At 67.5% G+C, this 54795-nt stretch carries 56 protein-coding genes and 1 tRNA gene (2 of these 57 running past the window's edge); 32 read left to right on the forward strand and 25 right to left on the reverse strand.

Going from position 1 to position 54795, the window contains the following annotated elements; all coding sequences use genetic code 11:
- The 3 genes from edd to AB4Y68_RS05435 all read left to right on the forward strand — a co-directional run.
- Window positions 1–912, forward strand: the 3' end of a protein-coding gene (gene edd / locus AB4Y68_RS05425; RefSeq protein ID WP_441454488.1) for a phosphogluconate dehydratase. The gene continues 984 nt to the left of window position 1, outside the view; the window shows 912 of its 1896 coding nt (coding positions 985–1896); the start codon falls outside the window, past its left edge; it ends in the stop codon at window positions 910–912.
- Between the two features lie 30 nt (window positions 913–942).
- Window positions 943–1926 carry a glucokinase gene (glk, locus tag AB4Y68_RS05430; RefSeq protein ID WP_441454489.1) on the forward strand — a complete coding sequence of 328 codons (984 nt, stop codon included), beginning with the start codon at window positions 943–945 and terminating at the stop codon, window positions 1924–1926.
- A gap of 77 nt (window positions 1927–2003) precedes the next feature.
- Entirely contained in the window at window positions 2004–2306 is a 303-nt protein-coding gene (locus tag AB4Y68_RS05435; RefSeq protein WP_441454490.1) for a hypothetical protein, read from the forward strand.
- Between the two features lie 48 nt (window positions 2307–2354).
- Here the strand turns inward: AB4Y68_RS05435 and AB4Y68_RS05440 are convergent, their stop codons facing one another.
- From AB4Y68_RS05440 to AB4Y68_RS05460, 5 genes are all read right to left on the reverse strand, one after another.
- Window positions 2355–2738 carry a hypothetical protein gene (locus AB4Y68_RS05440; RefSeq protein ID WP_441454491.1) on the reverse strand — a complete coding sequence of 128 codons (384 nt, stop codon included), beginning with the start codon at window positions 2736–2738 and terminating at the stop codon, window positions 2355–2357.
- Window positions 2735–4030, reverse strand: coding sequence for a homogentisate 1,2-dioxygenase (hmgA, locus tag AB4Y68_RS05445; protein ID WP_441454492.1), 1296 nt, complete (start codon window positions 4028–4030; stop codon window positions 2735–2737). Before hmgA ends, AB4Y68_RS05440 begins: the two co-directional genes overlap by 4 nt.
- Window positions 4031–4237: 207 nt before the next feature.
- Window positions 4238–5371, reverse strand: coding sequence for an acyl-CoA dehydrogenase family protein (locus tag AB4Y68_RS05450; protein ID WP_441454493.1), 1134 nt, complete (start codon window positions 5369–5371; stop codon window positions 4238–4240).
- 184 nt (window positions 5372–5555) lie between these two features.
- Window positions 5556–6740, reverse strand: a complete 1185-nt coding sequence (locus AB4Y68_RS05455; RefSeq protein WP_441454494.1) for an acyl-CoA dehydrogenase family protein — start codon at window positions 6738–6740, stop codon at window positions 5556–5558.
- A 112-nt stretch (window positions 6741–6852) separates the two neighbouring features.
- Window positions 6853–7110 carry an Lrp/AsnC ligand binding domain-containing protein gene (locus AB4Y68_RS05460; protein WP_441454495.1) on the reverse strand — a complete coding sequence of 86 codons (258 nt, stop codon included), beginning with the start codon at window positions 7108–7110 and terminating at the stop codon, window positions 6853–6855.
- A 48-nt stretch (window positions 7111–7158) separates the two neighbouring features.
- Here AB4Y68_RS05460 and AB4Y68_RS05465 point away from each other — a divergent pair, with 48 nt between their 5' ends.
- Window positions 7159–7989 (forward strand): alpha/beta hydrolase, encoded by an 831-nt coding sequence (locus tag AB4Y68_RS05465; RefSeq protein ID WP_441454496.1) that lies wholly within the window; start codon window positions 7159–7161, stop codon window positions 7987–7989.
- Window positions 7990–8079: 90 nt separating this feature from the next.
- Complete coding sequence (locus tag AB4Y68_RS05470; RefSeq protein WP_441454497.1) at window positions 8080–8751, forward strand: bifunctional 4-hydroxy-2-oxoglutarate aldolase/2-dehydro-3-deoxy-phosphogluconate aldolase; 672 nt, start codon at window positions 8080–8082, stop codon at window positions 8749–8751.
- Between the two features lie 187 nt (window positions 8752–8938).
- On the opposite strand, the gene ppa is transcribed toward AB4Y68_RS05470, so the two are convergent.
- Entirely contained in the window at window positions 8939–9496 is a 558-nt protein-coding gene (ppa, locus tag AB4Y68_RS05475; protein WP_441454498.1) for an inorganic diphosphatase, read from the reverse strand.
- Between the two features lie 136 nt (window positions 9497–9632).
- On the opposite strand from ppa, the gene AB4Y68_RS05480 reads away from it, so the two are divergent.
- Both AB4Y68_RS05480 and AB4Y68_RS05485 read left to right on the forward strand, forming a co-directional pair.
- Window positions 9633–10319 carry a DUF599 domain-containing protein gene (locus AB4Y68_RS05480; protein ID WP_441454499.1) on the forward strand — a complete coding sequence of 229 codons (687 nt, stop codon included), beginning with the start codon at window positions 9633–9635 and terminating at the stop codon, window positions 10317–10319.
- Window positions 10320–10625: 306 nt separating this feature from the next.
- The gene (locus AB4Y68_RS05485; RefSeq protein ID WP_441454500.1) at window positions 10626–11102 is read left to right on the forward strand and encodes a hypothetical protein; all 477 of its coding nucleotides are present in this window, start codon (window positions 10626–10628) and stop codon (window positions 11100–11102) included.
- Here the strand turns inward: AB4Y68_RS05485 and AB4Y68_RS05490 are convergent.
- Window positions 11093–11953 (reverse strand): N-formylglutamate amidohydrolase, encoded by an 861-nt coding sequence (locus AB4Y68_RS05490; RefSeq protein ID WP_441454501.1) that lies wholly within the window; start codon window positions 11951–11953, stop codon window positions 11093–11095. The genes AB4Y68_RS05485 and AB4Y68_RS05490 overlap by 10 nt on opposite strands.
- A 123-nt stretch (window positions 11954–12076) precedes the next feature.
- On the opposite strand from AB4Y68_RS05490, the gene cpdR reads away from it, so the two are divergent.
- The 3 genes from cpdR (at window position 12077) to AB4Y68_RS05505 (ending at window position 14593) form a co-directional block, all read left to right on the forward strand.
- The gene (gene cpdR, locus AB4Y68_RS05495) at window positions 12077–12433 is read left to right on the forward strand and encodes a cell cycle two-component system response regulator CpdR (protein ID WP_441454502.1); all 357 of its coding nucleotides are present in this window, start codon (window positions 12077–12079) and stop codon (window positions 12431–12433) included.
- A gap of 117 nt (window positions 12434–12550) precedes the next feature.
- Window positions 12551–12625 (forward strand) — tRNA-Val (locus AB4Y68_RS05500).
- Between the two features lie 228 nt (window positions 12626–12853).
- A complete protein-coding gene (locus AB4Y68_RS05505) occupies window positions 12854–14593 on the forward strand; it encodes a hypothetical protein (protein WP_441454503.1) in 1740 nt (579 codons plus the stop codon).
- A 35-nt stretch (window positions 14594–14628) separates the two neighbouring features.
- Here the strand turns inward: AB4Y68_RS05505 and AB4Y68_RS05510 are convergent, their stop codons facing one another.
- The 8 genes from AB4Y68_RS05510 to AB4Y68_RS05545 are packed head-to-tail and all read right to left on the reverse strand — an operon-like array spanning window position 14629 to window position 22095.
- Window positions 14629–15705: a protein-glutamate methylesterase/protein-glutamine glutaminase gene (locus tag AB4Y68_RS05510; protein WP_441454504.1), complete on the reverse strand. Its 1077-nt coding sequence runs from the start codon at window positions 15703–15705 to the stop codon at window positions 14629–14631.
- Between the two features lie 4 nt (window positions 15706–15709).
- Entirely contained in the window at window positions 15710–16564 is an 855-nt protein-coding gene (locus AB4Y68_RS05515) for a CheR family methyltransferase (RefSeq protein ID WP_441454505.1), read from the reverse strand.
- Between the two features lie 34 nt (window positions 16565–16598).
- Entirely contained in the window at window positions 16599–17090 is a 492-nt protein-coding gene (locus tag AB4Y68_RS05520; protein ID WP_441454506.1) for a chemotaxis protein CheW, read from the reverse strand.
- Window positions 17090–18895, reverse strand: a complete 1806-nt coding sequence (locus AB4Y68_RS05525) for a methyl-accepting chemotaxis protein (RefSeq protein WP_441454507.1) — start codon at window positions 18893–18895, stop codon at window positions 17090–17092. The genes AB4Y68_RS05520 and AB4Y68_RS05525 overlap by 1 nt, the downstream gene beginning before the upstream one ends.
- A gap of 17 nt (window positions 18896–18912) precedes the next feature.
- The gene (locus tag AB4Y68_RS05530) at window positions 18913–19434 is read right to left on the reverse strand and encodes a chemotaxis protein CheW (RefSeq protein WP_441454508.1); all 522 of its coding nucleotides are present in this window, start codon (window positions 19432–19434) and stop codon (window positions 18913–18915) included.
- Window positions 19431–21425: a chemotaxis protein CheA gene (locus tag AB4Y68_RS05535; RefSeq protein ID WP_441454509.1), complete on the reverse strand. Its 1995-nt coding sequence runs from the start codon at window positions 21423–21425 to the stop codon at window positions 19431–19433. Before AB4Y68_RS05535 ends, AB4Y68_RS05530 begins: the two co-directional genes overlap by 4 nt.
- Entirely contained in the window at window positions 21422–21790 is a 369-nt protein-coding gene (locus AB4Y68_RS05540) for a response regulator (RefSeq protein WP_441454510.1), read from the reverse strand. The genes AB4Y68_RS05535 and AB4Y68_RS05540 overlap by 4 nt, the downstream gene beginning before the upstream one ends.
- Window positions 21787–22095, reverse strand: a complete 309-nt coding sequence (locus tag AB4Y68_RS05545; RefSeq protein ID WP_441454511.1) for an STAS domain-containing protein — start codon at window positions 22093–22095, stop codon at window positions 21787–21789. Before AB4Y68_RS05545 ends, AB4Y68_RS05540 begins: the two co-directional genes overlap by 4 nt.
- Before the next feature lie 203 nt (window positions 22096–22298).
- On the opposite strand from AB4Y68_RS05545, the gene AB4Y68_RS05550 reads away from it, so the two are divergent.
- The 9 genes from AB4Y68_RS05550 to AB4Y68_RS05590 all read left to right on the forward strand — a co-directional run bounded on the left by AB4Y68_RS05550 (window position 22299) and on the right by AB4Y68_RS05590 (window position 35598).
- A complete protein-coding gene (locus AB4Y68_RS05550; protein ID WP_441454512.1) occupies window positions 22299–24164 on the forward strand; it encodes a hybrid sensor histidine kinase/response regulator in 1866 nt (621 codons plus the stop codon).
- Between the two features lie 133 nt (window positions 24165–24297).
- Entirely contained in the window at window positions 24298–25011 is a 714-nt protein-coding gene (locus AB4Y68_RS05555; RefSeq protein ID WP_441454513.1) for a hypothetical protein, read from the forward strand.
- Between the two features lie 70 nt (window positions 25012–25081).
- Window positions 25082–26407 carry a TolC family protein gene (locus tag AB4Y68_RS05560; protein ID WP_441454514.1) on the forward strand — a complete coding sequence of 442 codons (1326 nt, stop codon included), beginning with the start codon at window positions 25082–25084 and terminating at the stop codon, window positions 26405–26407.
- Window positions 26404–27471 carry an efflux RND transporter periplasmic adaptor subunit gene (locus AB4Y68_RS05565; protein WP_441454515.1) on the forward strand — a complete coding sequence of 356 codons (1068 nt, stop codon included), beginning with the start codon at window positions 26404–26406 and terminating at the stop codon, window positions 27469–27471. Before AB4Y68_RS05560 ends, AB4Y68_RS05565 begins: the two co-directional genes overlap by 4 nt.
- Complete coding sequence (locus tag AB4Y68_RS05570; RefSeq protein WP_441454516.1) at window positions 27468–30512, forward strand: efflux RND transporter permease subunit; 3045 nt, start codon at window positions 27468–27470, stop codon at window positions 30510–30512. The genes AB4Y68_RS05565 and AB4Y68_RS05570 overlap by 4 nt, the downstream gene beginning before the upstream one ends.
- A 307-nt stretch (window positions 30513–30819) precedes the next feature.
- Window positions 30820–32070: a DUF1611 domain-containing protein gene (locus tag AB4Y68_RS05575; RefSeq protein WP_441454517.1), complete on the forward strand. Its 1251-nt coding sequence runs from the start codon at window positions 30820–30822 to the stop codon at window positions 32068–32070.
- Entirely contained in the window at window positions 32067–33779 is a 1713-nt protein-coding gene (locus tag AB4Y68_RS05580; protein ID WP_441454518.1) for an ABC transporter ATP-binding protein, read from the forward strand. The genes AB4Y68_RS05575 and AB4Y68_RS05580 overlap by 4 nt, the downstream gene beginning before the upstream one ends.
- 10 nt (window positions 33780–33789) lie before the next feature.
- Window positions 33790–34632: a hypothetical protein gene (locus tag AB4Y68_RS05585; RefSeq protein WP_441454519.1), complete on the forward strand. Its 843-nt coding sequence runs from the start codon at window positions 33790–33792 to the stop codon at window positions 34630–34632.
- Window positions 34633–34692: 60 nt separating this feature from the next.
- Entirely contained in the window at window positions 34693–35598 is a 906-nt protein-coding gene (locus tag AB4Y68_RS05590; protein ID WP_441454520.1) for a hypothetical protein, read from the forward strand.
- Here AB4Y68_RS05590 and AB4Y68_RS05595 read toward each other — a convergent pair.
- On the reverse strand, window positions 35595–36752 hold the full coding sequence (locus AB4Y68_RS05595) for a CapA family protein (protein WP_441454521.1): 1158 nt from the start codon (window positions 36750–36752) through the stop codon (window positions 35595–35597). The two genes, AB4Y68_RS05590 and AB4Y68_RS05595, sit on opposite strands and share 4 nt — an antisense overlap.
- A 124-nt stretch (window positions 36753–36876) precedes the next feature.
- Here AB4Y68_RS05595 and AB4Y68_RS05600 point away from each other — a divergent pair, with 124 nt between their 5' ends.
- Window positions 36877–37947 (forward strand): serine hydrolase domain-containing protein, encoded by a 1071-nt coding sequence (locus tag AB4Y68_RS05600; RefSeq protein WP_441454522.1) that lies wholly within the window; start codon window positions 36877–36879, stop codon window positions 37945–37947.
- 32 nt (window positions 37948–37979) lie between these two features.
- Here the strand turns inward: AB4Y68_RS05600 and AB4Y68_RS05605 are convergent, their stop codons facing one another.
- Window positions 37980–38858, reverse strand: coding sequence for an MBL fold metallo-hydrolase (locus tag AB4Y68_RS05605; RefSeq protein WP_441454523.1), 879 nt, complete (start codon window positions 38856–38858; stop codon window positions 37980–37982).
- Between the two features lie 71 nt (window positions 38859–38929).
- On the opposite strand from AB4Y68_RS05605, the gene AB4Y68_RS05610 reads away from it, so the two are divergent.
- The 4 genes from AB4Y68_RS05610 to AB4Y68_RS05625 all read left to right on the forward strand — a co-directional run bounded on the left by AB4Y68_RS05610 (window position 38930) and on the right by AB4Y68_RS05625 (window position 42233).
- Window positions 38930–39250 (forward strand): ArsR/SmtB family transcription factor, encoded by a 321-nt coding sequence (locus AB4Y68_RS05610; RefSeq protein WP_441454524.1) that lies wholly within the window; start codon window positions 38930–38932, stop codon window positions 39248–39250.
- Between the two features lie 11 nt (window positions 39251–39261).
- Complete coding sequence (locus AB4Y68_RS05615; protein WP_441454525.1) at window positions 39262–39795, forward strand: rhodanese family protein; 534 nt, start codon at window positions 39262–39264, stop codon at window positions 39793–39795.
- Between the two features lie 307 nt (window positions 39796–40102).
- Window positions 40103–40858, forward strand: coding sequence for a Crp/Fnr family transcriptional regulator (locus AB4Y68_RS05620; RefSeq protein ID WP_441454526.1), 756 nt, complete (start codon window positions 40103–40105; stop codon window positions 40856–40858).
- A 28-nt stretch (window positions 40859–40886) separates the two neighbouring features.
- Window positions 40887–42233: a transporter gene (locus tag AB4Y68_RS05625; RefSeq protein ID WP_441454527.1), complete on the forward strand. Its 1347-nt coding sequence runs from the start codon at window positions 40887–40889 to the stop codon at window positions 42231–42233.
- A 37-nt stretch (window positions 42234–42270) separates the two neighbouring features.
- Here the strand turns inward: AB4Y68_RS05625 and AB4Y68_RS05630 are convergent, their stop codons facing one another.
- Genes AB4Y68_RS05630 through AB4Y68_RS05645 form a run of 4 tightly spaced genes read right to left on the reverse strand, consistent with a single transcriptional unit; the run spans window position 42271 to window position 44825 of the window.
- A complete protein-coding gene (locus AB4Y68_RS05630; RefSeq protein ID WP_441454528.1) occupies window positions 42271–42864 on the reverse strand; it encodes a hypothetical protein in 594 nt (197 codons plus the stop codon).
- Between the two features lie 5 nt (window positions 42865–42869).
- Entirely contained in the window at window positions 42870–43544 is a 675-nt protein-coding gene (locus AB4Y68_RS05635; RefSeq protein WP_441454529.1) for a C39 family peptidase, read from the reverse strand.
- A 56-nt stretch (window positions 43545–43600) separates the two neighbouring features.
- Complete coding sequence (locus tag AB4Y68_RS05640; protein WP_441454530.1) at window positions 43601–43981, reverse strand: hypothetical protein; 381 nt, start codon at window positions 43979–43981, stop codon at window positions 43601–43603.
- A gap of 58 nt (window positions 43982–44039) precedes the next feature.
- Window positions 44040–44825 carry a hypothetical protein gene (locus tag AB4Y68_RS05645; RefSeq protein ID WP_441454531.1) on the reverse strand — a complete coding sequence of 262 codons (786 nt, stop codon included), beginning with the start codon at window positions 44823–44825 and terminating at the stop codon, window positions 44040–44042.
- Between the two features lie 307 nt (window positions 44826–45132).
- Here AB4Y68_RS05645 and lepA point away from each other — a divergent pair, with 307 nt between their 5' ends.
- Together lepA and AB4Y68_RS05655 are read left to right on the forward strand one after the other, a co-directional pair.
- Window positions 45133–46941 (forward strand): translation elongation factor 4, encoded by a 1809-nt coding sequence (gene lepA / locus AB4Y68_RS05650; protein ID WP_441454532.1) that lies wholly within the window; start codon window positions 45133–45135, stop codon window positions 46939–46941.
- A gap of 91 nt (window positions 46942–47032) precedes the next feature.
- Entirely contained in the window at window positions 47033–47341 is a 309-nt protein-coding gene (locus tag AB4Y68_RS05655) for a hypothetical protein (protein WP_441454533.1), read from the forward strand.
- A 15-nt stretch (window positions 47342–47356) separates the two neighbouring features.
- On the opposite strand, the gene AB4Y68_RS05660 is transcribed toward AB4Y68_RS05655, so the two are convergent.
- Window positions 47357–47884, reverse strand: coding sequence for a hypothetical protein (locus AB4Y68_RS05660; RefSeq protein ID WP_441454534.1), 528 nt, complete (start codon window positions 47882–47884; stop codon window positions 47357–47359).
- Here AB4Y68_RS05660 and AB4Y68_RS05665 point away from each other — a divergent pair.
- From AB4Y68_RS05665 to AB4Y68_RS05685, 5 genes are all read left to right on the forward strand, one after another.
- On the forward strand, window positions 47883–48674 hold the full coding sequence (locus AB4Y68_RS05665) for an NYN domain-containing protein (RefSeq protein WP_441454535.1): 792 nt from the start codon (window positions 47883–47885) through the stop codon (window positions 48672–48674). The genes AB4Y68_RS05660 and AB4Y68_RS05665 overlap by 2 nt on opposite strands.
- A gap of 49 nt (window positions 48675–48723) precedes the next feature.
- On the forward strand, window positions 48724–49059 hold the full coding sequence (locus AB4Y68_RS05670; RefSeq protein WP_441454536.1) for a hypothetical protein: 336 nt from the start codon (window positions 48724–48726) through the stop codon (window positions 49057–49059).
- A 71-nt stretch (window positions 49060–49130) separates the two neighbouring features.
- Window positions 49131–49412, forward strand: a complete 282-nt coding sequence (locus AB4Y68_RS05675) for a hypothetical protein (protein WP_441454537.1) — start codon at window positions 49131–49133, stop codon at window positions 49410–49412.
- Between the two features lie 72 nt (window positions 49413–49484).
- The gene (gene cobT, locus AB4Y68_RS05680) at window positions 49485–51368 is read left to right on the forward strand and encodes a cobaltochelatase subunit CobT (protein ID WP_441454538.1); all 1884 of its coding nucleotides are present in this window, start codon (window positions 49485–49487) and stop codon (window positions 51366–51368) included.
- On the forward strand, window positions 51365–52339 hold the full coding sequence (locus AB4Y68_RS05685) for an esterase-like activity of phytase family protein (protein WP_441454539.1): 975 nt from the start codon (window positions 51365–51367) through the stop codon (window positions 52337–52339). The genes cobT and AB4Y68_RS05685 overlap by 4 nt, the downstream gene beginning before the upstream one ends.
- 172 nt (window positions 52340–52511) lie before the next feature.
- Here AB4Y68_RS05685 and AB4Y68_RS05690 read toward each other — a convergent pair whose 3' ends face one another.
- The 3 genes from AB4Y68_RS05690 to AB4Y68_RS05700 are packed head-to-tail and all read right to left on the reverse strand — an operon-like array spanning window position 52512 to window position 54270.
- Window positions 52512–53102: a demethoxyubiquinone hydroxylase family protein gene (locus tag AB4Y68_RS05690; protein ID WP_441454540.1), complete on the reverse strand. Its 591-nt coding sequence runs from the start codon at window positions 53100–53102 to the stop codon at window positions 52512–52514.
- 10 nt (window positions 53103–53112) lie between these two features.
- Complete coding sequence (locus tag AB4Y68_RS05695) at window positions 53113–53652, reverse strand: disulfide bond formation protein B (RefSeq protein WP_441454541.1); 540 nt, start codon at window positions 53650–53652, stop codon at window positions 53113–53115.
- Between the two features lie 36 nt (window positions 53653–53688).
- Window positions 53689–54270, reverse strand: coding sequence for a YqaA family protein (locus tag AB4Y68_RS05700; protein WP_441454542.1), 582 nt, complete (start codon window positions 54268–54270; stop codon window positions 53689–53691).
- Window positions 54271–54463: 193 nt separating this feature from the next.
- Here AB4Y68_RS05700 and hppD point away from each other — a divergent pair, with 193 nt between their 5' ends.
- On the forward strand, window positions 54464–54795 hold the beginning of the coding sequence (gene hppD, locus AB4Y68_RS05705; protein WP_441454543.1) for a 4-hydroxyphenylpyruvate dioxygenase. Its footprint extends 766 nt past the window's final position; only the first 332 of its 1098 coding nucleotides appear in the window; its start codon is at window positions 54464–54466; its stop codon lies beyond the right edge, outside the window.

Genomic DNA, 54795 nt, shown 5'->3' on the forward strand with positions numbered 1-54795 from the left:
TCGTCGGTGACGCCGCTGCTGGCGCGAGTCTACCCCAACGGCTCGGCCGACGTGAACGCCTTCCAGGCGGCGGGCGGCGTGGCCTTCGTGACGCGCGAACTGGCCCAGGCCGGGAACATCCATTCCGACGTCGTCACCGTCATGGGTCAGGGCATAGAGGCCTATTTCCAGGAACCGTCGCTGGTGGACGGCGAACTGGTCTGGCGCGACGGCGTGTCCGAAAGCCTCGACCGCGACATCCTGCGCCCCGCCGCCGATCCCTTCGACAAGGAGGGCGGCCTGCGGCTGGTTCAGGGCGACCTGGGTCGGGCGGTCATCAAGGTCTCTGCGGTCAAGCCGGAGCATCGCATCGTCGAAGCGCCCGCCGCCGTGTTCGAGACGCAGGAAGACGCGCTCCAGGCGTTCAAGGACGGCAGGCTGTTCCGCGACATCGTCGTGGTGCTGCGCTTCCAGGGCCCGAAGGCCAACGGCATGCCGGAACTGCACAGCCTGTCACCGGCCCTGTCGGTGATCCAGGACCGGGGTTTCAAGGTCGCCTTCGTCACCGACGGCCGCATGTCGGGCGCCAGCGGCAAGACCCCCGCCGCCATCCACGTCAGCCCGGAAGCGCTGGCGGGGGGCCCCCTGGCCTATGTTCAAGACGGCGACGTCATCCGTCTGGACCCCGAGGCCGGGGTGCTGAGCACGGTCGGGGTGAGCGGCCTGACCGCGCGGCCGCTGGCCGTCCGCTCGACCGCCAACGCCGAGGGGTCGTCCTGGGGCTATGGTCGCGAACTGTTCGGCGCCTTCCGTCATGTCGTGACCACGGCCGAGCGGGGGGCCACCGTCTGCTTCGCCGTGCCCGTCGGGGTCGGCGGTCATACCGATACGCCCCCCAATCCCAACTTCGTCGACCGGACGGTGGACGCCTGATCCGCCCCGCCGAGCGCAGGAAACGACCCGATGAACGACAAGACGCTTCTCGTTGGTCCCCAGCTTGTCGGCGACGTCGGCGGCACCAATGCGCGCTTCGCCCTGGCCCGGATGGTGGATGGCCAGGTCGTTCTGGACCACCACGAGAGCTTCCCTGCCCACGAACACCCGACCTTCCTCGGCGGCGTAAAGGCCTTCCTCGACGGCTGCGCGGTCAAGCCGACTGGCGGCGTCCTGGCCGTGGCCGGGCCGGTCACGGACGGAGCCATCGACCTGACCAACTCGCCCTGGCAGGTGTCGGAGGCCGAGTTGCAGAGCCTGGGCCTCAATCCGGTCAGGCTGATCAATGATTTCGAGGCCCTGGCCTGGGGCGCGCCGATCGTGCCCGAGGACCAGCTGGCCTCGCTGGGCGGGCCGGCGGAGGGTCAGCACGACGCCGCCCTGGCCGTGCTCGGCCCCGGCACCGGCTTCGGCGTCTCAGCCCTGGCGCGCGACAGCCACGGCCGCGAGATCGCCCTGCCGAGCGAGGGCGGCCACGCCTGTTTCGCCCCCGGCGACGCGGTCGAGGACGAGATCCTGCGCATCCTGCGCCGGCGCTATGACCGGGTGTCGATCGAGCGGCTGATCTGCGGCCCCGGCCTGCTGAACATGCACCGGGCGCTGGCCGAGATCGACGGGCGCGAGAGCCATATTGAGGACCCGGCGCAGATCACCCGCGAGGCGCTCGAGGACATGCACAGCCCCTGCGGCGCGACCCTGGCGCGGTTCTGCGCCATCCTGGGCGCCGTGGCCGGGGACGTGGCCCTGACCATGGGGGCGCGCGGCGGAATCTACATCGCCGGCGGCATCGCCCCGCGCATCCTGCCCTTCCTCAAGGCCAGCCCCTTCCGCGAACGGTTCGAGCGCAAGGGGCGGTTCCAGCCCTATATGGAGGCCATCCCGACCAGGGTGATCCTGCACGAGCAGGCCGCGTTGCTCGGCGCCGCGCGCGTGGCCTTCGCCGAAGCGCGTTGAAGGAAAAATCACGGCGGCGTGAACCGTTCGTGAGCGACGGCGTTATTCAAGCTTAACCTGCTCTGGAAGGACGCCCCATGAAAAAGATCGCCGTCACCGCCGCCGCCCTGTTCATCGTCGCCGGCCTTGCCGCTTGCCAGAACCCGACCGAAAAGGCCGCTGAAAGCAAGGCCGCCGCGGTCAAGGCGGAAGGCAACGCCGCCGCCGATCAGATGAACGCCCAGGCCGACACCACCATGGCCCAAGGCGCCGCCACCGCCGATGCGGTCAAGGCCGAAGCGGATCGCAAGGCCGAGGCCCTGAAAGCTGAGGCCGACAACGCCAAGAAGGCCGCCGGCGAGCACGCCGCCGCCGTCAAGGACGCCGCCAAGCCCACCTAGGCCCTGATCGGAAAGCCCCCGCCGCGAAGCCGACGGGGGCTGATGATCTCAGTCGATGCAGAGCGTCGCCTCGGCCTTGCCGTCCTTGATGGTAGTGCGACAGCCGAAACGGTTGCTGTCGGCCTGACAGACGCCGGTCGCACGCGCGCCCGGAGCGATACCGTTGTTGCCCGCGATCTCGCAGTCGCCTTCGCATTGCGAGGCGTCGGTGCAGCGCTTCCCCGCGTCGGGGTATCTGACCACGCACTGCCAGGATTGCATCCGCCCCACCTGGCGCATCTCGCCGCCGCGCGCGGTGCAGGACGACGAACTGATGGTCATCGTCGGCGGCGGCTCGGGCGCTTCGACAGGGACCACGGGTTCCGGCGCTGGAGTCGGGGAACAGGCCGCCAGGACGAGACCGGCGGCGAACAGCAGGGCTTTCAGCTTCATCCGACGTTTCCTTTTTCGAACCCGCTCCAGCAGTCGTCGTAGTCGAGCTGCATCTGCGGCGTCGCCTCGGCCCAGGCCGTGGTGCGGATCGGCATCCGCGTCTCGAACATGAAGGCCAGGGTGTTCTCGATCTTGTGCGGCTTCAGGTCGGCCTTGGTCGCGCCGTCCCAGCTGGCCTGATCCGGGCCGTGGCCGCTCATGCGGTTGTGCAGGCTGGCGCCGCCGGGAGCGAAGCCGCCCGCCTTGGCGTCATAGGCGCCGAAGACCAGCCCCATGAACTCGCTCATGACGTTCCTGTGGAACCACGGCGGGCGGAAGGTGTCCTCGGCCACCATCCAGCGCGGCGGGAAGATGACGAAGTCGCAGTTGGCCGTGCCGGGCGTGTCGCTGGGCGAGGTCAGGACGGTGAAGATCGACGGGTCGGGGTGGTCGTAAGAGACCGTGCCGATGGTGTTGAACCGCGCCGTGTCATAGCGATAGGGGGCGTAGTTGCCGTGCCAGCCGACCACATCTACCGGGCTGTGGCCAAAGGTCGTGGCCCACAGCCGACCGCCGTATTTCTGGACGCACTGGGTCGGACGGTCCACGTCCTCGAACCAGGCGACGGGGGTCTCGAAATCGCGCGGATTTGCCAGGCCGTTGGAGCCGATGGGGCCGAGGTCGGGCAGGCGGAAGGGCGCGCCGTAGTTCTCGCAGACATAACCCCGCACCGGGCCGTCCACCTCGACGCGGAAGCGCACCCCGCGCGGGATGACGACGACATGGCCGGGCGCCGCCTCGATCACGCCCATCTCGGTGACGAAGCGCTGCGCGCCCTCCTGCGGCACGATCAGCAGCTCGCCGTCGGCGTCGTAGAAGACCCGGTCGACCATCGAGCGGTTGGCGACATAGAGGTGGATGCCCACGCCGACGCCCGAATCCGCGTCGCCATTGCCGCCATAAGTGACCAGGCCCTCGACCCAGTCGGTGGGGGCGTCCGGCAGGGGCAGAGGGTCCCAGCGCATCCGGTTGGGGTTGGGCGGAGTCTCGGCGAAGGGACCGGACCGCACCCGGCCCTGCGCGAAGGGCTGATACGGCCCGTGTTGGGCCGAGGGCCGCAAACGGTACAGCCAGCTTCTCAGATTGTGGTCACGCGGGGCGGTGAAGGCCGCGCCCGACAGCTGCTCGGCATAGAGGCCCAGCGCCGGGCGCTGCGGCGAATTCCGCCCGACCGGCAGCGCGCCCTCGACGGCCTCGGTGGCGAAATGATTGGCGAAGCCGGTCTGATAGGCGGGCGCGTTGGATCGCGTCATGTGTTTCTCCCTTGCGGGAGGTTTAGCCGGGGAAGATGGCGCCGTCATCCTTCTCCCCTTGAGGGAGAAGGTGGCTCGCGGAGCGAGACGGATGAGGGGTCGCACCTCCCTGTCCGATGCGGATAGCACTCTTAAATCAGCCGACGGAGAAACTCCTCATCCGAGCGCCTCCGGCGCCCACCTTCTCCCGCAAGGGGAGAAGGAAAGTCAGAACCCCTGACTGCGCGCCAGACGCTCCGCGTGGAAACCCGCGTCACCGAGCAGTTCGTTCAGCACCCGCACCCGCTTCATGAACAGGCCGACGTCGAAGGCGTCGGTCATGCCGACGCCGCCGTGCATCTGCACCGCCTCCTGCACCGCCAGTTCGGCGACGCGGCCGGCCTTGGCCTTGGCGACGCCCGCCGCCATTTCGGCGTCGGGGCGGCCCGCGTCGATGGCCTGAAGCGCGGCCAGGGTCGCGGCCTTGGCCAGCTCCAGCTCGGTGAACAGGTGAGCGGCGCGGTGCTGCAGCGCCTGGAACTCGCCGATCAGCTTGCCGAACTGCTGGCGGGTCTTGAGGTAGTCGAGCGTGATCCTGAAGGCCTGATCCCCCGCCCCGACCAGAGAGGCGGCGGCGCAGGCCCGGCCCAGCGTCAGCGCGGCGTCCAGCGGCCCCTGCCCCTCGCCCACCGCGCCGATCACGGCGTCGGCGTTCACGATCACGTCGCTCAGGGTCACGCGCGCGGCGTTGTGGGCGTCGACCATGACGGTGCGTTCGACCGCGACGCCGCTGGTCTTCGGGTCGATCAGGAAGAGGGTGAGGCCGTCGTCGGCCCCATCTTCCTGAATTCGCGCCGCGACGATGAGGGCGTCGGCGACGTGGCCGTCCAGCACGAAGCCCTTGGCGCCGTTCAGCTTGAAGCCGTTTCCGGCGCGTTCGGCCCGCGTCGTGATCTTGGCCGGAGCGTGCTTCGGCCCTTCATCGACGGCAAGGCTGAGGATGGCCTCCCCCGCCGCGATCTTGCCCAGCCAGGCCTTCTGCGCGTCCGAACCCGCCGCCTTCAGCACGGTCGCGGCCAGCACTGACGAGCCCATGAAGGGCGAGGGCGTCAGGGTGCGCCCCAGGCTTTCGGCGATGACGCCCGCCTCGACGGCGCCGAGGCCGGAGCCGCCGTCAGCTTCATCAATGACGACGCCGGCGAAACCCATCTCGCCAAAGGCCCGCCACAGGTCGCGCGATACGCCGTCGGGGTCGCGACTGTCGCGCAGTTGGCGCAGGTGAGCGATGGGGGCGTGGTCGTTCAGGAAGCCGTCGGCGGCGTCCTGAAGCATGGTCTGCTCTTCGGTCAGGATCAGGGGCATCAGATCATTCCTCCAAAGCCCTCCCCCTCGATGGGGGAGGGTTGGGTGGGGGTGTCGGCAGGCGTTTTCCGAGCGAGCGTCGGAGGCGCCGCCTCTCCCGCCACAACGAACAGGGCGACGGGCGCACCCCCATCCCCGGCCCTTCCCCCATCGAGGGGGAAGGGAGTGTGCAAAGCCGCCATCCTCACGCCCCCGGCAGTTGCAGCAGGTGTTTGGCGATGATGTTCAGCTGGATTTCGCTGGTCCCGCCCTCAATGGAGTTGGCCTTGGTGCGCAGCCAGTCGCGGGCGGCGGCGCCGTCCTTGGAGCGTTCGCCCTCCCATTCCAACGCGTCTGACCCTCCCGCCGCCATGGCCAGTTCGTGGCGGCGCTTGTTCAGTTCGGAGCCGTAGTATTTCAGCATGGAGGCAATGGCCGGGTGAGCCTGCTTGGCCTTCACCTGATCGCCGACGCGCTCCATCGCCAGACGGAAGGCGGCGACGTCGATGTCGTAGTCGGCGATGCGGGCGCGCAAGGAAGGCTCGTCCAGCCGCCCGGCCTCGTCCACGCCGAGCGTATCGACCGCGACCTGACCCAGGGGGCGGCCGACGCCGCTATCGCCCATGGCGCCGATCATGGTCCGCTCGTGCGCCAGCAGGGCCTTGGCCACGTCCCAGCCGCGGTTCAGCACGCCAACCAGATTCTCTTTTTCCACGCGCACGTCGTCGAAAAAGGTCTCGCAGAAGGGCGACTTGCCCGAAATCAGGGTGATGGGGCGAGTGCTGACGCCCGGGGTCGCCATGTCGAACAGGACGAAGCTGATGCCCAGATGCTTGGGCGCCTCGGGATCGGTGCGGACCAGACAGAAGATCCAGTCGGCCTGGTCGGCGTAGGAGGTCCAGACCTTCTGACCGTTGACGATCCAGTGGTCGCCTTTGTCCTCGGCCCGCGTCTGGATCGAGGCCAGATCGGAGCCGGCGCCGGGTTCGGAATAGCCCTGACACCAGCGGATTTCACCGCGCACGATGGGCGGCAGGAAGCGCTGCTTCTGCTCCTCCGTGCCGAAGGCCAGCAGCGCCGGGCCCAGCATCCAGATGCCGAAGCTGGCCAAGGGCATCTGCGCCTGGATGCGGCGCATTTCGGAGGCCAGCACCTTGGCTTCCTCGCGGGACAGGCCCCCGCCGCCGTAGGCGCTGGGCCATTCCGGCGCGGTCCAGCCGCGCGCGGCCATGCGCTCCAGCCAGAGCTTGTGCGCCGGGGTCTTGAACACGGGGTTGCGGCCGCCCCAGACATAGTCCTCGTCGCCGTCGCGCGGCCCGCGCACCTCGGCTGGGCAGTTGGCCTCCAGCCAGGCGCGCGTCTCGGCGCGGAACGTCTCCAGATCGGCCATGGCCGCCCTCCCTGCGTTCGTCGTTGCAGGGAGGCTAGCCGGTCTTTTTTGGAAACGGAATGGGAAGAATCTCCCTCCCCCGCAGGGGGAGGGAGAGGCGTCGCGTGTCGCGCTATTTCTTCGTCGGCAGGAAGGGCGAGAAGGTGATGACGGTGAAGGTGTCGCGGATGTGGGGGCGCGTCTGCACCTGCTTGGTCACGAAGGTGCCGATGTCGGCGTCTTTCGGCAGCTGGAACTTGGCCAGCAGGTCATGCTGACCCGAGGTCGAGTAAACTTCCGACACGTTTTCAACATTGTCGACCAGATCGGCGGCGACGTCGTTGGCGTAGCCCAACTCGCATTTGATGAAGACGAAAATGGCGGTCATCATGGTCGGAACCTCCCGTTCAAGCGGAGGTGCATAGCGGATGGAAACGGCATGGGTAAGGCTCCGGCGACACTGACGGCCCCTCCAGTCGATTACGAGGCGGCGTACAACAATCGGGAACGGGTGCCGGGACACCCGGAAATCCTGAAACGATGGCGAGAGGATTCGGCCCGCGTCATCGACGCCCGCCGCCCCGAAACCGTCGAATACGGTCCCAGCGAACGCCAGAAGATGGAGTGGTTCGACGCCGGCTCCGGCACGCCGACCGCCATCTTCATCCACGGCGGCTACTGGCAGGCGCTGGACCGGGCCTGGTTCGCCTGGGTGGCGCCCGCCCTGCTGGATCACGGGATCAGCGTCGTCATCCCCGGCTATGACCTGGCCCCGGCGGTCAAGGTCGGCGCCATCATCGGCCAGATGCGCCGCGCCACGGAGCTGGTGCGCGACCGCACCGGCAAGCGGCCGCTGGTCTTTGGTCATTCCGTCGGCGGGCATATGGCGGCCTGCATGTTGTCCGAGGGCCGGGCGCGGGCGGCGCTGGCCATCTCGGGCGTGTTCGACATCGAGCCGCTGATCCACACCACGCTGAACCAGGCCCTGGGGCTGGACGCGGCCACGGCGCGGGCGCTGTCGCCGATCCACTGGCCCGTCCCCAACGGCGGGGCGCCGGGCGGGCGGGCGCTGGACTGCTGGGTCGGCGGGGCCGAGAGCAACGAGTTCATCCGTCAGAGCCGCAGCATGGCCGCCGAATGGGGCGGCAAGGGCGCCGACACCCATGTCGAGGTGCTGGACGGGCTGGATCACTTCACCATGCTCGACCCGCTGGCCGACAAGGACAGCAGCATGGTCAAACGGCTGACTGCGCTGGCGACCGCCGAATAAGGCGCCGCTTACCAGGATTGATCCCGGCAGCCCTTGACGCAGGGGCCGCCTACCGCCGATCTGCGGGCTGCAAGGCCTGAAGGAGACCCCATGCGCCACGATCGTCTCAGCGTGCTGACCGCCCTCGAAACGCAAGGGGTGGTGCCGGTCTTCTATCACGCCGACCCGGAGGTCTGCGCCGAGGTGATCCGCGCCTGTGCGCGCGGCGGGGCCAAGGCGGTTGAGTTCACCAACCGCGGCGACTTCGCCTGGGAGACCTTCACCGCCCTGTCGAAGCAGTTCGCCCGGACCGATCCCGACATCATCATGGGCGTCGGCTCGATCCTGGACGCGCCGACGGCGGCTCTCTACCTCGCTTCGGGCGCGCGCTTCGTCATCAGCCCCTGCCTGGTTCCCGAGGTGGCGCAGGTCTGCAACCGCCGTCAGGTCGCCTATTCGCCGGGCTGCGGCTCGGTGCGCGACATCTCGGAGGCGCAGGCTCTGGGCTGCGAGATCGTCAAGCTGTTCCCCGGCGCCTCGGTCGGCGGGCCGGACTTCGTCAAGGCAGTGCTGGGGCCGATGCCCTGGACCAAGATCATGCCGACCGGCGGCGTCGACCCCGACGAGGCCTCCATCGCGAAGTGGTTCGGCTCGGGCATCGTGGCGGCGGGCATGGGGTCCAAGCTGATCACCGACGCCGCGATCCAGGCCAAGGACTGGGCCGGGATCGAAGCCAAGGTGCGCCAGACGGTCGAAGCGATCGCGGCGTTCCGGGCGAAGTAGCCGCTTCTTTCCTCCCCACTCCGTGGGGAGGGGGACCGCGTAGCGGTGGAGGGGCTATGCCACGTCAAAGCGGCCCCTCCGTCACGCCGCCTTCGGCGCCGCGCCACCTCCCCATGAATGGGGAGGAGAAAAAAGGCCCCGCCGGTCGAACCAGCGGGGCCTTCTCATATTCAGACGCTGAAACGCCTCAGGCGGCGGCGGCGGCGGCCTTGGCCAGCTTGTCCTGGTGGGCCTTCATGCCGATGGCGATCAGCTCGGCGGCTTCGCCGGCGTCGCCCCAGCCGTTGACCGTGACCGACTTGCCCTTCTCCAGATCCTTGTAGCGGGTGAAGAAGTGCTCGATCTGCTCGATCAGGATGGCGGGCAGCTGACGGTAGCTGGAGACCTCGGTGTAGTAGGGGTTCAGCTTGTCGACCGGCACGGCCAGGATCTTTTCGTCGCCGCCGGCCTCGTCGACCATCTTCAGCACGCCGATCGGGCGCGAGCGGATGACGCAGCCCGGCACAACGGGGGTCGGGTTCAGCACGATGACATCGCAGGGATCGCCGTCGTCCGACAGGGTGTGCGGGATGAAGCCGTAGTTGCCCGGATAATACATGGCGGTGTGCAGGAAGCGGTCGACAAACAGGGCGCCCGAGGCCTTGTCCATCTCGTATTTGACCGGCAGGCCGCCTTGCGGAATTTCGATGACCACGTTGACGTCCCAGGGGGCGTTGGGGCCAACCGGAATGGCTTCGATGTTCATGATACGCTCTTATTGCAGGTGCGAACGGGGAGTTGGGGCGCGTGATAAGCTTTGCGTCGCCGAACAGCAAGCGTCAGAGGACGCAGCGAGGCGAACGCCCTTGCCCCATAGGCCCGACTGAAGGCATCAACACGGCATGACCCTGCTCGACTGGATCGCCCTCGCCCTCTTCTTCATCGCCTGGCTCGGCTATGGCCCGATCCTGGGGCTAATCGCCCGGCGCAGCGGCTCGCTGAACGACGACATGCTGATCGTCCGCGACAGCTGGATGACGGCCATGACCCACCGCGAGACGCGGCTGATCGACAGCCAGTTGATGGGCCATTCGATCAATTCGGCGTCCTTCTTCGCCTCGACCAACCTGCTGCTGATCGCGGCGGTGGCCGGCATCCTGTTCGGCGGTGAAAACGCGCTGCAGGGATTCGCCGCCGTCGGCGCCGAGGCGGTGCCGACCAAGCTCCTCGAGGCCAAGCTGGCCCTGGTCCTGGTCTGCCTGGCGCGCGGCTTCCTCGACTTCATATGGGCCCTGCGCCAGATGAACTATGCGCTGGCCCTGATCGGCGCCGCGCCCGAGATTCACTCCGAAACCGACAGGGTCGCCTACGGCCACGCGGTGGGTCGGGTGCTGAACCCGGCGCTGAGCGGCTTCAGCCAGGGGGTGCGCGGCTATTATTTCGCTCTGGCGGCGGCGGCCTGGCTGTTCGGTCCGCTGTGGCTGGCGCTGGGCGTGATCTCGGCCTTCGGCCTGCTGGTCTGGCGCCAAGCCGGGTCGCCCGCGGCGCGGGCCGTTCGGGCGGCGCGGCGGCTGCTGGAACGCAACTAGGCCCCTGTTTCGTCTTATTGCGGCCGCGAACGATCCGTGCCGACACCCCCTATCCTGTCGCGTTCCGGCGAAAGAGATATTCGTAACAGCCTGTGATCGCGAGAAGATGATCGGCGCTTGAAATCTTGTGCGCTGCAACCTAACTTGGCTTTCGACGCCTCCGGGCGTCGTGCCCTTCCTGGGCGTTTCCTCCCTATAGACTTTATATGCCGCGCCTCCGGGCGCGGCTTTTTTTTGGCCAGGCCGTGAATGGCCAAGTTTTGGTCAAGCTGTCGTCTAACGTCGCTCGTCTCGATGGAGGGGTGAATGCTGACGACAATTCTGCTTCTGGCCGCCGTTCAGGCGTCCGCGCCGGAGCCCACGGCCGATTCCCTGGCCTATTTCGCCGGAACCTGGCGGTGCGACGGCCATTTCACGCCGTCCAACAGGCCCCTGTCGTCGATCCTGGAGTTCAGCGTCGATCCCGTCACCCAGGCGACGATGAAGGCGCATCGTGACCTGCCGCCCGCAACCTATTCGGCGAACGAGACATGGACCTCCGCGCGTTCGGGCGGGTACCGGATGACGATCGCGGACAGCTTCTCGGGGCAGCGATGGTACGCCGCCGATGGCTGGGCCGGCGACCGGTGGACCTGGGAGCGTCAGCGGCTCGGCGCCGAGCCGCGGGAGCAGTTCGTCTATATCCGCGACGGCGACAACGCCATGACGGTCGAATGGTGGATCGCTCGCGGCGATGCGCCCCTGACCATGGGCGACACCCTGGCCTGCGTCCGTCAGGTCTGATCGAGCGTCCCGACGCCCACCAGCAGGTCGGCTACGACCTGGGCCAGGGCCTTCCGGGTCCGCTCCCAGCCAGGCCCCCGTTGGTGCGCCGCCTCATCGAAATAGAGCGCGCGATTCAGTTCGATCTGAATCGCATGGAAGCCGTCTTCCGGCCGTCCCCAGATCTGGGTGGCGTGGCCGCCGGCATAGGGCCGGTTCAGGGCGACGCGCCACCCCAGCCGTTCGAAGGCGCGCCTCAGGCGACGGGTCAGTTCGGGCGTGCAGGACGCGCCGTACCGATCGCCCAGCACGACGTCGGGGCCGTTCCTGCCGCCCGCTGCGCGCGCCGGCATGGAGTGCCAGTCGATCAGAACGGCGCGGCCATGCCGCGCGTGGGCCGCCTGCATGAGGGCGGCGAGCGCCTGATGATAAGGACGATGAATGTTGGCGATCCGCGTCTCGGCCTCAGCCTTCGACAGCCGCCGATCATAGAGCGGCGCGCCGTCCCCTGTCAGGCGCGCCAGGACGCCGTAACCGGCCCGCGCCTTCGGGCTCGGGACCGGCGCGCTCAGGTCCTCGATCAACAAGGGATCCAACTCGCCCTCCGCCCGGTTCAGATCGACATAGGCCCGTCCGATACGTCCTCGGATCAGCGCAATCCCAAGCGTCGGACCCGTCTCGACCAGCCGATCGACCAAGGCGTCCTCGGCGCTGCGCAGGCTGAGCGTCGACAAGCCTGGACGCGCGCCCATATCGTCCGGATAGACATCGCCCGAATGCGGCGAGGCGAAGACCAGCGGGCTCGGCGCGCCGACCGGCGCCTCGACGAGAAACGCCGATTGCTCGTCAGTTGTGGCGATGCGCGAATCCATGGCTGCGGCTTAGCCTGTTTTGTCCACAAGACCAGACCCCGGCGCCGATGATCGAACCCGGTCTTTCACCGGCGATTTACGCTTCGCTGCAAAGGTGGCGGTTTGATCAAGGAACGACAACGCATGGCGCGTATTCTGCTGGCCGAAGACGACGGCTCGCTTCGAGGCTTCCTGACCCGCGCGCTGGAACGCGCCGGCCACGCCGTGGTGGATTGCGAGAATGGCGACGACGCCATCGACGCCTTGGAACAAGGCCCCTACGACCTGCTGTTGACCGACATCGTCATGCCGGGCGCCGACGGGATCGAGGTCGCCCGCGTCGCCGCCGTGCGTCAGCCGGGCATCCGCATCATGTTCATCACCGGCTTCGCCGCCGTCGCCTTGACCGCCGCCCAGGCCACGCCGCAGGCCAAGGTCCTGTCCAAACCCGTCCACCTGCGCGACCTGGTGAACGAGGTCGAACGCATGATCGCAGCTTAAGCGGAAGAAAAGACGAAGAAAGACGTCGCCCCCCCTTGCGGCCCCCGCAAACTGCGGGTTATAGACGCCGCCTTCCCGACCCCCAGGGGAACTTGTTCTTCCAGGGGCCGCTCAGGCGGACGCGTAGCTCAGCGGGAGAGCACCTCGTTGACATCGAGGGGGTCACAGGTTCAATCCCTGTCGCGTCCACCATCTCTTCCCCAGGCTTTTCGCTTTGAAGCTCGCTCGGAGCGGCGACAGCGCGGGGACGACCACGAAAACTCTCCAATCTACGTTCAGGCCATCGGCCTCTCGACCCTGACGAGGGGATCAGGCGCGCCCTGAATCCGGCCGTCCAGCGAGAAAACGCCCGCCCAATCTTTACCGTCAGTTGTGATGTCTTGGCTAACCTGCCGGGCAGAGTTCGAAGCGAGGCCTTTCGTGCGCATGACAGACCAGCCCGCCCGCCATGGCCCCGCGACCGCCAATCGGTCGCTGTCGACCATATCCGACCAGTTGGAATCCGCTCGCGCGCAGATCGAGGCGCGTTTCTCCGACGCCGGCGGACGGCTGGCGAGTTCGCTGGACATGGTCGGGCGCCTGATCGACTCCCTGGATCATCTCGGCTCCGCGCTGAACGCGGACACCGTTTCAGGCACGACGGAAGATCTGTTGTCGACCGCGGCGGGACTGACGGCCCTGCCCCAGGCCCAGCGCGGCCGCATCGAGCGCATGCAACACCTTCGCCAGGCCGGCGCGGCGCTGGCCTCCCACATCGACGAAATGCGCCAGACCCTGCGCTATCTCCGCGCCTTCGCCATGAATGTGAAGATCACGGCCGGCGCGATCATCTCCGCGTCGGACGAATTCGGCGGTTTCGCCGAGCAGATGTGCAGCCAGCTGGATGTCGGGGGACGCGAACTGGACGAACTGGCGGGTCAGTTGTCCCTCCTGGATCGTCAACTGGTCGAAGCCCTCGCCTTCGAACAGACGCTCGGCGGCAAATACCAGACCGTCATTCCCGCCGTGCCGGAAAAGCTGGCGATCGACGCCCAGGCCATCGGCGTCCATCACGCCCGCATCGCCCATGTCACGGCCTCGGTGGCGGCCATCGCCCGCGACATTCAGATGAAGGTCGCCAGGGCCCTGACGGCCCTGCAGATCGGCGACATCACCCGCCAGCGGATCGAGCATGTCCAGCTCGGCCTGGCCGTGACCTCCCGACGGCTGACGGACGCGACCCTGTCGGCGGAAACCGGGGCGCGCGTCAGGCGTCAACTGACCCGGCTTCTGGCCGAACAGATGGCCGACACCGCCACAGCCTTCGAGGCCGAGGCCGCCAAGGTGACGCAGAGCCTCGCCGGCATGGCCCAGGACACAGCGCAAATCCTGGCCTTCGAGGGCCTGTCGGATGCACGCGGGTCCGGCGGCCTGCGGGCGCTGGAGAGCAGCCTGGGTCAGGCGCGCATTCTGGTGGGCGACGTCGGCGCGGCGATGGACAACGCCCATCGCATCAGCGACGAAACCGCCACGGCGGTTGAAACCCTGACCCGCCGCGTCGACGCCATTCACAGCGTCAAACGCGACATTCAGCAGATGGCGATCAACAGCAGCCTGCGCTGCAACCGGTTGGGCGAGATCGGCAGGCCGCTGAACGTCATCGCGCTGGAACTCAGCAGCCACGCCGTACAGTTGGAGGAATCGGCCAACCAGACCCTGGGGTCGCTGGCCCAGTTGGCCGAAATCGCCGGGGACATGACGGGCCAGACGGAGGCCGTGATCGATGCGACGCGGCTGGAAAGCGTGAGCGACCGCCTGCGCCAGGCCGCCGACGTGATCGAACACGACCTGGCGGCCCTGGGTGTCAAGGGCGCCGAGACCGCCCGGTCGCTCGCGCTCTCCACCGACCAGTTGGGACTGAAGGACGACCTGGGCGAAACCCTGCACGCCGCCGCCATAGCCCTGATCGAAGAGGCGGGACCGGCGGTGGAGGACCTGACCGATATCGCCGGGATCGTCGGCGACGCGATGGACGAAATTTCGCGCTGCTACACCATGGCGCGGGAACGCACGATCCACGCGGCGCACGCCGTCGCATGCGACCGACCGGACGCGGAGAACGTCGTCCCCATCAAGCCCATGTCCGCCAAGGACGAGGAATTCGACGACATCCTGTTCTAGGGCGCGTCGCCCGCTTCCGCGGCGTCGAAAGCCGCTTAACGGCGGCGATCGACCTGCATGATCTCGCGCGCGATGTGCTCCAGCGGCGCCACCTTCTGGGCCGCGCCCCGGGCGATCGCTTCCCTGGGCATGCCGAAGACGATCGAGGTGGCCTCGTCCTGAGCCAGGGTGGAGGCCCCCGCCTCCTTCATCTCCAGCAGGCCGCGCGCGCCGTCGTCGCCCATGCCGGTCATGATCACCCCCAGGGCGTTACGGCCGGCCGCCCGCGCGGCGGAGCGAAACAGGACGTCGACCGAGGGGCGATGACGCGACACCGGCGGCCCGTCCTTGATCGCGACCTGATAGCGGGCGCCCTGGCGTTCCAGCAGCATATGCTTGTCGCCCGGCGCGATCAGGACGTGGCCGCGCAGCACCGGGTCGCCGTGCCCGGCCTCCTTGACCTCGACATCGCAGAGACTGTTCAGCCGCTTGGCGAAGGCGGCGGTGAATCCCGCCGGCATATGCTGGACCACCACGATGCCGGGCGCATTGGCCGGCAGGGCCTGCAGCACTTCGCGCAGGGCCTCGGTGCCGCCGGTCGAGGCGCCGATGCAGACGACCATCTCGGTGGTGCGGGCCATGGCGGCGCCGCTCGGCGGCGGCAGCACGGCGTCGGCGGTGAGCCTGGCGCCCGGCTCCAGCGGCCGGGGCGCCGGGCGGCGGACGCCGACGCGCGCGCGCGCGGCCGCCTTGACCACGTCGCGGATGCGATCTGCGCTTTCCGCCAGATGGTCGGCGGCGGCGATCCGCGGCTTCAGGATGATGTCGACCGCGCCGGCTTCCAGGGCCTGCATCAGGGTCTCGGACCCCGCCTCGGTCAGGGAGGAGCACATCACCACGGGGATCGGCCGCTGCGACATGATCTTGCGCAGGAAGGTGATGCCGTCCATGCGCGGCATCTCGACGTCCAGGGTGATGACGTCGGGAACATCCTCGGCGATGCGGCGGGCGGCGACGAACGGGTCGGGCGCGACGCCGATGACCTCGATGTCCGGATCGGCCGACAGCACGTCGACCAAGGTCTGGCGGACACTGGCCGAGTCGTCGACGACCAGGACGCGAACCTTGGGCATGGGATCAGGTCTTTCGGAATACGGTGTTGGCCACGGCCGTCAGCGGCAGTTCAATGCCGGCGATGCTTTCCGAATGGCCGATGAACAGATAACCGCCGGGCTTCAGCCGGTCGCACAGCCGCTTCAGCACCTTGGCCTGAGTCGGTTTGTCGAAATAGATCAGGACATTGCGACACATGATCAGGTCAAACGGATCGCCGACGGCGTAGCTCTCGTCCATCAGGTTCAACCGCGCCAGGACCAGCTTGGCGCGAAGCGAGGGATGGATGCGCGCCTCGCGCCGCCGACTCTCCTTGGCCGCCATGACCCAGCGGCGCATGTCAGCGGGCACGGGCGCCAGGATTTCCTTCGGATAGACGCCGCGCAGGGCCGTCTCCAGCACGTCTGTGCTCAGATCCGTGCCCAGAATCTGGTAGTCGGGTCCGCCCTGGTCGTCGGCGAAGCGCTGCATCACCATGGCCATGGTGTAGGGCTCGGCGCCGGTCGAGCAGGCTGCGCTCCAGGCACGAATGCGGCGCTGGCCCGCCGACTTGAACTCCGGCAGCACGTGGCTGGTCATGTAGTCGAAGTGGCGCGGTTCGCGGAAGAAGTCGGTCTTGTTGGTGGTGACCGCGTCTATCAGATGGACGGACTCGGCCTCCAACCCGTCCTCGCGGAACAGATGGTCGCAATAGTCGTCGAAGCTGGCGTGGCCGGTATGGCGCAGCCGACGCCGCAGCCGCCCCTCCAGCATGGTGCGTTTGGACGAGGGCATCTTGATGCCGCTGTAGTCGTAGATATAGCGCGCCAGACGCTCGAAATTGCGGGCGCTGATCTGATCGACGACGGTCGTTTCCCGGGCGAGAGCCGCTGCGGCCAATGCAATATTCCTTGAAGTGGAGATCACGCGGCGGTCAGGCCGCGTGATCTATGTCCGCAAATGATCCGAGCGAAGCCGTATCCGTGGTGGACAGCAGGCGCGGCAGGTCGATCAGCACGACGAACCCTTCGGATCGACGCACCACGCCGGAGATGTAATCCGAGCGCCACTTCACCCCGATGTCGGGCGACGGCTCGATCTGATCGTCCTGGAAAGCGGCGACCTCGAACACCCGGTCGGCCACCAGCCCCAGGCTGAGCACGCGATCCTCCAGCGGGATGTCCAGCACGAGGATGCGGGTGTTCAAGGTCGGCTCGACCGGGGCCATGCCTAGGCGGATCCGGAGATCCGCCGTGGGCACGCCGCGCCCCCGCACGTCCGTCAGGCCCAGCAGATAGGCCGGACCGTTGGGAATGCGGGAGGGCGTCTGATAGGTCAGGATCTCCCGCACCAGGCTGACCGGGGCGGCGAAGACTTCCTCGCCCAGGCCGAACGTGACGTACTGGCCTTCAGCGGCGTCCGACATCAAGCGCTCTCCCGGAAGTCCATGTCCTCGGCGTCGGCGCCGCCCAGGGCCATGTCCAGGGCGAAGCCCTTGGCGCGGGCCTGCTGCTGGTGGACAGCGGGCCGGGCCGCAGCCTTGACGGCCTTGGCGGCCGGGCGCGCGGCGGGCTTGAAGGTCGAGATCGGGGCAGGCGACCGCGTCGCGGCGCGCCCTCCGGCGGCGTCGGTACGGAAGAAGGCGATCGAGGTCTGCAGTTCCTCGGCCTGGGCCGCCAGTTCCTCGGAGGTGGCCGACATCTCTTCCGAGGCGCCGGCGTTCTGCTGGGTCACCTTGTCGAGCTGCTGGATGGCCTCGTTGATCTGCGAGGCGCCGATGTCCTGTTCGCGGCAGGCGGCGCTGATCTCGGAGACCAGTTCGGCGGTCTTGCGGATGTCCGGCACCAGGCGTTGCAGCATGTCGCCGGCTTCCTGGGCGGCCTTGACCGTGTCGCCCGAGACCGAGCTGATCTCGGCGGCGGCCGTCTGGCTGCGTTCGGCCAGCTTGCGCACTTCCGAGGCGACCACGGCGAAGCCCTTGCCGTGTTCGCCGGCCCGGGCGGCTTCCACCGCCGCGTTCAGGGCCAGAAGGTCGGTCTGGCGGGCGATCTCCTGCACGATGCCGATCTTGTCGGCGATGGTGCGCATGGCGTCGACGGCGCGGCTGACCGCTTCGCCGCTGACCTCGGCGTCCCGCGACGACTGACGCGAGATCTTCTCGGTCTGGGCGGCGTTGTCGGCGGTCTGTTTGATGTTGGCGGCCATCTCTTCCATCGAGGCCGAGGCCTGTTCAGCGGCGGCGGCCTGTTCGGTCGCGCCCTGGCTCATCTGCTCCGAGGTCGACGACAGTTCCTGGCTGCCCGAGGAGACGTTGTCGGCGGCCGACAGGGCGTCGGCGACAACGCCGCGCAGGCGCTCGACCATGCTCTGCAGCGAGAGACCCAGGGTGTCCTTGTCCGACAGCGGCTTGGGCTGGACGGTCAGGTCGCCGTTGGCGATCTCGTCTGCGATGGCGGCGGTGACGCGCAAGTTGCCGGTCATGATGTTGATGCGGTCGACCAGGTCCTTGATCTCGTCGTTCGACTTGATCTCGACGTCCTTTTCCAGGTCGCCGATGGCGATGGCGTCGGCCGCGACCATGATCTTGCGCAGGCCCGCAGTGATGCCAATCGCGATCCACAAGGCCATGCCCAGAGCCAGGGCGACGGCCAGGGCCGACAGGGCGATCATCATGTTGCGGGTGTTCAGATAGTCGCCGTGGGCCTGCTGCTGCGCTTCATGGGCGCGATCTCGGTTCGTCGCCACGCCCTCCTTGAGCTTGTCGGTCAGGGCGTTGGCGGCGTCCCGACCGTCGCCCGACGAATAGACGACCGCCGCGGGAATGTTGCCGACGCGGGCCAGGACACGGATGTGGTCGTCGGTGCGCTCGAACTCGTCGGTGCGGGCCTTCAGATCGGCCCACAACTGGCGCGTCGCTGGCGTGGCCGAGGCAGCCATCTGGTCGAAGATGACGTGATACTGGCGGCGCAGGTCGTCGCTGGTGGCGATATGACGCTGCATCTCGTCCGGCGAGGCCGACAAAACGGTGTTCTTCTGACTCCGCACGACGGCCAGCGACAGGGCGTTCAGTTCGTGCATCTTGTCGAGGCGCGCAACGGTGCCGTCAACCACCTCGTCCATGGCCCCTTTGGCCACGCCCAGACTGTGGATACCGTAGCCGGCCGTGCCGGCCAGCATGACGATGAGGAAGCCGAAGGCCAGGGCCAGTTTGGCTTTGATGGTGAAACGCATGGAAGTCGTCCCCGAAATCAGTGGCGGCTCAGGGACGCGGCCGACGGGCGGGCGTCCTGATGTTGGTTGAAAATGGTCTGCAATTCCGGAACGACGATGAACTCGGTGTCTCGTCGGACCAGGCATTGGATGAACTCGGGCCGCCAGCGCATTCCGACGCTGGGCGGAGCTTCGCTCGCGGCGCGCTCCAGGGTGGTGACCTCGTGCACCTTGTCGGTGCGGAGGCCGACCAGGGCTTGCTCCCCGTCGAGCGTCATCTCGATGACGACGATGCGGCTGTCGATGGTGGGCGCGCCGATCTTGAGGTCGAAGACCTCCCGAAGGTCGGCCAACGGAATGACCTTGCCGCGGAAATTGATCACCGATCCCGCGAAGGCGCCGGCGCCCGGCACCGCAGTCTCGGGCGCCAGGTCGATGATCTCCTGCACCCGCACGGCGTCGAGGGCGAAGAGCTCTCCGTTCAGTTCGAAGGTCAGCACCTCGACCTGTTCGCCGCCGGTCCAGCCCGGCGCGGTCACGGCGTCGTTCAGCCCGCTCATACGGCTTCGCGCATCCGCGCCTCCTGCTGTTGGCCGAGAGCGACCAGGTTGACGATGTCGAGGATCAGGGCGACGCCGCCGTCGCCCAGAATGGTGGCGCCGGAGAAGGTCGGCAGGCCGGCGTGCAGTTTGGACATCGACTTGATGACGGTCTGGTGGTCGCCGATGATCTGGTCGACGACCAGGCCGATCCGTTCCTCGCCGCTGGAGACCACAACCACCTTCTGGTGCAGTTCGGGCTGAGTGCCGGTGGCGAACAGGTCGCGCAGGCGCAGGAAGGGCACGAGCCTGTTGCGCAGCGAAAGGAAGCTTCGTCCGCGCGAACGCTGGTCCTCGTCCAGCGACAGTTCGAGGCATTCCTCGACGGCGCCCAGAGGAATGACGTAACGCCCCTGCCCCACCCTGACCAACAGGCCGTCGATGATGGCCAGGGTCAGCGGAATGCGCAGCGACACCTCCGAGCCCTCGCCAGCACGGCTGGCGATGTCGATGGAGCCCCGCAGGCTCTCGATCGTCCGCTTGACCACGTCCATGCCGACGCCGCGTCCCGACAGATTGGTCACCGCCGCCGCCGTGGAGAAGCCGGGGTGGAAGATCATCTGCAGCAAGTCATGATCGCTGACCGTCGCGCCCGGCTCGATCAGCCCCTGCGCTTCGGCCTTGGCCCTCACGCGGTCGCGGTCGATGCCCCGGCCATCGTCGCGGATGACGATCACCACCTCGCCGCCCGACTGGTGCGCGGACAGGCGGATGCGGCCCGTCTCGGGCTTGCCCGAAGCGAGGCGATCCTCAGGCCCTTCCAGCCCGTGGTCGGCGGCGTTGCGGATCAGGTGGACCAGCGGGTCGGCCAGCCGTTCGATGACGGTCTTGTCGATCTCGGTCGTTTCGCCGTCGGTGGACAGCTCGATGGCCTTGCCGGTCTCGCGCGCCAGATCATGGACCAGGCGCCGGAAGCGGCCGAACAGAGTGGCCACCGGGACCATGCGCAGCACCATCATCGTGTCGCGCAACTCGCCCGACAGACGCCCGATGTCCTCCGACACGGCGCGCAGCGCGGTGTCGGCCCCGGCGGCGGCGATCTGGCTGAGGCGCGACTGGGCGATGACCAGTTCGCCGACGCGGTCCATCAGTTCGTCCAGGCGATCGGCAGGGACGCGAACGCTCTCTGCGGCCCTGGCGGCCCTGCCTGCGCCGGCGTCGGCGGGATCGCCGGCAACCGCCGCCTGAGCCTGAACGGACGGCGAAACCGGCGAAGCGACCGTCGCCTCGAACGGCGCCGACGCCGGCACTTCGTCCGCGACGAACGCCGCGTCTTCGACCGCTTCGATCTCCAGGGTCATGTCGTCCATGACGAAGATGAAGACGTCCTCGATGGCGGCGCGGCCCTGGTCGGTGGTCAGGACGACGTCCCAGGCCAGGTAATGGTCGGTCGGTTCGATCAGGTTCAAGGGCGGCACGCGCGACCGGTCGGCGACCACGCGGGCCTCGCCCAGGTCCCGCAGCTCCGCCAGCAGGGCCAACGGATTGACGCCGTTCCTGAAGGCGTTCGACGGCAAGTCGAAGCGGATGCGCCAGGTCGTCATGCCCGGCGACGCGGCGGCGACCGGAGCGATCCCGTCCGCCGCGCGCACCGCGCGCTCCAGATCGGCCAGCAGCAGGTCGCCCGCATCGCCGTAATCCCCCGACGGATTTTCCATCAGACGGCGCATGTGATCGCGAGCGGCCAGCACGGCCGACACCAGGTCCGTGGTCGCGGCCACCTCGCCCTTGCGGACGCGATCGAAGGCGGTCTCGCAGTGGTGGGTGAAGCCGGCGAGGGCGTCAAAGCCGAACATGGCCCCCGACCCCTTCAACGTGTGCAGGCCGCGAAACACGGCGTCGACCAGATCGCGGTTCTCGGGATGATCCAGCAGATCCAGCAGGCCCTGCTCGATCAGCTCCAGATTCTCACGCGCCTCGACCTGAAAGACGGCGATGGCTTCGTCGCTCATCGACCGAGCACCTTCTTGGCGATGCGCACCAGTTGGTCGGGGTCGAAGGGCTTGGTCAGCCAGCCCGTCGCGCCGGCCGCCTTGGCCCGCTCCTTCATCGCGGCGTCGGATTCAGTGGTCAGGAAGACGATGGGCACGCCCATCTGCTCGGGCATGAGGCGCATCTTCTCGATCATCGTCAGCCCGTCCATGACCGGCATGTTCAGGTCGGTGATGATCAGGTCGAAGGCGCTGGCCCGCGCCTTCTCGATGCCCTCTGCGCCGTTGGCGGCCTCGGCGACCGAATAGCCGGCGTTGGTCAGGGCGATCTTCAGCGCCACGCGGATGCTGGGGGAATCATCAACCGTGAGGATCGAGGCGGTCATTGCGCGGGCCCTTCATGAAGCCAGAAACGGTGGAGGTCCGACGGCGCGTCAGCAAAAAAACCTATATTTTCCAATAGGGAGCGCATCTGTTCGGCAGGTCGCAGTAACGACAGGCGCTTGCCGGTGGTCTTCGCATAACAGCGTGCGGACTCGATCAGTTGCAGACCGCACAAATCGGCGAAGTCTTCTTTTGAGATATCAAGACAAAGATCATCGCAGCCTTGGAATCCATCGACCAAAACTTGATGGATAACCGCTACATTTCGGACGACGAGCGCCGAATCCAATTCGATTGTTCTAATCATCACGAACTCTAGTCTCACGCGACGCCTCGCCGCACCGATCAACGACTATCGTTCACCCAAAAAGTTAATTGCGACCGAAATCAGAATTACGTGAAATTGCTTACGCCTAGATCGATCTCTGATGGATTTACCGGAATTTCACTGTGCAGAGACAAACCCGTCAATTACTTCCCCCACAACAATCGTAGTTGCGACGTATTTCCATGAAGACGACGACGAACTGGGCGACGGTCACCTATGCGGGAGATCCATTTTTTGCGCGTCTGGCCGAAGCATCGACGATCATGATCTGGCTTCTCGACGCCGATGGAGCGGTTATTCACGCCAATCTTCCCGCTAGACAGTCGTCATTGCCCGGAAATCTGGAAAATGGCGCGCAATGGCGTGACATCTGGCCCCAGACCAGCCGCCTTTACGTCACCCGGGCCCTGGACGAAGCTCTGAGCGGACAGGCCGTCGCCTTTCGCCTCCGTTGCCCGCTCAATGACAACGCCATGGTCTATCTGGACATCACTATCGGGCCGATCCGCGACGACGCAGAACGACTGGTCCGGCTGCTGGTCCGGGCCGAGGACGTGACCGCCCAGGTCGAATCCTCCGCCTTCCTCCACACTGTGATCGAAACCCTGCCCTCGGCGTTGACGGTCCGGGACGCGCGGACCGGCCGCTACATTCTCGCCAACCGCGCCGCGGAAGCCCTGTTCGACTGTCCCCAGGGCCTGATCGGCCTGACCGGGGAGGAGATCCTGCCGCCCGCGTTCGCGGCCTGGGAAGCTGAGGAAGAGCCCCTTCCCAACCGGATGCGTTCGACCTTCCACGCCGGCACGGCGAGTTGCAGCGATCGCCATATCTCGGCGGTCAAGGTCGCCACCTACGACGACGACGGCGTGCGGCACGTCATCAGCCTGACCGAGGACGTAACCCGGCAACGCCGCGACGAGGCGGCGCTGCGCGAGGCGCTGGAGAAGGCGCGCCAGGCCGAACGCGCCCGCAACACCTTCCTGAGTAACATCAGCCACGAACTGCGGACGCCGCTGAACGGGGTGATCGCCGGGATCGATCTGATCGAATCCGGCGCCGGCGACCGCGCCGAGGTCCTGGAGATGGTGCGCCGTTCAGCAGCGACGCTGGAGCGACGATTGGAGGATCTGATGCGCGTGGTTCATCTCGACGCGCCCAGCGGCCAGGCCGACATCGAGCCCATCGACGCCGCAGTCCTGCTGCAGGATCTGGCGGCGCGGTTCCGCGCCCGCGCCGACGCCAAGGGCCTGACCCTGGTCGTCGAAAATCACTCGGCGGCTGTCCTGGCCGGCAACCGCGTCTGCCTCGAGGAAGCCCTGTCGCGACTGATCGACAATGCGATCAAATTCTCGGGCGAGGGGCGGATCGTGCTGCGCGCCGAAACCCTGGCCGACGGCCGGTTCCGCTTCAGCGTCATCGACGACGGCATTGGCTTCGATCCCACCAAAAAGGACTTGTTATTCAATAATTTCGAGCAAGGCGATGGCAGCCTGACCCGCCGCTTCGATGGCCTGGGCCTGGGCCTCACCATCGCGCGCGAGGCGGCCAAGAAGCTGGGCGGCGTCATCGACGCCGCGGCGCGTCCCGAAGGCGGGGCCTGCTTCTGGCTGGACGCCCCGCTCGCCGCCGCCTCGCCGGAACCATCAGAGCCCGACATCGGCGCGCAAAACCGCCTGCGGGTCCTGATCGCCGACGACCATCCGACCAATCGCCGGATCGTGGAGCTGATGATGGAGGGTCTGGCCGAGGTGACCTCCGTGGAGGACGGACTGGAAGCGGTCGAGGCCGCAGCCGGCGACCCTTTCGACGTCATCCTGATGGACATCCAGATGCCGCGCCTGGACGGCATCAGCGCTGTCGCGCGGATCCGCGCCGCCGAGCGAGCGTCCGGCCGAGCCCCGACCCCCGTCATCATGCTGACGGCGAACACCCAGGCCGAACATCTGGAGGCCAGCCGGGCCGTCGGCGCCGACCGCCATATCGGCAAGCCCTTCACCGCCGGCGTCCTGCTCAACGGCATACAGGGCGTGCTCAACGCCGCGCCTTGAAAGGCCGACGCCAGAGCCCCGCTCCCCGTCGATTCGACAAGCCACGACCAATCGGCGGCGTAGCGGGAACGCAGCAGGCCCCCTGGCGTTGGCGCAGAGCACGATTTAACCAGCTTTGCCGAGGTCATGAAGAATGTCCGCTTCCTCCTTCTTCAAGTCGGCTTCGGCCGGGCTCGCCGTCGTTGTCGCCGCCGGACTGCTCGGCGGCTGCAATCCGCCTGCCTCCAAGGGCCGGCAGGCCGAGCCCCCGGCCTCCGGTCGCGCGGTCGAGACGCCGCGCAACGTCCAACTGCTGGCGGCGGCGGAAGACTATGAAACCCTGACGGAGTCGGCCTTCGACAAGCCGGTCGCCGAACTCGAGGTTCTTCAGCGCGCCGGCTATCAGAAGGCGCAAGGCCTGCGACGCCTGCTCGACGCCGCGCAAGGCGCGCAGATCAACGCCCTGAACGGGCGGCTCGACGCCGCGCGGACGGCCCAGGACCGCGCCGCGATCGCCATAGCGGCGGTCGAAACCTTCCGGATTCTGGTGAGCGCGCAGGACGCCAGCGGCAAGACGCCCGTGGACGTCAGCCTGCTGGACTACGCCGGGTTCAAGTTTGACGCGCTCAACAAGGCCAGGCCGGTGAACTGGGACGAAATGGCGGCCGACGCCCGGTTCGCGCGCGAGACGTGGGCGCGGCTTTCGCCCCAGGTGAAGGCGCCGGGGCTGAGCGGCGCCTTCGAGAGCGCCGTGTCCGGAATGGAGTTGGCGGCCGCCCGCAAGAACGACGTCGCCGCCTCGGTCGCCGCATCGAACGAGTTGGCGCTTGTGGATGCGCTGGAAGAGTATTTCACTGCGCTGCAATAGGGCGTCGTCGTCGGGACGGAACGCTGCAACGGTTCGGAGGTCCGGCGCCATGGCAAGGGGGCGAATGCGCATGGCCTTGGCCCGGACCCTGGCCTTGGGACTGGCGGCGGCCGCGTCGGGGTGCGCCGCCTATCGACCGGCGGACCTGGCGTCCGCGCCCCGCGCCGACCCGTCCTCCGCCGATCTGTCGATGCAGGCGGCCCGTCTGAACCTGGCGGCGCCGACGACGATCGATCTGGATGCGGCGCTGACGCCTGAGCAACTGGGTCTGGTCGCCGTGATCGCCAATCCGGAGTTGCAGGCACAACGCATGCATCTGGGCGTGACGCAGGCCCAGGTTTTCAACGCGGGGCTTCTGCCCGATCCCCAGTTCTCCTTCAGCCTGGACCGCCCGCTCGGGGACGGAGGGCTGGTGGACGCCGTCGCCGCCGGACTGGGCATGGACCTGTCCGCCCTCTACGCCCGCTCCGGGAAACTGCGGGCGGCGCAGGCGACGCGCGAGCAGGCACGCCTCGATCTAGCGTGGCGGGAATGGCAGGTCGCCGGAACGGCGCGCCTGCAGGCCGCGCGCATCCAGGGCCTGGAACAGAGCCTTGAGCTGGCGCGGCGTTCCTCGGCCCTGGCCGACAGCGCGCTGGAGCGGACCTTGCGCGCGGTGGCGCGCGGCGACCTGTCGGCGGGCGACCTGGAGGCCCGACGACTGGCCGCTGCAGACGCGGGCGATCGCGTCAGGACGCTGGAGCGCGATCTCGAGGCCGCGCGCTTCGAACTGAACGCCGCCCTCGGCCTGTCGCCGGACTACAGGATCGCGCTGGCGAAGGGCGCGGCGGTTCATCCTGCCGCGCCGGACGGGCCCGCCCTGACCGCGCGCGCCTATGCGGGACGGCTCGATCTGGCGGCCCTGCGGGCGGGCTATAAGGCCCAGGATGCCAACCTGAGGTCGGCGCTGTTGCTGCAGTATCCGCGACTGAACCTGTCCCTGAACGCGGCCCGGGACACGAGCGCGGTTCGCACCTACGGGTTCGGCGTCGGTTTCGACCTTCCTCTGTGGAACCGCAATCGCGGCGCGATCGCGGTCGAGGAGGCCACCCGCGAACAGCTCAGGGCCGAATATGAGGCGCGCCTGTTCACCCTGCGGTCGGAGATCTCCACCCTGATCGGCGCCTACGCCATCGGGTTGAAACAGCGAGACGATCTGGCCGCCCAGGTCGCGCCCTTGCGCCGGACGGTGGAGGCCTTCGAACGCGCCGGCGCGCGAGGCGACATCGCCCCGGTCGCCGCCGAGACCGCGCGGCAGACGTTGACGGACAAGGAAATTGCGCTGGCGGCGCTCGATCAGGCCCTGAACGAGCAATGGGCGGCGTTGGAACTGGCGGCGGGGACTGTGCTTCAATGAGGGTTTGGACGATCATCGCCCTGGCGGCCCTGGCGGCCCTGGTCGGGACGGCCGGGGGCTGTTCCGCCCCGCCCGAGACGGCGGCCGCCCCGCCCGTCGCCGCCGTGCGCACCGCCGCCGCCGAGATCAGAACCCTGGACGAGACGATCACGGCCTATGGCCAGGTCGAGTTCAATCCTTCGGCCGTTCGCACCCTGACCACGACCTTCGAGGCCCAGGTCGCCGAGGTCCACGTCAACCTGGGCCAGGCCGTCGAGGCCGGGCAGCCGGTCGTGACGCTGATCGCCAGCCCCACGACGCGCCTGGATATGGATCGGCTGGCCCGCGAGGCGACGGTGGCGAGCGCCGAGGCCTCGCGCCTGCAGCGCCTGCGCGCCGACGGTCTGGCATCCGACGCGGAGGTCGCCGCCGCCACGGCCGCCGCCGCCACGGCGCGAGAAGCCGGCGCCGATCTGCGTCGACGGACTGACGGCGGACGCCTGACCCTGACGGCCCCCGTCGGCGGCGTCATCGACAGCCTGCCCGCCAGTCCCGGTGCCGTCATCGGCGCTGGCGGGCCGGTGGCCAGCGTCGCCTCCACCCGCCTTCTGAACGCGCGCCTTGGGGTCGAGGTCGAGGACGCCCAGCGCATCCGCCCCGGCGCCCTGGTCCGGCTGACGGGCCTGCACGAAAGCGGCGCGGCCGTGGACGCGCGGGCGGCGTCGGTGGATCGGCGCGTCGATCCCGCGACGCGGCTGGCGGCGGTGATTGTCGCCCTGCCCGCCGGCAGCCCGCTTCTGCCGGGCGAGGCGCTCAAGGGGGCGGTCGTGGTCGGGCTTCGGGCCGATGCGGTGGTCGTGCCGCGCGCCGCGGTCCTCTACGACGGCGAGCAGCCCTATGTGTTTGTGGTCAGCCGGGGCGTCGCCTCGCGCCGCCCGGTCGCCGTCGGCCTTGAACAGAGCGACGTGGTCCAACTGACCGACGGCGTCCGACCGGGCGAGAAGGTGGTGATCGAGGGCGGACCGTCGCTGTCCGACGGCATGCGCACCCGCGAGACGGCCCTGCCCGCAGCCGACAAGCCATGAGCCGCTGGCTCAGCGGCCAGGCCCGCTTCATCGTCCTGATCTTCGTCCTGCTGACCCTGGCCGGCTCCGCCTCGGCCGTGCGTCTGCCGGTCAGCCTGTTTCCCCACATCGACTTTCCGCGCGTCGTCGTCGCGGTCGAGGCGGGCGACAGGCCGGCGGACCAGATGGTGAGCCAGATCACCCGGCCGGTCGAGCGCGCGCTGCGAACAGTGCCGGGCGTGGTCAGCGTGCGATCGACCAGCAGCCGGGGCTCGGCCGAACTGTCGGTGAATTTCGCCTGGGGCGCGGACATGGTCGCCGCCACTCTGCAGGCCGAATCCGCGATCAACGCGGCGCTTCCCGACCTTCCCCCCGGCGTTCGCTTCGAGGTGCGCCGGATGGACCCGACCGTCTTCCCGGTTCTGGGCCTGGCGCTGGTGTCCCCCGTCCAGAACCCGGTCGCGCTTCGCGACTTCGCCCGGTTGCAGTTGGCGCCGCTGCTGTCGTCGGTGCCGGGCGTGGCCAGCGTGGACGTGCTGGGCGGACAGGAGAAGGAATATCAAGTTCTGGCCGATCCCGCCCGTCTTCAGGCCCTGGGCCTGTCCATCGAGGATCTGGCGCGGACCCTGTCGTCCAACAACGTGGTCGTCGCGACGGGACGGCTGGAGGATCGCTACCGGCTCTATCTGATCCTGGCCGACAATCGCCTGAAGGGCGTCGATGACATCCGGCGCACGGTGATCCAGACCGGAGCCCGCGGCGTCGTGGAACTGGACGACATCGCCCAGGTGGCGGTCCGGGAGGCTCCGCAATGGACCCGCGTCACGTCCCAGGGCCGCGACGCCGTGCTGCTGAACATTCGCCAGACCCCGGACGCCAACAGCGTCGCCCTGGTCAAGGAGGTGCGCCGACGCATCGACGGCTTCAAGGGCGAGACCCCCGCCGACGTCCAGATCGTGACCTTCTACGACCAGTCCCAACTGGTGACGGCGGCGGCCGGCAGCGTGCGCGACGCCATCCTGCTGGGGGCCGTTCTGGCGGGGGGCGTCCTGTTCGTCTTCCTGCGCAGCCAGCGCTTCATGCTCATCGTCGCCCTGTTGCTGCCGGCGGTGCTGGCGACGACGACGATCGTGCTGACCCTGCTCGGCATGAGTTTCAACATGATGACCCTGGGCGGCATGGCGGCGGCGGTCGGCCTGGTCGTAGACGACGCGGTCGTCATGCTGGAGCATCTCATGCGCAGGCTTCAGGAAAGGCGTCGCGACGGCGCCGCCGGCGCCGGGACCCTGGAGGCTGCGTCGGAGATGACGCGCCCGCTGATCGGCTCGACGCTGGCGACGGTGCTGGTGTTCACGCCCCTGGCCTTCCTCGGCGGCGTGACCGGCGGTTTCTTCAAGGCGCTGGCGGTCACCATGTCGGCGGCGCTCGGCGTTTCCCTGCTGTTCGCCCTCTTCGTCGCGCCCCTGCTGGCCGAACGCTGGGTCCGACCGCGCGATGTCGAACAGGCGGAAAAGGCAGGCGAGGCTCTCGACCGTCTGGCCGTCCGCTACGACTGGATCATGCGGCGGGTGTTGAAGGCGCCGATCCGTTTCGCCCTGATCATCGCCCTGATCGTCGTCGCGGTCGGCGGCTTCGCCTATTCCCGGCTCGGCTCGGGCTTCATGCCCCGAATGGACGAGGGGGGCTTCATCCTGGACTATCGCGCGGCCCCCGGCGCCTCCCTGGCGGAAACGGACCGACTGCTTCGCCAGGTCGAACGCATCCTGCAGGACACGCCCGACGTCGAAAGCTATTCGCGCCGCACCGGACTGCAGCTGGGGGGCGGGCTGTCCGAGGCCAACGAGGGCGACTTCTTCGTCCGGCTGAAGGCCCACGGCCGCCGCCCGATCGACGAGGTGACCGCGGACGTGCGCAACCGGATCGAGACCACGACGCCCGGCCTGACCATCGAGACGGCGCAACTGATGGAGGACCTGATCGGCGACCTGACGGCCGTGCCTCAGCCGATCGAGGTCAAGCTGCTGGGATCGGACGCCGGGGCGCTCAGGGCCGCCTCCCCGCTGGTCGCCGAGGCGATCGGCAAAATTCGCGGCGTGGTCGAGGTCGAGGGCGGTCTGCGCGTCGCGGGCGATGCGGTCACCATCACCGTCGATCGACCGGCCGCCGCGCTGGAAGGGCTCGATCCCGAAGCGGTCACCCGCCAGCTGGAACAATTGGTCGGCGGCATCGTCATCGGCCAGATTCAGGAAGGCGAGAAACTGGTCGGCGTCCGAGTCTGGACCGACGGTTCGTTGCGGGACCGGGTGAAGTCGCTGGAAGATCTGCCGCTGCGGGCGCCCGACGGACACGCCCTGCCGTTGAAGCGCGTCGCCTCGCTGACGAACACCCCGGGGCAGCCCCAGATCACGCGCGAGAACCTGCAGCCTCTGGTCGCGGTCACCGCCCGGCTCGAAGGCCGAGACCTGGGCTCGGCCATGAAAGAGGCGTCGCAGGTGGTGTCCCGCCTCAGCCTGCCGTCCGGCGTCCGCGTCGAATACGGCGGCCTCTACGCCGAGCAGCAGAAGTCGTTCCGCGACCTGTCGGTCGTCTTTGTCGCCGCTCTGGCGCTGGTCGGCCTGCTGTTCCTCTACCTGTTCCAGAGCTGGCCCGCCGTGATCGGCATCGTGGTGACCCTGGCGCTGTCGGCGGCCAGCGTGTTCGCGGGGCTATGGCTGACGGGCACGGAGCTCAACCTCTCGGCGATGATGGGACTGACCATGGTCATCGGCATCGTGGCGGAGCTGGGCGTCTTCTATCTGTCCGAACTGAGGGCGGAAGGGCGCAGCGACGCCGAGGCTCTGATCACCGCCGGTCGGGCGCGTCTGCGTCCCATCCTGATGTCCGCGCTGATCGCCATCCTGGCGCTGTCGCCCCTGGCGCTCGGCCTGGGCGAGGGCTCGGCCATGCAGAAGCCCCTCGCCATCGCCATCATCACCGGTCTTTTGGCCGGCGTGCCTCTCATCCTGATCTTCGCACCGGCGCTCTATATGGCGCTGCATCGCTCCCCCGGCGCTCCGAGGTGACGCAGGGGCTAGACCGCCCCGACCTTGCTAGGGCGGGGCGCACGGCCCAAGAAATGACATTTTTTCACCGGTTGGCGTTTTGTGAGTCGGAAAAAAAAATAGGTCGGCGCATAGTTAATAAATCATTTCCAGTGCGGGAATGAGGAGAGGGCAAATGAATATCGAGTCCCTGCGCGTTGACGACACGGCTATGGCGGAAGCGCATCGCAAGAAGCATAGATCGGGACCGGTCATCGCCGAGTTTTCGTCAGCCCGGCAAGCTCACTCCAAAATGGGGTTTACAACCCGACGCGTCCCCTCATCCGCTATGAAGACCCTGATCATGGGGCCGATACGGCCAAGGTCTGGAGACCTTGTCCTGGCCCGGGTCGATCGGTTTGGCTATCAGACCCGCCTTGAGCTGACGTCGGGCCGCAAGGCCTGCCTCCATCTCGGCGACGAAATCGTCATCGCCTACGGAGATCGCTACGCCACGGACCAGTTCGAGGCGGAGGTCCCTCCCGATCTCGGCCCGACCAATCTGGTGGCGACAGGCGGCGTGGCGTCCAGGATGCTGTCCCGGGCCAAGGGCATTCGGTCAGCGACCAACATCACCCCCATCGGACTGGTCGGAGACGCCAGAGGCATCCCTCTGAACCTGTCGCAGTTCGCTCTGGAGCCCCGATGCCCGCAGGCCGTCAGGCCGCGCACGATCGCGGTGCTGGGCACCTCGATGAATTCCGGCAAGACCACCACCAACCGTTACCTGGTTTCCGGTCTGAGCCGAGCCGGCCACAAGCCCGGCGCCACCAAGATCACCGGCACGGGTTCGGGCGGAGACTTCTGGGTGATGGTCGATGCGGGGGCTCACGCCGTCGCGGATTTCACCGACGCCGGCTATGCAGCGACCTATAGGATTCCAACGGACCTCCTGGAGAAGGCCGCGATCGATCTGGTGACCCACCTTGCCGCCGAGGGCTGCGGGATCATCCTCGTGGAGATCGCCGACGGCCTTCTGCATCGGCAGAACATCGAACTGCTGCAGACGGATTTCTTCAAGAACTTCATCGACGGCGTCCTTTTCGCCGCCGGGGATTCCATGGGCGCCGTCCTGGGGGTGTCGCAGCTTCAAGCCCTCGGCCTGCCGGTCCTCGGGGTTTCCGGCGCCTTCACCGCGTCGAAACTTCTCGTGCAAGAGGCCGCCAGCGCCTGTTCCGTGCCCATCTACACCAAGGAACAACTCTGCGACCCGAGGTACGCCGCGCGCATCGTCGGCGCCGAACAGTCGGTAGAGACCTCGGCGCCGGACGAGCCTCGCCACGACGAAATCTTGCTCAGCCGGGACGACACCAGGCGGCACGGGTTCAAGATCGCTCGGTGGCGCAAGAAGAAACTGCGTTTCGCCGAAGAGCAGACCAGCTTCGCCCCGTTCGGCTCCACCGTGGCCGAAGAAGAACCGAGCTTCGCCCCGTTCGGGACCACCGTCGACGAAGAGGAGCCGAGCTTCGCTCCGTTCGAGGCCTCCGCAGCGGATAAGGCCGGGGTCCAGTCCGGCGTGTTTGAGGCCCCGGCGTCATGACCGAGGCGCCGGGAGGGGGGAATCCAGTCCGGCTGCGGCGTCACGACTATATCGTCATCATCGCCCTCGGGCTCGGCGAGACGCTTGCGTTGGTCGCCGTGGTGTTTCTCGTCTGGATAATCGTCGACAGGATCACCGCGTCCCCGCAAACCGCCTTCGCCACTTTTCCATTGATCGGCGGTCTAGGTTTGGCCGTGGCCTGTAGCGCGCTTCTCCGAGCGCTTCAATTCGCGGTCACGGAGAAAGTCGGCCTCGAACTGGTGCGCCGCCTGCGCCTCGTCCTCTATGACCATATGAGCGGCATGGCGCCGCGACAGATCCAGCACCGCTCGCGCGGAAGTCTGATCCTGCGCCTGACGGGCGATCTCACCATGCTGCGCACTTGGATCAGTCGCGGCATAGGGCGAGGCGTCATCGCCGCGATCATCGTCGCCGGGGGCACCCTCTTTCTGGGGGTCATCAACATCAGGATCGCCCTGGTCGTCCTCGCCATCTTCGTGATCGGCCTGGCGGCGTCGGCCCACGAGGGAAAGCGGCTGGCGCGGCTGACCCGGGCCGTGCGCCGCCGACGTTCCCTGGTCACCAGCAACCTCGACGAGCAGATCAGCGCCCTGGCCGTGGTTCAGTTGTTCGGCCGCTCCCGAGGCGAACGCAGCCGCCTGTCGCGGCAGAACGACGCCATGACCCGTTTCCTGGTTCAGGAAGCCAATATTCGCGGCGGTCTTCGGGGCATCTCAGCGGGAGCCGGATGGGCGGCGGTTCTGACGGTCCTGGCCCTGGGGGCCTTTGACGTGTCGGCGGGACGGATGTCGATCGGGGCGCTGGCGGCCGCCATCACCGTCGTTCGCTATATGAACAGCCCGGTCCGCAACCTGGGTTTCGCCCACGACTATTGGCGGCGCGCGCAGATATCGCAGCGGAAGATCCAGGACTTCCTGAAAAGCGCAAGCCGCCAGCTCGAGGATCCCTCGCAGCAGAAGCTCCGGGTGCGGCGCGGCATGATCGAGTTCGAGGCCGTGTCGGTGGCCGGGGCCCTGGCCGAGGTGACGGCGACGGCGCAGGCCGGAGAGCAGGTCGCCATCCTGGGGGCGGCCGGGGCCGGAAAATCGACCCTGCTGGGGCTTGTCGCGAGAATGGTCGACCCGCTGTCAGGCCAGGTCCGCATCGATGGCCAGTGCCTGGCCGACTGCACCCTGGTGTCGACCTTCAGATATCTGGGGGTGATGAGCCCGGACCTGCCGCTCATGCGCGGAAGCATCCGGCGCAACCTGACCTACCGAAATCCCGCCGCCACCGAAGCCGAGATCAACCACGTCGTCATGATCTGCAATCTGGACGAGGTCTTCGCCGATCTGCCGGGCGGCATAGACGGGTGGGTCACGGAAGGCGGGCTCAACCTTTCCGTCGGCCAGAGGCAGCTTCTGGCGCTGGGTCGCGCCATGCTAGGCCATCCGCCCATCCTCCTGCTTGACGAACCCCTGGCCAACCTCGACCCGCGAAGCCAGGACATCGCTCAGGACGCCCTGAGACGCTACCTCGGGACCATCCTTCTGGTCACCCACGACCCGGCGACGGCGGAAATGGCCGATCAGATATGGCTGCTGGACAAGGGGCGGCTGGTGAGCGCCGTCGCGGGGGACGAGTACAGAAGTCGGCGGCGCGCCGAAGAGCGCCTGGCTCGCCGCATCGACGTCGCCGCGGCGTCCTAGGGAGGCTGGGTTGGCTGGCCAGGACCAAGACAAGGCACGGACGCCCCTGCCCTACCACCTCTACATGCCGCCCCGGCCCCGGCGTCCGCTTCTGGTCCTGGTCCACGGCGTCAGCAGCCGGCCGGCGCGGCTGATCGACTATGCGGCCGCCTTCGCCGCGCAGCATGGCGTCCCGCTGCTGGCGCCCGATTTTTCCGGGGCCGAATTTGCGGGCTACCAGAGGTTGCGGGGGCGCCAAGGCGGGCTTGGCCCCGCCCGCGCCCTGCAGACGGCGGTCGACGAGGTCGGCGTCCGATACGGTCTGGAAACGGATCGCTTTGACCTGATGGGCTTCTCCGGCGGCGCCCAGTTCGCCCATCGCTTCGCGCTTCATTTTCCCCGCGCGGTGCGACGCGTCGTCGTCGCGGCGGCGGGCTGGTACACCTATCTCGACAGAGATTTCGCCTATCCGCTGGGTGTCGGGGAGGGTGAAATGTCGCCCTCCGACCCCGCCCTGGAGGCGTTTCTGCGCCTGCCGATCCTGGTCGCGGTGGGCGAGAAGGATGTGGAGCGCGGCGAACGGTTCCGCACCACCCCCGAACTGGACCGGCGTCAGGGCGCGCATCGGTTCGAACGCGCCCGCCGCTGGATCGACCACTTGTCGAACGAAGCGATGAAGCGGGGCGTCGCGGATCAGCTTGAGTTCCTCTCCCTGCCGAATACGGGCCACTCCCTGAAGGAGGCGGTCCGCAACGGCGGCCTTATTGATCAAAGTTTTGAATTTCTTTTGCGGCCCGAGCGTGAAACTGTCGCATGGCCCTCCGAATGCGTGGCGGAAGGCGTGGAATTCAAGAGAGCCGTTCTTGGTGGATGAATTGGCGTGGCCAGATCTTTCTGGCGCGCAGTGAAACCTTCTCTTTGTGGGGTGTAGTGCATGAAAACGGAATATATCCGGGCATGTAGCTGCGGCTGGCTTTTCGCCGTCGGCATCGCCTGTTCCAGCCAGCCCGCCGCCGCTCAGGACTATTACGGCAGCCTCTCCGCCTCCGGCATCTACGCCGACGGTTCGAAACTGCTGGACGACCAGGAGGACTCCAACCGCTCGGCCCTCGTCCTGAGGGGCCAGGGCGGGGCGCGATGGGTGCATGGCGACAGCGCGACCCAGGTCGCCGTGTCCAGCAACTATTACAAGTATCTGGATAGCGGGCGCCGGGATCGCTGGAACAACGAGGTGAGCCTGGATCATGAGATCAGCCTGTCTGAGACCGTGAAGCTGAGCCTCCTGGCCGCGGCGGGTACAGACTATTCCACGCTGGAGTATCGATCCGCGGACCAGATCGCGCTGGGCGCAGCCATTCTCTACCGCCCGTCACGACAGCATCGCTTTGGGTTTGCGGCGGAATACCGCCACCGCGAATATGACGATCGGGCCAACTCCAGCGGTTCGGCGCCCTATGCCGAGGCCACCTACCGGTATCAGCCGGACAACCTTCACAGGTTCGATTTCGACGCGCGATACGAGTGGGTGAACACGAACAACGCCAGCTTCGACTATGAGAGGCAGCGGCTCGGGGGATATTACACCCGCACCTTCGGTCGCGTGAACCGGTTGCGCCTGGGGGCAGTCGTGCAGAACTGGGAGTTCGACTCTCGTCTCGTGACCGGAGGAGGAGAGCGTCTGCACAGTTGGCGGGTTCAGCCTCAGGTGCGGTTCACGCACGCCTTCGCCAATGAGACGACGGTCGAAGTCGACTATCGCCGGGACTTCCGCCGATCGAACGACAGCACCCGCGAAGAGGACGGCAACCGCCTGTCCCTGACCGTCCGCAAGGTTTTCTAGCCTGTATCGAGCCTGATGTAGCGGCCCATGGCGTCGGCGCCGGAGGCGAGGCCTGCGCGCGTCGCGCCGTCGCTACGTCTCGCCAAGGTGTCGAAAACGCCCTGGAATTCCCCATTGTCCGCAAGGCGCGGCTGGAAGCCGGTGACGGCGTTATTCGACAGGATCGGATACAGGCGCGGCTCCGGCGGCGCCGTCCGGCTTTTGGGGAACAGAAGCTCAACGGCCAGGCCGTAAGGCGGCACGTCCGGGCGCCCGGCGAAGCGACCCGGCGCGTTGAAGATGAAATTGCCGATGCCGTACAGAATCCACTTGCCGCGATACTGCTCGATCTCCTGAAGGACGTGGGCGTGATGGCCGATGATCATGTCCGCCCCCGCGTCGATCAACGCCCTGGCCTTGGCCGTCTGATAATCGGTTCGCCAGGCATAGGTCCGCCCCCAATGGGCGTAGGCGACCACGAACAACGAGGGATGCCGACGTCGATAGCGTCGCACCATCCTGGAAAAGGCGGCGACGTCCAGCCGGTTCGCGCCGGCGTTTTTGGGAGAGGCGTAGAAATGATACTGTTCGTCATACCGGCGGCGGTATTCGAAGAGGCCGAAGAAGGCGACGCGCCTGTCTCGCCCGTCGTCGGTCGGGATTTTGACGATCAGGGGGAGGGAGGCGTCATAGGCGTTGTCGCCGGCCCCAAACCATTTGATGTCATGATGACGAAGGGCTCCGAACGTGTCCTTGAGCCCCGGCACGCCGAAATCCAGCGCGTGGTTATTGGCCAATCCCACCGCATCCACGCCATGAAAACGCAATTGTTCGGGCGCTCTGGCGACATCCGACCGGCCCAGATAGCTCTTGCTGGCCAGGGCCGGGGTTTGGGCCCCCGTGAGCGGCGTTTCAAGATTCAGAACAACGTAGTCGGCGCGCTTGAGCAGCGGCGCCAGGCGTTCCAGCGAATGCGCGTAGCCGAATTCGGCGACCGACGTCGTGGCGGCGACGCCTTCCTCGATGTCGTGCCCTTCACCGAAATTCGTGTCTCCGCCGACAAGCAGACGGAAGGACGAACCTGAAGATCCGGCGGCGGGCGCCGCCCCGCAACCCGTGACGACATTCCCAAGCGACAATGCGAGGCTAGATGTCAGAAAAGTTCGTCTGCGCACCACAATACCTCGTGCCACGATGATCGATGTTGATCGCGCGAAGGACTAACGCAGCGCTTGTGTTAAAGCTCCAAGCTGCTCTAACGTGACAAGGATTCAACGATAGACAGAGCGGGGCCGATGCATGAGCCATGTCGTCGTTGACCGCCGGGCGGTGGTGTCCGGCGCTGTCGCCTGCGGGGCCGCGATACCTGTCCTGTCGGCCTTCCCCGCCTGGGCGCGTGCGGACCGCGACCGCAGCCGCGAGGCCCTGAGCGACTTTCGCAAACGGACGCTGAGGCTCGGCGCACGGGCGGTCTGCGTGGTCCAGAACGGCGAGACGGTGTTGGCCGCCGGCGACGTCGCGACGCCGCTTCGCATCGCCTCCATTCGCAAATCCGTTCTGGACGCGCTGTTCGGCATGGCCGTCGCCGAAGGCCAGGTGCAGCTTGACTGGACGCTGGGCGATCTGGGGATTGATCGCCTGGCGCCGCTGACCGCCACCGAAGCCGGGGCGACCGTCCGGCAACTGTTGATGAGCCGTTCGGGCGTCTATCTGCCCGCCGCGGCGGAAACCAGCCGGCAGAAGGCGCGGCGCCCAAGGCGCGGCAGCTATGCGCCGGGCGATCACTGGTATTACAACAACTGGGATTTCAACGTCCTGGGCCGGATCTACGAGATGGCCACCGGCGAGGACCTCTTCACCGCCATCGACCGTCGGCTGGCCGGGCCCCTGGGATGGCGAGACTTCAATGTTCGACGTCATACCCAGTGGGTGCGCGAACCGGCTTCGACCCCCTTCCCGGCCTACACCCTCTCGCTGTCGGCCCGGGACATGGCCCGGTTCGGCCAGCTTTACCTCAACAACGGGAACTGGAAGGGCCGCCAGTTGCTGGATCCGGACTGGGTGCGGCAGAGCACCACCGCCTATTCCCAGGGGAGCCGCAGCGGGCTTCTGAGCGGCTATGGCTATATGTGGTGGGTGGCGCGCGACTGGGCGCTCAACCAGAACTTCACGGCCTATTCGGCGGTCGGCAACGGCGGGCGCTACATCACGGTGGCCCCCAGCCTGGGACTGGTGATCGCGGTCCAGCCGAACGAACGCCGGGGGTGGCCGCCGGTGCGGCTCTATTCGGATCGGTGCGCCTATTCCAATCTGACCGGCGACTTGATCCATGGGCTTGGCGGTCCCGATCTGGGGGGAACCTGCGCCTGAACCCAGGACGCAAGACCGGAGCGACGACGCCCCTAGATCGCGTTCAGCGGCGTTTTCAGGAAACGTCGGCCCGACGGCTCGGCCGGCGGCAGGGCGCCCGCCCGAATATTGATCTGCAGCGCCGGCAGGATCAGTTGCGGCGGGCTCAGGGTCGCGTCGCGCGCCTCGCGCAGGGCGGCGAAATCCTCCTCCGACCGCCCGCCGCCGACATGGACGTTTTCGGCCCGCTCCTTCGCCACGGTCGTCTCCCAGACGAAGACCTCTCGCCCCTTGGGCAGATAGTCGTGACCAACGAAGACGCGCGTCGAGTCAGGCAGGGCCAGCAGCTTCTGGATCGAACGATATAGGGTCCGCGCGTCGCCGCCGGGAAAGTCGCACCGCGCCGTGCCGTAGTCGGGCATGAACAGGGCGTCGCCGACGAAGACCGCATCGCCGATCCGATAGCTGACGCAGGCGGGGGTGTGACCGGGCGTATGCAGGACCTCGACCTCCAGGTCGCCCAGCCGGAAGCGGTCGCCCTCGGCGTAGGTCTCGTCGAAGACCGCCGCGTCCGGCGTCACGTCGCGGGCCTCAAACAGGTCGCCGAAGGTCTTCTGCACCTGCGTGATCTTCTCGCCGATGCCGATGGGCGCCCCGGTGCGGACACGGATGACGTCGGCGCCCGTCAGGTGGTCGGCGTGGGCGTGGGTCTCCAGCACCCGCGCCAGCTTCAAGCCGCGCTCGGCCACCATCGCCAGCAGGCGGTCCACCGATCCGGTCGAGGTGCGCGCCGCCGCCGGATCGTAATCCAGCACCGGGTCGATGATGGCCGCCGCCCCCGTGGCCGGGTCGGCGACGATATAGCTGACGGTGTGGGTCGCCGGATCGAAAACGCCGGTGACGTGCGGAACGGACGGTGCAGCCTGGACCATGTGACGATCTCCTTGCGACGCCCTACATATTAAATATTGCTAATTTAGCAAGCACTCATATATTGCCCGCCATGATCACCCTTAAAGCCGTCGGATTGGACCGGTTCCAGCAAAGCGCCGGACAAGCCGCCCGCCTCCTCAAGTCCCTGTCGAACGAACACAGGCTGATGATCCTGTGTCAACTCGGCGACGGCGAAATGCAGGTGTCGCAGCTTCAGGCCTGCGTCGGCCTGTCCCAGTCCGCCCTGTCCCAGCACCTGGCCCGCCTGCGCGAGGACGAACTGGTCGCGACACGCCGGGACGGCACCGCCGTCTTCTACCGCATCGATGATCCGGCCGCCCTGAAGGTGATCGCGGTGCTCGCCGAAATCTATTGCCCTCCGCTTTCCTGAAAGACCCGACCATGACCGCGCTCGTCCCCCTGTCGCCCGCCGAGGTCGCCGCCCGCCTGAAGTCCGGCGCCGCGCATCTGGTCGACATCCGCGAAGCCGACGAATTCGCCCGCGACCACGTCGTCGGCGCCCTGCCCGCGCCCCTGTCGACCTTCGAGGCCGCCGATCTGACTCTCAAAGCGGATCAGGACGTCATTTTCATGTGCCGCACCGGCAATCGCACGGGCGTCAACTGTCTGCGCCTGGCCGACCGCGTGGCGGGTCCGGCCTATGTGCTGGACGGGGGCCTAGACGCCTGGAAGAAGGCCGGACTGCCGACCCGCACCGACGCCCAAGCGCCGCTGGAGCTAATGCGTCAGGTGCAGATGGCGGCGGGGAGCCTGATCCTGCTTGGCGGCTTGCTGGGTACGCTCGTGCATCCCGCTTTCTGGGCCCTCAGCGCCTTCATCGGCGCCGGCCTGTTCGTCGCCGGGGCGACAGGCTTCTGCGGCATGGCCCGCCTCCTGGCCGTCGCGCCCTGGAATCGGGCCCTCAAGAAGAGCTGATTATGGACGCGGCCCAACTGTGGCTCGCCGGCGGCTCGGCGCCAACGCCGCCCTGGGCCGCCGCCTGTTCGCGGGGCTGATCGTCGTGGTCGCCGCCTACGTCGCGGCGAAGGCGCCCTTCTAGCCCTCCCGGCGGTCACGGCCCCCGCGCCACAGCCTTCAAAGAAATACATGTTTCCGCTGACCTGACGGAACGGCGACGTTTGGCGACCGTTTGGCCCCGCGGAGGAGCGCCGGATATGTATTTGGCGAGGGACAGGCGCGGTGCGGCCGGAGGGTGGCCGCTGCGCCCCACAGGTTGCATGGCATGACGTCGCGAAACATCAGCGTGCGCCGCAGCCTGGGCGTGCCCGCCGACATGGCGACGCTCCGCATCCTGAACACCGCCGCGCGCCTGTCGGAGGAGGAACGCGCCCTGGTGCGCCGGCTGTGCGTGTTTCAGGAGGTGATCGCGGCGGGCGAGACCTTTACGACCGAAGGGCGAACAGTGACGCCCCGGCTGATCCTGAGCGGCTGGGCCTGTCGACAGCGGACCCTGGCGGACGGACAGCGCCAGATCTTCAGCTTCCTGCTGCCGGGCGACGGCCTGGGCCTGGGCGCGGACCCGCGTCCGCTGGATGAAACCACGACGGTGGCCCTGACCCGGGTGGAGTGCGTCGACGCCGTCATGCTGCGCGAAATCCTCGCGCTTCACGATCCCCGACACGACCGGCTGCGCCGCGCGCTGGCCACCGCGCGGCGCTACGAGGACGCCTGCCTGCTGAATCACGTCGTGCGGCTGGGCCGCCAGTCCGCCGTGGCCCGGCTCGCCCACCTGCTGCTGGAACTGCGGGATCGCCTGCAACGGGCCGGCCTGTGCAGCGGCGAGCGGATGCATCTGCCGCTGACGCAGGAAATGCTGGCGGATGCGCTGGGCCTGAGCCTGGTCCACGTCAGCCGGACCCTGAGCCAGATGAAGCGCAGTCAACTGATCGCAATGCAGAACGGCTGGCTGACCCTTCTGAACGAAGCCTACCTGCGGTCCGCCTGCGACTACGGCGCGGACTACCCCGTCCTTCATTGATCCCCATTGCAAAGAGAGAGAGCGCGTCATGATCCATCGTCCTTCGCCTCGACAACGCGATTTGCACGGCTCGCGTCGAAAGGGATCGAGGCTAGGCCTGCTGTTGGCTTCGGTGGCGGCGGCGGCTCTCATCGGCCCGCAGTCCACCCTGGCCCAGGACGCCGATCTGGCCGCGCGGGTGGCGCGGCTCGAGGCCCTGGTCCTCGACCAGCAGAAACGCATCGAGGCCCAGGACGCGCTTCTGGCGGAACGCGCCGCCGGGATCGCCCCGCCGGCCGGAATCGCCAATGCCGACGTCGATGCGCGCTGGCGCGTCCAGAGCGACGCCTCGGGTCGCGCCGTCTTCGCCGATCGCGACATGACGGACCTGCGCGCCGGTCAGGCCGCCCCTAACGGCCAGCCCCAGACCACCCCGGCCCCGGAAGGCGCACCGCCGGTCGAACCGCCGCTGCTACAGGCTCGCCGCGAACAATTGGCGGCCCTCCCCGAAGGCATCGCCGTGCTGACCCAGCCCGGCAAGCTGACTGTCGATCTGTCGGCCGAATACACGCGCTCCAGCGCCAACCGGCTGGTGTTCCGCGGCATCGAGATCGTGCCCGGCGTCCAGATCGGCGTGATCGAGGCCAATGAGGCCGACCGCGACACCGGGGTGACGACCATCGCCGGCAAATACGGCGTAACCTCGCGCATGGAGGTCGAACTGCGCGCGCCCTACGTCTGGCGCAACGACACCATCACCACGGTCCAGCAGCGCGACCAGGCCGTGACCCGCACCATCGACCTGAGCGGCGACGGCATCGGCGACGTCGAGGGCGCCGTCCGCTATCAGATCAACGGCGGCGAACGCGGCCGACCGATCTTCATCGCCAGCCTGCGGGTCAAGAGCGACACCGGCAAAGGCCCCTTCGAAATTCCGCGCGACGAGTTCGGCGTGGCGACCCGCCTGGCCACCGGCTCCGGTTTCTGGGGCGTCGAACCCAGCGTCAGCTTCCTCTACCCCAGCGACCCGGCGGTGATCTTCGGCAGCCTCAGCTACTTCTCCCACCTGTCGCGCAACATCGACAAGACCGAGGGCGATATCCACATCGGCCGCGTCGATCCCGGCGACGCCATCGGCATGTCCATCGGTTTCGGCTTCTCGCTCAATCCGAGATTCTCGTACTCGCTGGGCTACAAGCACAGCTATATCCGCCCGACCACGAGCGAGTTGAACGACATCACCGAGAAGTCCGATTCCCTGCAGGTCGGCGCCCTGCAGTTCGGCATGTCCTACCTGCTCAGCGACCGCTTCAGCCTGAACGGCAATTTCGAGTTCGGGGTGACGAAGGACGCGCCGGACATGCGGTTTGTGCTGCGCGTGCCCATCGTCTTCTAGCGACGCCCGCGGTCTCCGGCCGGAACGCCGGAGACCGTCAGCGGCCGAGGGAGCCGACCAGACTCGTATTGAGATCGTAGGTCATCTGCGCCGCACGCTGCTGCGCGCTGCTGGCGCTCTGCATCGCCGCCAGATCCGGCAGGTACAGGTTCAGCTCCATGTCTTGACGCAGGTTGCGATTGTTGGCGTTGTTGACGATCAGATTCTGCAGCTGGCCGGCCGTCACATTATGGATCAGGGCCGTCCCGCCGTTGCCGTCGACAAGCGCGACGCCGCCGCTGGTTCCGGCAAGCTGGGTCAGGTCGATGCCGCTGTTCACCAGCGACGTCATGGCGGCCGCCAGATCGACAACGCCCGGCACGTCGCCGCGGATCTGCTGCGTCACCGGACCGGTCGGGGTCCAGGTCAGCCGCGTCTGCAGCGCCAGCCGGTCGTCGACATAGGAGCGAATGACCACGCCGAAACCGAAGGTGAAGCCGTTGGTGGTGATGAAGCCGCCGCGCAGGCCCGACAGTTCGTCATCGGACAGGGGCTGCGGCCCCGAGGGGGTTTCCGCCAGGGCCGCCGTCGCCATCAAGGCCGGAGCCATGGCGATCAGGGCGAGCAGCAAAAGGGAACGTGCGCGTCGCATGATCGTCACCTCAAATACGGGTCGATGGGGAAGCGCGTAGTGATCTGATAGAGCGGCGGCAATTCTCGCGTCAGTTCCGCCAGGGAACGGTCCGGCAGGGCCTGCCAAGGCCGCGACCGGTTCCAAGGCGTCCATTCCGCCGCCTGATTGAAGCTGTCGGCCGGCGCCCGTATCACGAAGGCGACGCCGTTCCACATGGAGGCGAACTCGTCGCGAGTGTAGATCTTGAGCCCCAGGGCGGGATCGCCGATGAGCACTCGCCCCTCGTCGTCGCCCTTGAACACCACGAAATGCTTGTAGCCGGCCGTGTTGATCATGACGATCGCGGGCTTGTTCATCTCGGCCAGATCGACGAGCCCCAATCTGAAGCCGTCCGCCTCATAGCCGCTGGCTTCAAGAAACCGCTTCATGTCGAGCAGGGAGAAGCCGACCCGCCGGATCGCCGTCTGATCTCCGTCCGCGTACATGGCGCGAAACACCTGCTCCTCGCCGACGTTGCGGTCGTAGTGATAGCGCAGCAGGGTGGCCAGCGCAGCCGAGCCGCAACTGAAGTCGTAACGCTGCCGGACCACGGTCCGAAACGGGATGTCGCGATAGCTGACGACGCTGACCCTGGCCGGCGCCGGCCCGCTGCTGAGAAGCACATCGGCGCCTGCAGGCGCCGCCGACATCCAGGCCATGCACAAGGCCGCAAACGGAAGGCCTAGACCGCCGCGGATACAGAGCCCTCCTCGTTTCACGGCGTCGGCCCCGTGGTCACGATATTGATGGTGATCGCGCCTTGGAGATTGTTGTTGTGGCCGGTGTTCATGACGAAGTTGCCGATGCCGCTGTAGCCGGCGAAGGCGTTGGGACTGATCGTGATCGCGCCGGACCCCACGGTGTTGGCGTTGACGCTGTTGCCGCTGTTCGTAGCCTTCAGAAGCTGATCGCTGGCGACGATGACGCTGACGCCTTGGCGTCCGTTCAGGTCACGGAGCTGCGACAGATCCAGCGCCGGTATTGCGGGGGACGTCGAAACCGCCGGGACTTGAGACGTAGCCGGTGAAACAATCGGCGGCGGGGGGGCGGGATCCGAGCCGGCGAACAAGAGCGCGGCTGTTAGAAAAACAAGCATGGCTTCCTCCCAGAAAGACATCGGCGGCCGGTGAAACCGGCCGCCGACAGTAGGACGCTTAGATGCCGCCGCCGCCGCTGCCGAAGGTGACGTTGGCGTTGGCGCTGACCGCCGTCGCCGCCTGGCCGATCGAGGCCATGCCGGTGTTGTTGCTCACGGTCTGAATGCCCGCGAAGCCGGCGAAGGCGCCGCCGTGTTGGCTGATGTCGCCCGTGGTCATATGGCCATGCTGGCTGCCGTCATCCCTTTCCGACTGGTCGAAGCCGATATCGCTTACCGACGCGTCCAGGTCCTGCAAGTTCAGGGAAACCCGGATGTTCCAGCTGTCATGACTCGAGTAGTCATTGAACGAGTCATTGGTGGAGCTGTCGGTGTTGAAGGAATCATCGACATAGACAGAGTTATCCGTGTTGAACGACTCGTCGGTATTGTACGACTCATCAGCATTATAAGAATGTTCGTTTTCAACTCTGGAAGAATTGTCCGTATTGAAAGAATGTTCGTTTTCAACACTAGAAGAGTTGTCGGTGTTGAAAGAATCCTCAATTTTGTTTTCAGTTTCCGTTCGAGAATTGTTGTTATGAGAATCTTCTACCTTATTTTCCGTCTCGGTCCGAGAATTGTTGTTGTAAGAATCCTCAACCTTAAGTTCACTTTCATTTTGTTGAGAATTATCGGTGTAGGTCGAATTGTCGTTGTGACCGCTGTTGTAGGAATCAGTGGCGTGAGTGTTGCCACCGACGGCACCGGTTGGCCCAGTCGAATGGGACTGGGCGTAGCCCACGCTCGCAAACGCCAGCGTCCCCAACAGGACCGCCGCCGAAGTCATAAGTTTGGCACGCATATCAGTAGCCTCCAGATCAAATGGATACGGAGGTTCCTCCACCTCCGGACAACCCAATCGCTCTGAGCAGCCGTCGTTCCGCATTTTCGACCCAGGCGACCCCGCCCCAAAATGGCCGCTCTTCGGGCATTCCCGTGGCGGCCCGCGCCAATTGTTATGGATTGGACGACCGCCAGGATTCCGGGCGGATCATTTGATGGGGCGACCACCCAAAATAAACTCGGCCGCCCGCCGACCTTCGCCGGAAATAAGCCCACAGCGCCCCGTGCATGGCGTTCGGGCGCTGCGGATGCTAAGCGCGCGGACCATGACGACGCCCCCAATCGAACGCATCCGTAATTTCTCGGTGGTCGCCCATATCGACCACGGCAAGTCCACGCTGTCAGACCGGCTGATTCAGTTCACCGGCGGCCTGACCGCGCGTGAAATGTCGGCGCAAGTCCTCGATAATATGGACATCGAAAAAGAGCGCGGCATCACCATCAAGGCGCAGACCGTGCGCCTGAACTACAAGGCCAAGGACGGGCTGGACTATGTCCTGAACCTGATGGACACGCCGGGGCACGTCGACTTCGCCTATGAGGTGTCGCGCAGTCTGGCCGCGTGCGAGGGTTCGATCCTGGTGGTGGACGCCTCGCAGGGGGTCGAGGCCCAGACCTTGGCCAACGTCTATCAGGCGATCGACAACAACCACGACATCGTGCCGGTCCTGAACAAGATCGATCTGCCCGCCGCCGAACCCGAGCGCGTTCGCCAGCAGATCGAGGACGTCATCGGCATCGACGCCTCGGACGCCGTCATGTGCTCGGCCAAGTCGGGCATCGGCATCGAGGACGTGCTGGAGGCCATCGTGGCCCGCCTGCCCGCGCCCAAGGGCGACGTCAACGCCCCGCTCAAGGCCATGCTGGTCGACGCCTGGTACGACCCCTACCTGGGCGTGGTGCTTCTGGTGCGCGTGTTCGACGGCGTGCTGAAGACCGGCATGCGCGTGCAGATGATGCAGCACGGCACGACCCACCTAGTCGACCGCGTCGGCGTCTTCCTGCCCAAGAACACCCCCGTGGACCAGCTTGGCCCCGGCGAGGTCGGCTTCATCACCGCCCAGATCAAGGAAGTGGCCCACGCCGCCGTCGGCGACACCATCACCGACGAGAAGAAGCCGACCGCCGAACCGCTGAAGGGATTCAAGGACGTTCAGTCCGTGGTCTTCTGCGGCCTGTTCCCGGTCGACGCCGCCGACTTCGAGGACTTGCGCGCCGCCATCGGCAAGCTGCGCCTGAACGACGCCAGCTTCACCTTCGAGATGGAATCCTCGGCTGCCCTGGGCTTCGGCTTCCGCTGCGGCTTCCTCGGCCTGCTGCACCTGGAGATCATCCAGGAGCGCCTGAGCCGCGAGTTCAATCTGGATCTGATCGCGACGGCCCCCTCGGTCGTCTACAAGATCCAGCAGCGCGACGGCACCGAGATCGACCTGCACAACCCGGCCGACCTGCCCGACGTGATGCAGATCGAGTCGATCGCCGAGCCGTGGATCAAGGCCACCATCCTGACCCCCGACGAATATCTGGGCGGTGTCATCAAGCTGTGTCAGGACCGCCGCGGGTCGCAGATCGAGCTGTCCTACGTCGGCAGCCGCGCGCTGGTCGTCTATGAGCTGCCGCTGAACGAGGTGGTGTTCGACTTCTACGACCGCCTGAAGTCGATCTCGAAGGGCTACGCCTCGTTCGACTACGAACTGACCGACTACAAGGTCGGCGATCTGGTCAAGATGAGCATCCTGGTCAACGCCGAGCCGGTCGACGCCCTGTCGATGCTGGTCCACCGGGGCCGCGCCGAGACGCGCGGACGCGGCATGGTCGAGAAGATGAAGGAACTGATCCCGCCCCACATGTTCGTCATCCCGATCCAGGCGGCCATCGGCGGCAAGATCATCGCCCGCGAAACCGTCCGCGCCCTGCGCAAGGACGTGACGTCCAAGTGCTACGGCGGCGACGCCACCCGCAAGAAGAAGCTGCTGGAGAAGCAGAAGGCTGGCAAGAAGCGCATGCGCCAGTTCGGCAAGGTCGAGATTCCGCAGGAAGCCTTCATCGCGGCGCTGAAGATGGACGAGGACTGAGGACCGGCCAGACGCCCGTCCGAATATCTTTGGTTGCTGAATCCCGAGGGGCGTGAGAGGCTCTCGGCCTCAAAACAAGGGATTGCGCCTGATGCTTATGGTCATCTTCGCCTTGCTGGCCATGCCGATGGCCCAGCAGCCAGAGCCCGCTTCGCCACAAGCCGCGCCTCAAGTGATGGCGTCGGCAGAGGCCGCCGCGCCGGAAACGCCGCGACAGGCCGCCGAGCGCCGGCGTCTGGCGCGGCTCGAAGTCGTCTGTTCGCAACGCGCGCCGACGGGTTCGCGCCTTGACCGCACCCAGTGCGAGCCACGCCACCGCGCCGAGCTTCAAGCCCGCGCCAAGCGTCAAGAGACCGAAGACTTCATCAACAACACGGGGATGGTGACGCCTCTGGACTGACGACGCTGGCGGCCGCTATCGCTTCCTGAAGCGGGCGGCGTCGGCGGCCAGGCTGGCGCCCCAATCGGTCGTGGGGTGGTCGGGCTCGGCGTGGAAGGGCAGTTCGCCGGCCACTCCGCGCGCCGCCAGGGCCAGAGGCAGGGCGTAGTGGGGCATGAGACGCAGAGGCTTGCGGCGCTTGTCGGTCACGTCCCAGCCCATAGCCTCGAAGGCTTCGGCCAGATCGGCGCCGGACAGGCGGTGGATGTCCCGCAAGCTGTCGGGCCAATCCTCGGGCAGCGCGACGGCCTCGGCCGCATCGCCCGTCAGGCCGAACAGGGACTGGGTCAGGGCGTCGATCTCGGGGAATTCGTCGCGGGCGTCGGGATCGGCGTAGCGCGGCTTCATCAGCGCCTTCAGTTCCAGATCATCGACGCCGGGCAGGTCGATCAGGCGGCGGAGCGGTGCGTTGGTCATGCCGCCCTGTAGCACGCCCGTCGGCGGTTGACCGCGCCCGCGCGCGGGTCGAGGCTGGCGGTTCGGATCGCTGAAAGGCTCGCCCATGCCGACCGACGCCCTGAACGCCTATGCCCGGACGCCGCGCCTGGCCGTGCTGATCGACGGAGAGAACGCCTCGTCGCGGATCGCCGAGGCCCTGTTCACCGAGATCGCGACGCTAGGCGAGGCCAGCGCCCGACGCATCTATGGCGACGCGGCCAACACCTCGCTGAAAGGCTGGATCGACGTCCTCGCGCGCTGGGCGATCCAGTGGCAGCAGAATTTCGCCAACACCAAGGGCAAGAATTCCGGCGACATCGCCCTGGTCATCGACGCCATGGACCTGCTGCACTCGGGGCGGTTCGACGGCTTCTGCCTGGTGTCGTCGGACAGCGACTTCACCCGGCTGGCGGCGCGCATCCGCGAACAGGGCGTGCCGGTCTATGGTTTTGGCGAGCGCAAGACGCCCGAGAGCTTCCGTCAGGCCTGCACCCGCTTCATCTACACCGAGAACCTGAGAGGCCCTGCGGAGGGCGGCGACGCGGACGCGACCGCAACCCCCGCCCCGATCCCCGCGGTGAGGAAACCGTCCGAGGCCACGCCGCTGATCGCCACCGCCATCGCCGACATGGACGAGGACGGCGACGGCTGGGTCAGCGTCGGCGGCATCGGCAACCGGCTGAGGAACGCCCATTCCGACTTTGACCAGCGCACCTACGGCTACGCCAAGCTGTCGGAGCTGATCCGCGCCACGGGCCGTTTCGACGTGGAAGTCGGGCCCGGCAGCGCCATGCGTGCGCGGATCAAGCGCGCCGACAAGCGGAACGGTTCGGATAACAGTGTTGCCACAAAGTGAAGCGGCGGGCAGGATGGCCGTCTGACCGTTCCGCGCACAGGAGTTCGCCATGCTGTTGATCACCGCCGCCGCCCTGGCCCTGCTGGGCGCCCCCGCGCTCCAGAATGAGGAGGGCGCCGCTCGACCGCGCGTCGCCTCCAGCACGCCGTCGCGCGCCATCTCGGCCCGCGCCCCGACCCTGCCCGACGGCCCCACGCGGGTGGTCTGCGGCAGGGAGAAGGCGATGGACAGCAACATCATGCGCCGCGTGTGCCGCGAGGTTCCCGTGAACAGCGCAGGCCGCGAACTGATGTCGGGCGACTATCTGCGGCAGATGCAAAGCATCGGCCTCGACTCCTCGAACGGGCCCAGCCGGCGCGCGCCCGGAGGGCGCCCGGTCGGCTGACGCCATGCGGATCACGCTTTGCGCCTTCGCCGCCCCCCTAGCCCGACCAGAAAAAGCTCAAAACCGCTCAGATGTTCATGATCCTGGTTGCGTCTCTCGCCGTTCTTACCCTTGATCCGACCGCCGCGTCGGCCAGTCGCCCCGCCGTCCCGCCGAGCACGGCCATCGCCCCGGCTCCGACCGTTCCGTCCGGCGAGCCGATGCGCGAAGTCTGCCGCCGGGAACGCACGCCGGGCTCCAATCTGTCGGAACGTGTCTGCCGTCAGGTCCCGGTGAACAGCGCCGCCCGCGACCGCTCGGCGGGCGATCGCCTGCGCGAGTCCCAGGGGTCGAGGACGCCGCAGAGCTTCTAGAACAGCGGGCTTTTCGCGCCCCCAGGCCGCCCGCCCCCTTCCCCCGCGCGCGGGGTGGTCTATGTGTGGGCCATGGCCGCCGCAGAGACCCCCGTCGAGACCTTCAAACGCGCGCTGGCGCACGCTGCGCGGGCGCTGGCCGAGCAGGCCGAGCTGGAGGTGACCTTCGGCTCTGACGGGCCGCGACTGTCCAACGGCGTCCTGACCCTGCCCCACCCGCCGCGCGATCCGGGTGCCCCCGAGAGCGCGACCCTGCGCGGTCAGGCCGACCGGCTGGCCCTGCGGCTAGCCAATCACGACGAGGGGCTGAACGCCCGGCTGCGGCCCGTCGATCAGACGGCGGCCGAGGTCTTCGACGCCGTCGAACAGGCGCGGGTCGAGGCGGTCGGGGCGCGCGAACTGAAGGGGGTGCGCAATAATCTGAACGCAGCGCTTCTGACCCGGCTGGAGAAGTCGGGCGCCCTGCGGGCCGAGGCCGAGCGGGTGCCGGTGGCCGAGGCCGCCGCCCTGCTGGTGCGCGAACGGCTGACGGGCGAGGCCGCGACCGACGGGCTCAAGACCATGCTGGACCTGGTCCGGTCCAATCTGGAGCTGAAGGCGGGGACGGAACTGGACGCCCTCGCCGCCGTGGCCGACGACCAGACGGCCTTCGCGGCCCGGCTGAAGGACGTGCTGCGGGCGCTGGACCTCGATCCCGGCGACGGCCAGGCTGAGGACGCCAACGACGAGGAGGGCGAGGACGAGCCCGACCAGTCGCGGCAGGATCAGGCCGACGAGCAGGAACAGGAAGAAGAGGACGGCGGCGAAGGCGGCCAGTCGCTGGAAGGCACGGCCGACGACCAGTCCGCCGAGGACGAGCGCCAGACCCGCCCCGACGGCGCCCCTGCCGAGCCCGATGGCGAGGCCTCGGACGACGGCCCGGAACTGAACGAAGGCGCCCTGCCCAACCGTCAGGACAACGCCGACGACGGGCGCGCCATCAACGCCTACCACGTCTTCACCAGCGCCTATGACGAGACCATCGGCGCCGAGGAGCTGTGCGATCCGATGGAGCTGGACCGGCTGCGCTCCCTGCTGGACGCCCAGCTGGCGACCCTGTCGAGCGTGGTGTCGCGCCTGGCCAACAAGCTGCAGCGCCGCCTGATGGCGCAGCAGAACCGCAGCTGGGCGTTCGATCTGGAGGAGGGCGTGCTGGACACCGCACGCCTGACCCGCGTCATCACCGATCCGACCAGCCCCCTGTCGTTCAAGATGGAGAGCGAGAGCCCGTTCCGCGACACGGTCGTGACCCTGCTGATCGACAACTCGGGTTCGATGCGCGGGCGGCCGATCATGGTGGCGGCGGTCTGCGCCGACATTCTGGCGCGGACGCTGGAGCGGTGCGGGGTCAAGGTCGAGATCCTGGGCTTCACCACCCGCGCCTGGAAGGGCGGGCAGTCGCGCGAGGCCTGGATCAGCGCCGGCAAGCCTGCCCATCCGGGCCGCCTGAACGACCTGCGCCACATCATCTACAAATCGGCGGATGCTCCGTGGCGCCGGGCCAAGAAGAACTTGGGCCTGATGATGCGCGAGGGCCTGCTGAAGGAAAACATCGACGGCGAGGCCCTGACCTGGGCGCACGAGCGCCTGCTGGGTCGGACCGAGTCGCGTCAGATTCTGATGGTCATCTCCGACGGCTCGCCGGTCGACGATTCCACCCAGTCGGCCAACGCCGCCCTCTATCTGGACAAGCACCTGCGGCAGGTGATCGAACAGATCGAGACCCGGTCGCCGGTTGAACTGATCGCCATCGGCATCGGCCACGACGTGACCCGCTGGTACCGCCGCGCCGTCACCATCGTCGACGTCGAGCAACTGGCTGGCGTCATGACCGAGAAGCTGGCCGAGCTGTTCGAGGCCAAGCCCAAGACCATCTCCCGGTCGGGCGCCAAATCTCCGAGGAAGCGCGCGGCGTGAACCGGCGCGTCTATGTCGCCGCGCTGGCGGCGCTGACGCTGGCGGCCTGCGCCAGCGCGGTCGTGACGTCGCAGCCCTGGGCGCCGACGCCCGAGGCCGAGGGCTGGAGCGCGGCCAGCCCCTCGACCCGCCCGGTCGGTCTGGGCCTGCCGGGCGGCGCCTTTCTGGCGAAAGGCGTGCATTACGCCGGGGGCGTGACCCTGCTGGCCCACGCGGGCTCGCCGCTGCACAGCCTGTCCGACCTGAAGCTGACCGGCGACGGCGGCTTCATCGCCGTGTCCGACGCCGGCGATCTGGCGCGCGGGACGCTGGCGCTGGACCGGCAGGGGCGGCTGATCGGGCTGGAGGGCTTGCGGGTGCGTCGTCTGACCCTGACCGACGGGACGCCGATCAGCCAGAAGGCCGCGGGCGACGCCGAGGGGCTGGCGATCACCGCGAGCGGGGACCTCCTGGTCAGCTTCGAGCACGACCACCGCATCTGGAACTACGGCCCTCTGGCGGCGCTGGGGACCCGGCCCGAGGCCGTGCGCCAACCGGACTTCCCCTTCCCCGAGAACGAGGGAATGGAGGGGCTGGCGGCCTCAAACAACGGCTGGCGGGTCGCGGGCGAGGCGGGCGGGGTGTGGGACTGTTCGGCGGCGCGCTGTTCGGTCGTGACCGCGCCCCCGGCGACGCCGATCCCCGAAAGCGACTACCGCATCACCGGCATGGACCGCGACCCGGCGGGCGGCTGGTTCGTGGTGCAAAGGTCCTATCGCGCGCCGGTCGACATGCGGGCGCGGGTGCGGCGCATGGCGGCTGACGGGACGCTGGGGCCGGTGCTGATCGAGCTGAAGCTGCCCGGCACGACGGATAATTTCGAGGGGATCGCGGCGGAAAAGCGCGGCGCGCGGACGCGGCTCTACATCCTGTCCGACGATAATTTCAACGCCGTGCAGCGGACCATGATGCTGGCGTTTGATGTCCGCTAACCCTTCTCCCCTTGCGGGAGAAGGTGGGCGCCAAGGCGCTCGGATGAGGGGTGTCGGCGCGGCGTCTGGAAATGAGCCGTGCCGGCGTCGAGCCTGACTATCGAAGGCGCCGTCGTCACCCCTCATCCGTCATGCTTCGCATGCCACCTTCTCCCTCAAGGGGAGAAGGATTCTAGATCCGTTCGCTGATCTTGATGGCGGCCTTGCAGCCGACCTTGATGACGCTCGAGAGCAGGCGGTAGGCCGGGGCTTCGCGGCTGCCGTGCTCAATGGCGTGGTCGTGGTGGGCCAGTTCCTCTTCGCGGAACCTGGTCAGTTCGGCGGCCAGTTCGGGGTCGCGCTCGCGCACCTCCTCGATCTGGTCGGCATAGTGTTGCTCGATGACGCTCTCGACCGCCTCGGTGCAGGCGTGGGCGGCCTTCTCCGAGATCAGGGCGGTGCCGGCGCCGAGCGCCGTGGCGGCCAGCTTCCACAGCGGGATCATGGCCGTGGGGCGCACCCGGTTTTCCGTCAGCAGGGCCTCGAACCGGGCCAGGTGGACGGCCTCGTGGCCCTCCATCTCGGTCAGGTCGGCGGCGATGGCGGCCTTGCCCTTGCGGCCTTCCAGCACAGCGCGCTGGGCGCGGTAGATGTGGACGGCGGCGAACTCGCCCGCATGGTCGACGCGCAACATTTCCGCCATGCGGGCGCGGGTCTGGCCCACGCCGGGGCGCGGCAGAGGGATGCGGCGGGCGGCGGCGACGGTGTCGGATGCCTCGGTCATGATCGCCTCTCTACGCCTTGGGCGCGCGCGCGTCCTTGGGACGTTTCGCCGCCAGCAGGCTGAAAATGGCCAGCGCCAGGGAGATCAGGAAGTTCCAGCCGGCCATGGAGATTCCGGCGAAGCTCCACGGCACGTCGCCGCAGCCGACGATGGGCTTGATCTCGGCGGTGCCGAGCGCCAGGGCGTTCAGGCCTTCGATGCTGAAGTCGGTCGGATTGACCGCCATACAAGTCGCCGGGAGGGCCCACCACTTCAGCTCGCCGCCCGCGTGATAGCCGGCGGTGATCGCGCCGGTGAAGAAGACGGCGGCCAGCAGGAAGGAGGCGATGCGCGGCGTGCCCCGGCTGGCGCGGCTGAAGACGGCCCAGAAGGTGGCAGCGCCCGCGATGGCCACGGCGGCCCAATAGACCTCGCGCTGCTTGAGGCAGAGGTTGCAGGGCGCAAGCCCGGCGAACCGCTCGAAGGCATGGGCCGCGCCCAGCATGGCCAGAGAGGCCGCCAGCGCGAAGGCGGTCCACCAGCGGGTCAGACGTAGATAAAGGCGCTTCATGGCGCCTTTCTTAGACGCAGCCGGAGCCGGCGTCGATCAGTGTCCGACAAGCTTGACCGCAAAGAAGGCGCCGACCAGCAGAACCACGAAAAGCACGGTGAAAAGCGCCAGCCGCTTCTCGATGATCGCCAGCATCGGCTCGCCCCAGCGCTTGAGCACGAAGGCCACCAGGAAGAAGCGGGCGCCGCGCGTCACGACGCACAGGGCCAGGAACAGCGCCAGATTGAAATGGAAGATGCCCGAAGCGATGGTGATCAGCTTGAACGGGATCGGCGTCAGCCCCTTGATCAGGATGACCCAGGCGCCGTGCTGCTGGAACAGGGCCTTGGACGCCTCGAAGGTATCGGCCTTGCCCAGCAGGGCCAGCAGTTGCAGGCCGACCGGCTCGAGGAAATAGCCGATGGCGTAGCCCAGCATCGCCCCCAGCACCGAGGCGACCGTGCAGACCATGGCGTAGAAATAGGCCCGTTCCGGCTTGGCCAGCACCATGGGCGCCAGCATGACGTCGGGTGGAATGGGGAAGAAGGAGCTTTCCGCGAAGGACACGATCGCCAGCGACCGGGTCGCGTGACGGTGGCGGGCCAGGGAGAAGACCCAGTCATAAAGCTTGCGAAGCATACAGGCGTCCCGGTTGAGCCTTCGGCTCCTAGCAGGCTGGAAGCTCTCGCGCATCCGATGATCGGCGGCTGCGACACCGCAACGTGTCCTGTTTCGGATCAGCCCCGCCTTGCGTCCCACCGGGGGCGACCATTAGGTTCCGCCCCAATCGGCGGCAGGAGCCGCCCCAAAAGACAGTCAGAGGAGACGCGTCATGAATGACGCCGCCAAACTCGATCAGGAAAACCCGCTGGGCGTGGACGGTTTCGAATTCGTCGAATTCACCGGACCCGAGCCCGAAGCCATGATCGCCCGGCTGGAGCTGATGGGCTTCACCCAAACCCATGTGAACCCGACCACCGGCGCTGTGCGCCTGAAGCAGGGCGACATCACCATGCTGGTCAACCGCACGCCGACGAAGGTTCCGGGGAGCCAGGCGGCGGACTTCGCCAGGGACCACGGCCCCTCGGCCAACGGCATGGCCTTCCGCGTCGCCGACGCCAAGGCCGCCTATGAGGGCGCGCTGGAACGCGGCGCCCGCAAGGC

The organism is Brevundimonas sp. 2YAF1 (assembly GCF_052114745.1).
Taxonomy (GTDB): domain Bacteria; phylum Pseudomonadota; class Alphaproteobacteria; order Caulobacterales; family Caulobacteraceae; genus Brevundimonas.

Coding starts and splice junctions, on each gene's coding strand:
- glk (WP_441454489.1), top strand. CDS start 943: ATGAACGACAAGACGCTTCTCGTTGGTCCCCAGCTTGTCGGCGACGTC.
- AB4Y68_RS05435 (WP_441454490.1), top strand. CDS start 2,004: ATGAAAAAGATCGCCGTCACCGCCGCCGCCCTGTTCATCGTCGCCGGC.
- AB4Y68_RS05440 (WP_441454491.1), bottom strand. CDS start 2,738: ATGAAGCTGAAAGCCCTGCTGTTCGCCGCCGGTCTCGTCCTGGCGGCC.
- hmgA (WP_441454492.1), bottom strand. CDS start 4,030: ATGACGCGATCCAACGCGCCCGCCTATCAGACCGGCTTCGCCAATCAT.
- AB4Y68_RS05450 (WP_441454493.1), bottom strand. CDS start 5,371: ATGCCCCTGATCCTGACCGAAGAGCAGACCATGCTTCAGGACGCCGCC.
- AB4Y68_RS05455 (WP_441454494.1), bottom strand. CDS start 6,740: ATGGCCGATCTGGAGACGTTCCGCGCCGAGACGCGCGCCTGGCTGGAG.
- AB4Y68_RS05460 (WP_441454495.1), bottom strand. CDS start 7,110: ATGATGACCGCCATTTTCGTCTTCATCAAATGCGAGTTGGGCTACGCC.
- AB4Y68_RS05465 (WP_441454496.1), top strand. CDS start 7,159: ATGGGTAAGGCTCCGGCGACACTGACGGCCCCTCCAGTCGATTACGAG.
- AB4Y68_RS05470 (WP_441454497.1), top strand. CDS start 8,080: ATGCGCCACGATCGTCTCAGCGTGCTGACCGCCCTCGAAACGCAAGGG.
- ppa (WP_441454498.1), bottom strand. CDS start 9,496: ATGAACATCGAAGCCATTCCGGTTGGCCCCAACGCCCCCTGGGACGTC.
- AB4Y68_RS05480 (WP_441454499.1), top strand. CDS start 9,633: ATGACCCTGCTCGACTGGATCGCCCTCGCCCTCTTCTTCATCGCCTGG.
- AB4Y68_RS05485 (WP_441454500.1), top strand. CDS start 10,626: ATGCTGACGACAATTCTGCTTCTGGCCGCCGTTCAGGCGTCCGCGCCG.
- AB4Y68_RS05490 (WP_441454501.1), bottom strand. CDS start 11,953: ATGGATTCGCGCATCGCCACAACTGACGAGCAATCGGCGTTTCTCGTC.
- cpdR (WP_441454502.1), top strand. CDS start 12,077: ATGGCGCGTATTCTGCTGGCCGAAGACGACGGCTCGCTTCGAGGCTTC.
- AB4Y68_RS05510 (WP_441454504.1), bottom strand. CDS start 15,705: ATGCCCAAGGTTCGCGTCCTGGTCGTCGACGACTCGGCCAGTGTCCGC.
- AB4Y68_RS05520 (WP_441454506.1), bottom strand. CDS start 17,090: ATGTCGGACGCCGCTGAAGGCCAGTACGTCACGTTCGGCCTGGGCGAG.
- AB4Y68_RS05525 (WP_441454507.1), bottom strand. CDS start 18,895: ATGCGTTTCACCATCAAAGCCAAACTGGCCCTGGCCTTCGGCTTCCTC.
- AB4Y68_RS05530 (WP_441454508.1), bottom strand. CDS start 19,434: ATGAGCGGGCTGAACGACGCCGTGACCGCGCCGGGCTGGACCGGCGGC.
- AB4Y68_RS05535 (WP_441454509.1), bottom strand. CDS start 21,425: ATGAGCGACGAAGCCATCGCCGTCTTTCAGGTCGAGGCGCGTGAGAAT.
- AB4Y68_RS05540 (WP_441454510.1), bottom strand. CDS start 21,790: ATGACCGCCTCGATCCTCACGGTTGATGATTCCCCCAGCATCCGCGTG.
- AB4Y68_RS05545 (WP_441454511.1), bottom strand. CDS start 22,095: ATGATTAGAACAATCGAATTGGATTCGGCGCTCGTCGTCCGAAATGTA.
- AB4Y68_RS05550 (WP_441454512.1), top strand. CDS start 22,299: ATGAAGACGACGACGAACTGGGCGACGGTCACCTATGCGGGAGATCCA.
- AB4Y68_RS05555 (WP_441454513.1), top strand. CDS start 24,298: ATGTCCGCTTCCTCCTTCTTCAAGTCGGCTTCGGCCGGGCTCGCCGTC.
- AB4Y68_RS05560 (WP_441454514.1), top strand. CDS start 25,082: ATGGCCTTGGCCCGGACCCTGGCCTTGGGACTGGCGGCGGCCGCGTCG.
- AB4Y68_RS05565 (WP_441454515.1), top strand. CDS start 26,404: ATGAGGGTTTGGACGATCATCGCCCTGGCGGCCCTGGCGGCCCTGGTC.
- AB4Y68_RS05570 (WP_441454516.1), top strand. CDS start 27,468: ATGAGCCGCTGGCTCAGCGGCCAGGCCCGCTTCATCGTCCTGATCTTC.
- AB4Y68_RS05575 (WP_441454517.1), top strand. CDS start 30,820: ATGAAGACCCTGATCATGGGGCCGATACGGCCAAGGTCTGGAGACCTT.
- AB4Y68_RS05580 (WP_441454518.1), top strand. CDS start 32,067: ATGACCGAGGCGCCGGGAGGGGGGAATCCAGTCCGGCTGCGGCGTCAC.
- AB4Y68_RS05590 (WP_441454520.1), top strand. CDS start 34,693: ATGAAAACGGAATATATCCGGGCATGTAGCTGCGGCTGGCTTTTCGCC.
- AB4Y68_RS05600 (WP_441454522.1), top strand. CDS start 36,877: ATGAGCCATGTCGTCGTTGACCGCCGGGCGGTGGTGTCCGGCGCTGTC.
- AB4Y68_RS05605 (WP_441454523.1), bottom strand. CDS start 38,858: ATGGTCCAGGCTGCACCGTCCGTTCCGCACGTCACCGGCGTTTTCGAT.
- AB4Y68_RS05610 (WP_441454524.1), top strand. CDS start 38,930: ATGATCACCCTTAAAGCCGTCGGATTGGACCGGTTCCAGCAAAGCGCC.
- AB4Y68_RS05615 (WP_441454525.1), top strand. CDS start 39,262: ATGACCGCGCTCGTCCCCCTGTCGCCCGCCGAGGTCGCCGCCCGCCTG.
- AB4Y68_RS05620 (WP_441454526.1), top strand. CDS start 40,103: ATGACGTCGCGAAACATCAGCGTGCGCCGCAGCCTGGGCGTGCCCGCC.
- AB4Y68_RS05625 (WP_441454527.1), top strand. CDS start 40,887: ATGATCCATCGTCCTTCGCCTCGACAACGCGATTTGCACGGCTCGCGT.
- AB4Y68_RS05630 (WP_441454528.1), bottom strand. CDS start 42,864: ATGCGACGCGCACGTTCCCTTTTGCTGCTCGCCCTGATCGCCATGGCT.
- AB4Y68_RS05635 (WP_441454529.1), bottom strand. CDS start 43,544: ATGGCCTGGATGTCGGCGGCGCCTGCAGGCGCCGATGTGCTTCTCAGC.
- AB4Y68_RS05640 (WP_441454530.1), bottom strand. CDS start 43,981: ATGCTTGTTTTTCTAACAGCCGCGCTCTTGTTCGCCGGCTCGGATCCC.
- AB4Y68_RS05645 (WP_441454531.1), bottom strand. CDS start 44,825: ATGCGTGCCAAACTTATGACTTCGGCGGCGGTCCTGTTGGGGACGCTG.
- lepA (WP_441454532.1), top strand. CDS start 45,133: ATGACGACGCCCCCAATCGAACGCATCCGTAATTTCTCGGTGGTCGCC.
- AB4Y68_RS05655 (WP_441454533.1), top strand. CDS start 47,033: ATGCTTATGGTCATCTTCGCCTTGCTGGCCATGCCGATGGCCCAGCAG.
- AB4Y68_RS05665 (WP_441454535.1), top strand. CDS start 47,883: ATGCCGACCGACGCCCTGAACGCCTATGCCCGGACGCCGCGCCTGGCC.
- AB4Y68_RS05660 (WP_441454534.1), bottom strand. CDS start 47,884: ATGGGCGAGCCTTTCAGCGATCCGAACCGCCAGCCTCGACCCGCGCGC.
- AB4Y68_RS05670 (WP_441454536.1), top strand. CDS start 48,724: ATGCTGTTGATCACCGCCGCCGCCCTGGCCCTGCTGGGCGCCCCCGCG.
- AB4Y68_RS05675 (WP_441454537.1), top strand. CDS start 49,131: ATGTTCATGATCCTGGTTGCGTCTCTCGCCGTTCTTACCCTTGATCCG.
- cobT (WP_441454538.1), top strand. CDS start 49,485: ATGGCCGCCGCAGAGACCCCCGTCGAGACCTTCAAACGCGCGCTGGCG.
- AB4Y68_RS05690 (WP_441454540.1), bottom strand. CDS start 53,102: ATGACCGAGGCATCCGACACCGTCGCCGCCGCCCGCCGCATCCCTCTG.
- AB4Y68_RS05695 (WP_441454541.1), bottom strand. CDS start 53,652: ATGAAGCGCCTTTATCTACGTCTGACCCGCTGGTGGACCGCCTTCGCG.
- AB4Y68_RS05700 (WP_441454542.1), bottom strand. CDS start 54,270: ATGCTTCGCAAGCTTTATGACTGGGTCTTCTCCCTGGCCCGCCACCGT.